This window comes from uncultured Bradyrhizobium sp. (assembly GCF_947648125.1).
Taxonomy (GTDB): Bacteria; Pseudomonadota; Alphaproteobacteria; order Rhizobiales; family Xanthobacteraceae; genus Bradyrhizobium.
The window spans coordinates 1-56,768 of sequence record NZ_CANSMR010000024.1 but is presented as its reverse complement, the minus strand read 5'-3'; the positions used below and the strand labels follow the sequence as shown (position 1 = coordinate 56,768).

Sequence of the window (56,768 nt, the reverse complement as noted above, 5' to 3'; positions counted from 1 at the left end):
CATGCCGTGCCAGGACTGCGCGAACGCGACGGTCTCGAAGCCGCCGGTGGCGAGCTTGGCCATCTTGATCGCCGCCTCGTTCGACTCAGCCCCCGTGCTCAGCAGCATGACGCGATCGAGCCCCGGCGGCAAAAGCTCCGCGAGCTGTTCGGCGAGCGCGACGACCGGGCGCGTCAGCATGCCGCTGAACAGGTGGTCGAGCCGCTCGGCATGCTCGCTGATGGTCTTGACGATCTCCGGGTGGCCGTGACCAAGCACCGCGCTCATCTGCCCGGACGTGAAATCCAGGATGGCGCGGCCGTCGGCGTCATAGACGAAAGATCCGGAAGCGCGCTCGATGATGACAGGAGCGAACGTCCCGCCATAGCGAATGAGGTGACGCCGCGCGCGTTCCCAAAAGGATTTGTCGTCATTTCCGGCCATGCCCGCTCCTTGCTGCTCAGTCGCCGCGATCCAGCGCATCTTATGCGTGCAGCGTCGCAATGACATTGCGATTTGAGATGCATTTGACCCCGTCTTCTGCAATCAATTGCGCAAAGAGCGAAAAATGCGAAAGAAATGGGAACCACAATCGTGATCGACGAGATCGACCGAAAGATCCTCGACGTGCTGCAGGTCGAGGGGCGCATCACCAATCTCGAGCTGGCCGAACGGATCGGCCTCTCGTCTGCCCCGTGCATGCGACGTGTCCGGACCCTGGAAGAGACCGGCGTCATCAATTCTTATGTGGCGCTCGTGGACCCTGCACGAATTGGACTTGGCTTCGACGTGATCGTCGAGGTCCGCCTCAAACAGCAGAACAGGGAATCCTTCGCGCGCTTCGAGAAGAAGGTGATCGGTCTTCCGGAGGTCGTCGAATGCTGCATGATTGCCGGTGATTGGGATTACGCGCTGCGGGTCGTGTCCTCAGATCTCGCCCGCTATCAATCATTCATCCTCGACCGCCTGATGCATCCGGACACCGATATCGCGAGCTACCGCACGACCATCATCCTGCGGAAGGTCAAATCGACGACAAAGATCGACAGCTCGCTGTTCTGATGATTACGACTCGATGACCGTGGCGATGCCGGGCTCGAGGATGCGCAGACGGCGGCCGAAGCCGAGCGTATCGAAGCTTGCGCGCAGGTCACTCGCGTTCTGCCGGAAATGCGCCCAGCCGTCGGTATGCACGGGCACGATAACGGCGTCCGCAAAGGCGCGCGCGGTCTCGATCGTGTCGTTGGTGTCCATGGTGAGATGGAACGGGCCGCGGGTTTGCGCCGCGCCCGCGAACGGCAGCACCACGCCGCAGGCAAAGCGCCGCGCGACCTCGGCGACACCGTCGAACCAGGTGGTGTCGCCGCTGACATAGACCGGACGGTTGGGCTTGGCCTGCTCCAGAACGAACCCGATGACGTCGCCGGACAATGGCTCGATGCCCGCGGGCCCGTGCCGTGCCGGCGTCGCGGTGACGGTGAGCGTCCGGCCGCGCTTCGTCAGTGTGGTCGAGGCCCAGGGCGCAAAACCCTCGGCGTTGCCGCCGAGCCGCTTGGCGCCGGCCTCCGTCGTCAGCACGCGCTTCGCGCCTTTGAGGAAATCCCGGCCGGAATGATCGAGATTGTCCGAATGCTGGTCATGGCTCAGCAGCACCGCGTCGATTTCGCCGACATCACGCGCGCTGAGCGCGGGTCCGGTCAGCTTCTCCAGTTTCACCTGCGGCAGTTGATAGTCGCCGGGCGCATCGAAGGTCGGATCGGTAAGCAGGCGGAACTCGTCGATCTCGATCAGGGCGGTCGGGCCTCCGATCAGGGTAATGGTGATGCTCACGTCACACTCCTCTTGGGCGAAACCGCGGCGGGGCGGGTCACCAGGTAAATGCCGAGCGCGACCGGAACGATCCCGAGCAGATCACGAAATTCGACATGCTCGCCGAGCACGAGATAGGCGAACAGCATGCCGAGCGGCGGCATCAGGAAGTGATAGGCGCTTGCGGCGGTCGCACCACACACTTTCAGGAGGTGAAACCAGAGCAGATAAGCGAGAATCGAACCGCCGAGCACGAGGAAGGCGAAGGCACCGGCGAGCCGCATGCTCGGCACGATGTCGCCGACGCTGGAGAGCGTGAAGGCGAACGGCATCACCGCGAGGCCGCCGGCGATGTTCTGGATGCCGTTGCCGATCCACAGGCTGCCCTTCGGCGCCAGCAGCTTGAACAGGACGGTGCCGGCGACGATCGAGGCCAGCGAAGCCAATGTGAAGAGTATGCCGTGCGGACTATCGGTACCGACCTTCATGCGATGCCAGACGATGAAGGCGACGCCGACGATGCCGAGCACGAGACCAACCACCTTGCGCAGGGTCATGCTCTCGCCGAGGAACAGCGCGGCCAGCATGGCGGTGAACACCGGATTGGCCGAGACGATCAGCGCGCCGAGGCCGGCCGAGACCGTCTTCAGGCCGGTGTAGCCGAGGCCAAGATAGAGCGCATTGTTGGCGACGCCGATCACGGCGAACACCGCCGCATCGCGCCAGGTGAGATCCCAGTGATCCCGGCGCAGCCAGGAAATGCCGAGGATCAGGACGCCGGCGATCGAAAATCGCGCGGCGAGCAGGATCAGCGGCGGGCAATCGGTGACACCGATCTTGCCGGCGACGAAGGCGTAGCTCCAGAGCAGGCAGAACAGGGCGATCAGCAGCGGCAGAGTATTGAAGCGGGTGCCGGGGACGGACATCGAGGTTGCGGCGGGCGAGCTTGCAGAGGACATGGCAGTTTCTCCTTCGCCCCATGACCTAGGCCCGCGCCTTGTCATTTGGAAATTAAATGATAGACTAGTATCCAGTGGATTTATGAATGGAGGCTGCGATGCTCGACCTGGAGCTGTTGCGCAGTTTCGTCTCGGTGGTCGATGCCGGCGGCTTCACCCGCGCCGGAGAGCGCGTCCACCGCACGCAATCGACGGTGAGCCAGCAGATCAAGCGTCTGGAGGAGGATGTCGGCCAGCCTCTCCTGATCCGCAGCGGCAAGGACGTCACCCCGACGGAGGCCGGCGAGCGGCTGCTGACCTATGCGCGGCGGCTATTGTCCCTCGCGGAAGAAGCCCACGACGTGCTCTCGCGCCCCGGCAGCGAAGGCGCGATCCGGATCGGCATCACCGAGGATTTTGCCGCCTACCGGCTGACGAGACTGCTTGCGACCTTCGCGCGCAGCCATCCGACTCTGCGGCTCGACGTGCGCTCGGGCCAGAGCCTGTTCCTGTACCGCGATCTGGAGCGCGGCGACCTCGACCTCGCGCTGATCAAGCGCGCCGCCAGCGAAAAGGGCGGCATCGCGGTGTGGCCGGAGCGGGTGCACTGGGTCACCAGCAAGAGCCATCCGCGCGACACGACGACCGGCTCGGTGCCGCTGATCGGCTTCGGCTCGGGCTGCCTCTATCGCGCCCATGCCATCCATGCGCTGGAGCGCGCCGGCCGCAACTGGCACATGGCCTACACCTCCTCCAGCCTCGCCGGCATCCAGGCCGCGGTCGCCGCGGGCCTGGGCTTGAGCATTCTTTCGGAAATGTCGATCCAGGCCGAGCATCGCGTGCTGACGGCGAAGGATGGCTTTGCGCCGATCGAGCGGACCGACGTCGCCCTTGTCGCCACCCCCGGAGCCAGCCCAGCAACGCTGCGGCTGGCGGATCGGCTGGCGGAGTATTGCGAGAGCGTGCAGGCAAAGGCGGCGTAGGCTCGTACTTCCATCCTCCCCTGGAGGGGGAGGATCGGAGCGCATGAAGCGCAGCGGAATGCGAACCGAGGTGGGATGATCTCTCCGCACAGGCAGTGTCGCATGAGGATAGACCTTCACCCCACCCCGACTCACATTTCGCTGCGCTCAATGTGAGTCGACCCTCCCCCTCCAGGGGAGGGTGAAGGCGACCGTCAATAACACCGCGACGCGACGAACGCGTGGACGCGGTTGTCGCCGAGCACGTGGGCCATGAAGCCGGGCGATCCGAAGATCCGCGCGAACGCCGCGTCACGGATGCTCAGGCCGCCGGTGTAGGCGCCGAAGGCCGGCATCACCGCACGCTCGCCGTCGGAGGCGAAACAACGCCGCTCGATCGAGCGGCCGCGGGTCGGCACCCGTGCCTTGGGGTGGAGGTGGCCGGCGATCTCGCCGGCAGCACCAGTCGGCTCATGGCGGAATACGATCGGGCCGATCGCGACCTCGGTCGCGACCACGCCGCCGAGATTGGTCGGCAGCGCCGGATCGTGATTGCCCGAGATCCAGATCCAGTTGCGCCGCACCTGCAAGGCCGCGAGCGCCTCGCGATCCGGCTCCGACAGGCGCGCATGCGCATCGCGATCGTGAAAGCTGTCGCCGAGCGCGATCACCTGCCGAGGATCGTGCCGCGCGATCACAGCGGCGAGCCGGCTCAACGTCGCCACCGTGTCGTAGGGTGGTAGCAGCACGCCGTGGGCAGCGAAACTCGAGCCCTTTTCCAGATGCAGGTCGGACACCACGAGCAGGCTCTGCTCTTCCCAGAACAGCGCGCCGGAAAAATCCGCCACGAAGCCGACATCCGCCACCGTGACCCTCGAAACGCGCATGTCGTCACCGTCTCGCAAAGCTAGCGCGCTTGCCGTCACGTGCTGTTCCCCAAAATATCAGCGCTACGTCGTCGCCTCCCGCACGAGTTCCTCGGCCGCCTCGGCCAGAAGCTCGTCGGATGCTTCGCCATAAACTGACTCGCGGCCGATTTCCAGCAGCGCGGGCACGGCAAGCGGAGAAACGTGGTCGAGGTCCTTGTGGGTGATTCGGCCGTGGATGCGCGAAAGCATGTCGCTGAGGCGGCGGAGATCGAGCAATCCCGTGGCGGCATCGCCGCGCGCGGCGCGCAGCAGCACATGGTCGGCCTGGTGCTTGCGCAGCACGTCGTAGATCAAATCGGTCGAGAACAGCACCTGGCGGCGCGACTTTTCCTCGTCGGTGAAGCGGCGCGCGATCAGCCCCGAGATGATGGCGCAGTTGCGGAAGGTGCGCTTCATCAGCGCGGATTCCGCGAGCCACGCCTCGAGATCGTCGCCGAGCATGTCAGGATCGAACAGCGCGTTGAGATCGAGCTTGCCGTGCCGGATCATGAAGGAGAGATCGCCGACGCCCCAGACCGCGAGCGCGTATTCATTGGCGACGAAGCCGAGCGGACGGGCGCGGGCACGCTCCAGCCGGCGCGTCAGCAGCATGCCGAGCGTCTGATGCGCGAGCCGCCCCTCGAAGGGATAGCAGACCAGATAATGGCTGCCGCCGCGCGGAAAGGTTTCGACCAGCAGCTCGCGCACCGCCGGGACCCGCGAGAATTTTCGTTGCAGCGACAGCCAGTCGTGCACCTGATCCGGCAATCCGTTCCAGGCCCGGCTGTTGTCGAGCAGCTTGCGGACGCGTTCGGCGAGATAGGTCGACAGCGGAAACTTGCCGCCCATATAGGACGGCACTTTTGCATCCTTATCATTAGCGCGGGAGACATAGACCTGATCTTCGACCAAGGCCTCGTAGCGCACCACCTCGCCGCCAAAGACAAAAGTGTCGGCGGGCACGAGGCCCTCGATGAAGACCTCCTCGATCTCGCCGAGCATCCGGCCGCCGCGGGCGATCGCGCCGGTCGACCCGCTTCCACCGGCGCGCGAGCGCACCAGCCGCACCTTCAGCATGGTCTCCTCAACGATGGTGCCGACGTTGAGGCGGTAGCTCTGCCGCACCTTGGGATTGGTGACGCGCCAGCGGCCCTGCTTGTCCTGCTTGATCCGCGCGAAACGCTCATAGGTTTTCAGCGCGTAACCGCCGGTCGCGACGAAGTCGACCACATCGTCGAAATCGGTTCGCGCCAGCGACGCATAGGGCGCCGCGGTCCTGACTTCACCGTAGAGTTCGTCGGACAGGAACGGCTTGCCGCAGGCGCAGCCGAGCACGTGCTGGGCCAGCACGTCGAGCGCGCCCGAGCGCAGCGGCGGGGTGTCCTGCGCATTCTCGGCGATGGCGTCGATCGCGACACGGCATTCCAGCACCTCGAAGCGGTTGGCCGGCACCAGCACGGCGCGTGAGGCCTCGTCGAAGCGGTGGTTGGCGCGGCCGATCCGCTGCATCAGCCGCGACGAGCCTTTCGGCGCGCCGATATTGATGACGAGGTCGACATCGCCCCAGTCGACGCCGAGATCGAGCGAGGAGGTGCAGACCACACCGCGCAGCCGGCCGGCGGCCATCGCATCCTCGACCTTGCGGCGTTGCGCGACGTCGAGCGAGCCGTGATGCAGCGCGATCGCGAGCCCGTCGTCATTCATGCGCCAGAGATCCTGGAACAGCATCTCGGCCTGGCTGCGGGTGTTGACGAACACCAGCGTGGTCTTGTTGCGCTTGATCAGCTCGTAGACCTCGGGCAGCGCATGACGCGCACTGTGGCCGGACCACGGCAGCCGTTCGCGCGTGTCGAGCATCTCGACCACCGGCGGCGCGGCGCCGCCGGCGATCACGACGTCGGCAGACACGCTCTCGCCGCCCGGCTGCGGCACCAGGAAACGCGCCAGCTGTTCAGGTTCGGCCACCGTCGCCGAGAGGCCGATGGCGCGCGCCTGCGGCGCAATGGTCCAGAGCCGCGCAAGCCCGAGCGACAGCAGATCGCCGCGCTTGGAGGTGACCAGCGCATGCAGCTCGTCGAGCACGATGCGCTTCAGCGAAGAGAACAGGAACGGCGCATCGTCGGACGCCAGCAGCAGCGCCAGCTGTTCCGGCGTGGTGAGCAGAATATCCGGCGGATAACGCCTCTGCCGCTGCCGCCGCGACACCGGCGTGTCGCCGGTGCGGGTCTCGATCTTGATCGGCAGCCCGATCTCGGCAACCGGCGTCTCCAGGTTGCGCGCGATGTCGACCGCGAGCGCTTTCAGCGGCGAGATGTAGAGCGTGTGCAGCCCACTGGAGCGGCGAACGCCGCGGCCGGTGGAGATAAGGGTGGGCCGGGCCTTCTCTAATCCGCTTGCTTCTCCACTTGCGAACTGGTCGGGCTCCCTCCCCCTAAAAGGGGGAGGGTTGGGGTGGGGGGCAGCCGCTTGCTCCGTGCCCGCGGCTGACCCCCACCCGTCCCGCTCGGTTGCGCTAGCGCGCCCCCGAGCGTGCCGACCTCCCCCTTTCAGGGGGAGGTGAGAGGAATCATCACGGGTGAATCCCTCCCCACTCAACTCCACCAGCGTCGGCAGGAACCCAGCCAGCGTTTTGCCCGCCCCCGTAGGCGCGATCAGCAGCGCCGAGCGTTCCTCGCGCGCTTTCGCCAGCAGCGCGAGCTGATGCTCGCGCGGCGACCAGCCGCGTGAGGCGAACCAGTCGCGAAACCGGCGCGGCAAGAGATCGGCCGTTTCCGACGGCGTCACGGAAAAGAGATCGAGCGTCGACACGCCCAAGAGGTAGGCGGTTCAAGCGGTTTCGTCGAGGGTGGGACAGCCTGGGAATGCGAGGCAGTGCTTGAATCACGTCCGGACCGGCAGTTCCGAGATTGCCCTTGACTGGGCGTGACGGGGAGATGCCAAAACTCCGCAATCGATCCCGAACCTGAGATTCACGCCCCTCAACCGCCTGCGCCGAAGCCCAGTCTCGACCGCACGCGCGCCCGCACTATGTGCAGGCTTGCCGGCGGTTGCAGGACATTCGCGCTCGTTCCTGAGTAGCGCTCGGACATTGCGTTTCCATCCAAGTCTTCGACCAGCTCGAGGCCGACGTCCGCCAAATCCTTCGCAATCTCCTTGGGATCAAATCCCGACACATAAGGTTCGCCCATCGTCGCGACCGCCCGGGCATTTTGATTATGAGGCGACCGCGATCCACCCGGGGCAAATTCTCTTTGGTCGACATAAGTGAAGACAAGCTCGCTTCCCTCGGAGCCGCAGGTCACCACAGCACGCAGGGTCGCCAAATTGGCTTCCCGCGTCAGATACACGGTGACACCAAGCAACGAGAAAAATGCTGCCTCGTTCCGCTGGAACGAGGAGCGGGTCAGGGCGGTTGCGAGATCCTCCTTCACGAGGTCGGCCGCGATGAAGTGCACCGACTCCGGAAGCGAGACGCCGCATTCCTTGATGCGCTCAATCTTCATCAGCTGCGTCGCCGGGTGGTCGATTTCGAAGATGTCGAGAGCATCGGAAAAGGCCGGGCGGCGAAGCGCGAAGCTGTCGAAGCCCGCACCGATCAGGACATATTGGCGCACGCCCCTGTCCGCGGCCTGCCTCAGCGCATCCTCGGCGTATCGGGAGCGGATCACTACTCCGGGGTAGGCGGCATTGGTTCGCAGGAATTCATCCAGGATCGAATCCGGCGTCAGCAAGGCGCGGGCACGGGCCTCTGAATTCATGCGAGTCAGAATCCGCTGACTCATTCTGTCGCGTTCGGAGTTGGGAATAAGGCGATCGCCCCAAGGGTCATCTAAAAGAGGAGACGCGTCGGATCGCGAATGCAGCGCCCTCATAAGCGACGTCGCCATGGCCGTGCGGCTGGCCGCTTCCCTCATCGATTTTCTCCTGGACCTTACGCCTGCCGCTTCGGACCTGAGTTATGGCGGCAGCCTATCAGGAATTGGGACGGACGGCGATGAGATTGGCCTGAAGCGCGGCAGCCTGAAGGCGGCCTCCATCTCTCGCCGCGACAGGCGGAGAGGGATGGAGGAAGATCGGTTCTTGATCGTGCTTCCTACTCCGTCATCGGCTCGCCGGAGAGGTCCCAGTCCTTGCCGTTGAAGATCGAGACATAGAGCGTCTTCATCGGCGTGTAGTCGTCGGGCGTATAGCTGTAATTGATGCCGTCGAGGAAATAGGGCGAGTGGAAGCCGGCCAGCGTGGTGGCGTGCTTCAGCACGTTGGCGCGGGTCAGATCGTCGCCGCAGCGGCGTAGGATTTCGCCCATCGTCGCCGCCTGGCCATAGCCGGCGAAGGCGATGGTGTTATCAGGATCGATGTTCGGCAGGTACTTCTTGCGCAGCTCCTCGAACGCGACCACATCCGCGTCCTTCTCGTAGCGGGGCACGCCCACTTCCTTGTTGTAGCGGATCGCGACGATATCCTTGGCGTTCTCGAGGCCCGCAGCGCTCAGGATCGAGCGGCCGGTCGAGCCCGCCGACAACAGCTGCAGCGGCTTCCAGCCGAGCTCGGCCACCTTGCGGATCGACTGCGACGTCGCCTTGCCTGTCGTGATGTTGTAGAACACGTCGGCGCCCGACTTCGAGAGATTGATGAGCTGGGAATCGACCGTCGGATCGGTGAGATCGTAGGTCTGCTCCAGGATCACCTGGGCCTTGCCGCCGGCATCGGCCAGCACCTTCTTGAACGGCCCGAGGAAGTCACGGCCGAAATCGTCGTTCTGGTACAGGATGCCGATCTTGGCGTTCGGCTTCACGCTGACGACGTGCTTGGCGAGGATGCGCGCCTCGGTCGGATAGAGCGGCAGGCCCGCCATGGTCCATTTGAAATTCTTCGGATCGTTCCACTTCGAAGCGCCGGTGTTCAACAGCAGTTGGGGAACGCCCTTGGAGTTGAGGTATTTGTGCACGGCGGTCTGCGGCGCGGTGCCGAGCGAGCCATAGAGCGCCAGCACCTCCTCCTGCTCGACCAGGCGGCGCGTCGCCTCGACGCATTTCGGCGCGCTGTAGGCGTCATCCATCGTGAGGAATTTCACCTTGCGGCCGTTGATGCCGCCCTTGTCGTTCAGCATCTGGAAATAGGCTTCGCCGACGCGGCCGAGCACGCCATAGAGCGAGCCGGGGCCGGAATGCGGCACGGTCTGGCCGAGCTTGATCTCGGTGTCACCAGCACCCGGATCGTACTTCTTGTCGGCGGCCCGGACGAACGGCGCAGGCAGCACGGACGCTGCGATCACGGACAATGCGGTGGCGCCGAACTCGCGCCGCGTATGTTTTTTCATTGGTTCTCTCCCTGAGGCGAAAAGCTCTCGCATTCCGCCTTGCGCCGGGCAAGCGCGAAGTCACCGCTTTGCGGCGCAATGCCGCGTCACGGCAAATGCGTAGCGTGTAGACTCAAGTTTGAGAGCGAGCTCGGCTCTCTCTTCCCTTCTCCCCTTGTGGGAGAAGGTGGCGCGGACGCAGTCCGCGACGGATGAGGGGTATGCATCCGCGGAGAGAAACCCCTCACCCGGCTTCGATGCAAAGCATCGAAGCCACCCTCTCCCACAAGGGGAGAGGGTGCGTTACGGCTTGACGGCGACGGCGACGAGGCCGGGCGCCGGGATGTTGTCCTCATTGCGCGCCGAGAGATCGTCGAGCAGCGCCAGCGTCAGCCCTGCGGCGGCGACGGAAGCGCGCACGTAAGGCGCGCTATGGGCGTAGCGCAGCCCCTCGCCGAGGATGACGCCCTCGCCGTCATGGGTCTCCGTGGTGAAAGCGAGCACGCCGCCTCCGACCAGCACGCGCGCGGCCTCGGCGAGCACCGGCGCGAGATCGGCGACATAGACCATCGCGTCCGCAGCGAGGATCAATTCGGCGCTGGCGTCCGGCTTGCCCGAAATGCCCTTCAGCATGTCGTCGACCTCGAGCTCGGCATAGAGCCCGGTGGCGCGCGACTTGTCGATCATGCGCGGCGACAGGTCGATACCGATGAATCGATCGACGTGCTGCGCGAATGCAGCGGCCGCAAGGCCTGTGCCGCAGCCGAGATCGATCGCGCGCTTGAAGAACGCCGGCTTCTTTGCGGACGCGCGCACCGACAGCACGGCCTTGAACAGCAGCGCCGGGCCGCGATAGCCGAGATCGCCGACCAGCGCCGCCTCGAAGCGCGGCGCATATTGATCGAACAATGTCTGCACATAGCCTGGCGGCATCGCGCTGACGGCCTCGACGCCGAGCTGCATCAGGTGCAAGCCGGCACCATGGCGGTCCTCCGGATCGGCGTCGCGCGCGGCGCGGAAGGCTGCGATAGCCGCCTCGCGCTGGCCGAGCTCGAGGCGGACCTTGCCCAGCGTGTACCAGGCCGACGGGAATTTCGGCACGAGCTCGATCGCCTGTTCGAGCAGCTCGGCAGCAGCCGGCAGATCGCCCTTCAATTGCAGGTCGCGCGCGAACTCGTAGCGGCGGTCGGCAACGAGGTCGCCGGAGGACAGAAACAGGCGGGGGGCCATTTTCTTCTAAGGAACCGATCTTGTCTTAAGGATCCTGGCCAAGTCCGGCCATCCATTAAAGCACGGACTTTTTCCGGAGATGGATGCGCGGGTCAAGCCCACGCATGACGGCTAAACATCGCGGATCGAGCGCCTATATAGGACCGATGCGCCCGCAAGACATCCTGATGCCCGTCCCGGCCGGGCTTTGCTGCAAGCCCGGCGGCTTCCACATCGATCCTGTCAGGCCGGTCGAGCGGGCACTGATCACGCATGGCCATTCCGATCATGCGCGGGCGGGCCATGGCGCGGTGCTTGCGACCCGGGAAACGCTCGACATGATGCGGCTGCGCTACGGCGAGAACTTCGCCGGATCGACGCAGGCGGTCGCCTACGGCGAAGAGATCAGGCTCGGCGACGTCACGGTGGCGTTTCATCCCGCCGGACATGTCCTGGGCTCCTCCCAAATATCGGTTACCTGCAAGGACACCCGCATCGTCGCCTCCGGCGACTACAAGGAGGCGCGCGATCCGACCTGCGCGCCATTCGAGCTCGTGCCATGCGACGTCTTCATATCAGAGGCGACCTTTGGCCTGCCGGTGTTCCGCCATGGCGATGCCGCCGGTGAGGTGAACAAGTTGCTGGCATCCGTGAAATTGTTTCCCGAGCGGGCGCATCTGGTCGGCGCTTATTCGCTAGGCAAGGCGCAGCGCGTGATCGCGCTGCTGCGCGAGGCCGGCTACGACGCGCCGATCTATCTGCACGGCGCGATGGAGAAGATCACCTACTATTATCAGGAGCGCGGCATTCCGCTCGGCGAGCTCCGGCCCGCGCGCGGCATGAAGAAGGCCGAGCTCGCCGGCACCATCACGCTGGCACCGCCGAGCGCGACCTCCGACGTCTGGACGCGGCGCTTTCCCGATCCGGTCACGGCTTTTGCATCGGGCTGGATGCGCGTCCGCGCCCGGGCGCGGCAGGGCGGCATCGAGCTGCCGCTGGTGATCTCGGATCATGCCGACTGGGATGGCCTGACGGCGACGATCGCCGCCACCGGTGCGGGCGAGATCTGGGTCACCCATGGGCAGGAAGATGCGCTGGTGCATTGGTGCAAGAGCAAGGGCCTTGCCGCACGGCCGCTTGATCTGGTCGGCTATGGCGACGAGGACGAGGGCGAGACGGCAGCGATCACGGGCGAGGCCGAGCCCGGCGGCGAGGCAAAAGCATGAACCGCTTTGCCGAGTTGCTCGACCGCCTCGCCTACGAGCCCGGTCGCAACAACAAGATCAAGCTGCTGGTCGCCTATTTCCGCGAGACCGAGGATCCCGACCGCGGCTACGCACTGGCGGCGCTCACCGGCGCGCTGTCCTTCAAGCACGCCAAGCCGGGCTTGATCCGCGACCTGATCACCGAACGCACCGACCCGGTGCTGTTCGGCTACTCCTATGATTACGTCGGCGATCTCTCCGAGACCGTCGCGCTGATGTGGCCGAAATCTTCTCCCTCTCCCGCTTGCGGGGGAGGGTCGGGGTGGGGGTCTCTCCACACGGTCGACAAGCGGAAAGAGCCCCCACCCGGATCGCCCGACAGCGCTGACGCGCAGCCGAACGATCCGACCTCCCGCGCAAGCGGGAGAGGTGATGAAGAAGGCCCGCCGCCCAGTACCCGCCACAACAACCCGCCGCCTCCCACGCTCACCGATGTCGTCACCACGCTGCGCACGCTCGGCAAGGCCGAGCTGCCGGCGCAGCTGGCGCGCTGGCTCGACGAGCTTGACGAGACCGGGCGCTGGGCGCTGCTGAAACTCGTCACCGGGGCGATGCGGATCGGGATCTCGGCGCGGCTGGCGAAGACCGCGGTGGCGGCGCTCGGCGACAAGGACCCGCACGAGGTCGAGCTGATGTGGCCCGGGCTGTCGCCGCCTTATCTCGAATTGTTCGCCTGGCTCGAAGGCCGCGGCGACAAGCCGATCAACAGCGATCCAACGCCGTTCCGCCCGGTGATGCTGGCGCATGCGATCGAGGATAGCGATTTCGCCAATCTCGACGCCGCCGATTTCAGCGCGGAATGGAAGTGGGATGGCATCCGCGTGCAGGCTGTTGCCGGCCGCGATACGCGCGGCCATATCCAGGCGCGGCTCTATTCACGCACCGGCGAGGATATCACCGGTAGCTTCCCCGACCTCGTGCCGTCGCTGCATCTGCCCGGCGCGATCGACGGCGAATTGCTGGTGCTGCGCGAGGGTCGCGTGCAGACCTTCAACGTGCTGCAGCAGCGGCTGAACCGCAAAGTCGTTTCGCCGAAGCTGATCAAGGAATTTCCGATCCACTTACGCGCCTACGACCTGCTCGGCGACGACGCGAACGATCTGCGCGAGCTGCCGTTCACCGAACGCCGCGCGCATCTCGAAGCCTTCGTCGCCAGGCTGAACGATCCGCGCATCGATCTGTCGCCGACGGTCCCGTTCGCGAACTGGGAAGAGCTGGCCGCGGCGCGCGCCGATCCGAAAAGCGCGGGCGCCGGCGACGATGCCGACGCGGTCGAAGGCGTGATGCTGAAGCGGCGCGACGCGCCCTATCTGCCCGGGCGACCGAAGGGCCCGTGGTGGAAGTGGAAGCGCGATCCGCACATCATCGACGCCGTGCTGATGTATGCGCAGCGCGGCCACGGCAAGCGCTCGTCCTATTACTCCGACTACACGTTCGGGGTCTGGACCCGTGGCGATGCCGGTGATGAGCTGGTGCCGGTCGGCAAGGCCTATTTCGGCTTCACCGACGAGGAACTGCTGCAGATCGATCGCTTCGTCCGCCGCAACACCACCGAGAAGTTCGGTCCCGTCCGACATGTCGTGCACGAGCCGGATCAGGGGCTGGTGCTGGAAGTCGCCTTCGAGGGCTTGCAGCGCTCGCCGCGTCACAAATCCGGCGTCGCGATGCGCTTTCCCCGGATCAGCCGCCTGCGCTGGGACAAGCCGCCGCGCGAGGCCGACCGGCTGGAGACACTTGAACGGATGTTAATCTCCATGACAGGAAGTTAAACCCGCAAGCCGCATGGCAGCCATTGATCGCTGCTCACGGGTTTCCCATGTGCTGCGCCGTGACCTATAATGCGCGGGCGATTCCGCCAGGAGACCAAGATGCCAGACAACATCCGGGACTTGCCGGCCGGCAGCCAGAGCGATGGCCTGTACCGCTTTCTCGGCGGATCGCCGCTCTCGGTGGCGTTCCGGCTGATCCTGCTCTCGATCCTGGTCGGCGTCGTGCTCGCCGCGATCGGCCTCGATCCGTGGAACATCCTCAACAGCGTCCGCAGGCTGTTCCAGACCATCTGGGATTTCGGCTTCGACGCGATCAACTGGGCGTGGCGCTACTTCCTGCTCGGCGCCGTGATCGTGATCCCGATCTGGCTGTTGTCGCGGCTGTTCGGCGCGCCGCGCGGCCGCTGATCCAAAGGAAAGCTCCGAGCCGATGCAATTGCGATTTGTCGGCTGCGGCGATGCATTCGGCTCCGGGGGCCGCTTCAACACCTGCTTCCATGTCAGCGGCGCGCGCGTCAACTTCCTGATCGATTGCGGCGCGTCCTCGCTGCCGGCGCTGAAGCGGCTCGAGATCGACCGCGACGCGATCGACCTGATCCTGATCACCCATTTCCACGGCGATCATTTCGCCGGCCTGCCGTTCTTCCTGCTCGATGCGCAATTCTCCCGCCGCATCCGGCCGCTCGTGATCGCAGGTCCCGAAGGCATCGAAACGAAGCTGCCTGAGGTGATGGAGGTGATGTTCGAGCATTCCTCCCAGACCAAGCAACGCTTCGATCTCGCCGTCGTCACGCTCGCACCGCAGGCGCGGCGCAGCTTCGGCGAGGTGACGGTGACGCCCTATCCTGTCGTGCATGGCGAATCCGGCGGGCCATTTCTCGCCTATCGCATCGAGGCAGAAGGCCGCGTCGTCAGCTACAGCGCCGACACCGAGTGGACCGATGCGCTGATCCCGGCCGCGCAGGGCGCCGACCTCTTCATCACTGAGGCCTATACCTACGACAAGATGGTCAGGAACCATCTCAGCCTGAAAACGCTGGAAGCGCATTTGCCCGCCATCAACGCCAGGCGCGTTTTGCTGACCCATATGAGCGACGACATGCTCGACCGCGTCGACAACCTGCCCTACACGGCAGCCAGCGACGGCATGATCGTGGCGTTTTGACCGTGCGATTGCCTTGCAGGTCAACCCGCCCCTCCGCCACCGCATTGCTCTGAGTACAATTCCGGCATGGTCGCGCGACGGATGTCGCGATAGAAGCGCATATTCCTTGCAACTGTAGCCATGCACGCACCCATTCACCCGAAGATCACGACCCGCCAGGTGTTCGCCATCGCCGGTCCCGCGATGGTCGCCAACCTGACCACGCCGCTGATCGGCATCGTCTCGACCACCGCGATCGGCCGCCTCGACGATGCCGCGCTGCTCGGCGGGGTGGCGATGGCCTCGGTGATCTTCGACTGCCTGTTCTGGCTGTTCGCCTTTCTGCGCATGAGCACGCTGGCATTCACCGCGCAGGCGCAGGGCGCGGGCGAGCCGCAGGAATATGCCGCGATCCTGGTGCGCGGCTTCATCGTCGCCGGCCTGATCGGCGCTGCGCTGATCGCGCTGCAGGTGCCGCTCGCCGCAATCACATTCCAGCTGATGGGCGGCAGCGAAGGCGTCACGCGCGCGGCCAAGAGCTATTTCATGATCCGGATCTGGTCGGCGCCGCTGGCGCTCGCCAATTATGTCATCCTGGGCTGGCTGGTCGGCCAGGCGCGCGCCAATCTAGCGCTGGTCCTGCAGATCGTGATCAATCTGATCAACATGGCGGCGACCGTGCTGCTGGTGCAGGTCTACGGCACCGGCATTGCAGGCGCCGCGATCGCCGCCGTGCTCGCCGAGACGGCCGGTTTCGTTGTCGGCATCGTCGTGGCATGGCGGATCTCGCGAGGCGGCTTTGCGGTTCCTGCGGCCACGCTGTTCGACCGCGCCAAGCTGATGCGCATGCTGGCCGTCAACCGCGACATCATGGTCCGCACCGCGGCGTTGATCGTCGTGTTCCTGTTCTTCACCGCCAAGGGCGCGCGCGAAGGCGACGTCACGCTGGCGGCGAATTCGGTACTGAACAATTTTCTGCTGGTGAGCGCCTTCTTCCTCGACGGCCTCGCCAACGCCGCCCAGCAGCTCTGCGGCCGCGCCTTCGGCGCGCGCGACGCACGCGGCTTTGCCGATGCGACCCGGCTGGTGCTGCTGTGGGGTGTCGGCTTCGCGCTGGTCGTCTCAGCGCTGTTTGCGCTGTTCGGACCGGTGCTGATCAACCTGATGACGACGAGCGAGGACGTGCGCCGCTATGCGCGCGCGTTCCTGGTGTTCGTGATCCTGGCACCTCTGCCCGGCGTGTTCGCCTTCGGCTTCGACGGCATCTATGTCGGGGCGACCTGGGCACGCGAGATGCGCAATTTGATGCTGGCCTCGCTCGCGATCTTCCTCGCCAGCTGGTGGGCGCTCAGCGGATTCGGCAACACCGGCCTGTGGATCGCGCTGCTCGGCTTCTACGTCGCGCGCGGCGGCCTGCAGGGCCTGCGCTATCCGGCGCTGCTGAGGAAGTCGTTCAAGACTGCGTAGCTCTGTAGCCCGGATGGAGCGAAGCGAAATCCGGGGACCCCATCCGCGGTAACACTGCCCCGGATTGCGCTTCGCTCCATCCGGGCTACGGGCAATTACCTCACCGGCCAATCCTCGGCCGTGATGGTCGCGGCATCGGCGCCGACGATTTCCGACAGCGAGTCGCGCCCCGTGCGCAGCAGGGTTGAGGACAGATCGCGCTTGATGTCGTCGACCAGGCCGATGCCCTTGTAGACCAGCGAGGAATAGAGCTGGATCAGGCTGGCCCCGGCGCGGATCTTGGTCAGCGCGGCGCCGCCGCTATCGATGCCGCCGACGCCGATCAACGGAAATGCACCTTCGACGCGGACATAGGTTTCGGCGACCATCCGCGTCGACAGCCGGTACAGCGGACGGCCCGACAGACCGCCCTGCTCCCTGGCCCGGTTCTCCTCGCGCAAGGTCGAGGGGCGCGCCAGCGTGGTGTTGGCGACGATCATGCCGTCGACGCGCCGCGAGCGCGCGATGTGCACGACGTCGTCGAGTTCGGCGAGGCTGAGATCCGGCGCGATCTTCAGCAGCACCGGCGAATCGCCGGCGTTCTTGCGCACGCGCTCGCGGGTATCGATCACCCGCGCCAGCAGATCGTCGAGCGCTGCCGATTGCTGCAGATTGCGCAGGCCCGGCGTATTCGGCGAGGAGACGTTGACGGTGAAATAGCTCGCGACCGGGGCGAACGTCTCGATCAGCTTCACATAGTCGGCAACGCGGTCGGTCGAATCCTTGTTGGCCCCGACATTGACCCCGATGATGCCGCCGCCGCTGGCGCGCGCGGCGAGCCGCCGCAGCACGGCTTCCGCGCCGTCATTGTTGAAGCCCATGCGGTTGATGACGGCCTCGTCACGCTCCAGGCGAAACAGCCGCGGGCGCGGGTTGCCGGCCTGCGGCTTCGGCGTCACCGAGCCGATCTCGACAAAGCCAAAACCAAGCCGCAGCAGCGCATCGGGCACCTCGGCGCTCTTGTCGAAACCCGCCGCCATGCCGATCGGGTTCGGAAAGTTCAGCCCGAAGGCACGCACCGCGAGCTTCGGATCATCCGGCCGCTGCCGGATCGGCGGCAGCAGCTTCAAGCCCTGGATCGCCATGCGATGGGCATCTTCGGGATCGAACCAACGCAGCAGCGGGAGCGAGACGGCGTCGAAGGCGCGGATCACGGCTTGAGCTCCGGAACATCGTGGCCGCCGTCGGAGCGCGCGCGCAGGCTGAGGATTTCGGTGACCGCACCGAGGTCGAGCTCGCCATAGAGATGCGGGAACAGCTCGTCATTGCGCGAGCGTTCCCAGCGCAAGGCGTCGCCGAGCGCATCGGCATCGACCACGACCAGGAACAGGCCGGTTTGCCCGTGGTAGTGCTTGCGCGCGGTCTCGGCCACCTGGGCGGCGGTCGAAAAATGGATGAAGCCGTCGCGATTGTCGTCCGCACTGCCCCGGTAGACGCCCTGCCGCTCGGCCTCGCGCCAGGCCGAAGCGGGAGTGATTTTGTAGATCATGGGCACGGCCCGGCCTTCCCTTTTGTCCTTGAGTCTCTTGGGGTTTTATCCGGATTTGAGGGGAGATGCCCCAGACGCCATTTGGCGCGCGAGGGACCGTATCGGCGGCAGCGACGCAACTCAAGCGGTGGGGGGACACATCCGACGGCAGATTTGCGGAAACGCCAGGTTTCAGGTAATAATTCCTACCATCCGGGGTATCCTCGATGGCCAAACAGCCCAAAGCCGCCCGACCGCTGACCCACGCGCAGGTCTGGGCCGCGCTCGACCGGCTCGCCGAACGCGCCGGCCTGTCGCCGTCCGGCCTTGCCAAGCAGTCCGGTCTCGACCCCACCACCTTCAACAAGTCCAAGCGCGTGACCGGCGACGGGCGCGAGCGTTGGCCGTCGACCGAATCGCTCTCCAAGGCGCTGGCGGCGAGCAATGCCAGCATGGAGACCTTCGTGCAGTTGCTCGGCGATGGTCCGCGCGGCGGCCAGTCGGTGCCGTTGATCGGCTTCGCGCAGGCCGGTGCCGGCGGCTATTTCGACGACTCTGGTTTTCCCGCCGGCAAGGGCTGGGATGAAGTGGCGCTGCCGGCGACCACCGACGAGCACGCCTATGCGCTGGAGATCGAGGGCGACTCGATGAAGCCGGCCTATCGCGAAGGTGACATCATCGTGGTGTCACCCGCGACCGCGATCCGTCGCGGCGACCGCGTCGTGGTGCGCACGACCGGCGGCGAGGTGATGGTGAAGGAACTGAAGCGGCGCACCGGCAAGGTGCTGGAACTCGCATCGCTCAATCCGGAACATCCCGACCGCATGCTCGATGCCGAGGAGGTCACGTGGATCGCGCGCGTGGTGTGGGCGAGCCAGTGATTGGGGTGATTAAGTCACCACAAAATCAGTGTCGTCCCGGCGAAGGCCGGGACCCATAACCACCGCCGTTTGAATTGTAGCGAGTGGGGGCCACAGCTCGCTTCGACAACACGACCCTGTGGTAATGGGTCCCTGCTTTCGCAGGGACGACAGCGGAGATTGCGGCCGCGCCTCGCTGCCTGCGCTTACGTCGCGTAATCCGGCTCCTTGCGGTCCAGCATCCGCTTCAGCGCATCGAAATGCCGCTGCGAAGGAGATGGGCCGTTGTAAAGGTGATCGTCGCGGAAATCGCGCTTGGTCTTCTCCACCACATGCTGCGGCAATTGCTTGAGCGGCTGCTGGGTCCACATCGCATAGATCTGCACCTGCGCGGCGCGCTCGATGTAATAGAGCCGGTCATAGGCATCGGCGACGGTCTCGCCGACGGTCGAGATGCCATGGTTGGCCATGAACAGGATGGTCTTGTTGCCGATCACCCTGGCGAGCCGCGCACCTTCCTCGGGATCCAGCGCAGGGCCGGTGTAGAGATCGTCATAGGCGACCGCTTCCGACAATCCGACCTCGGTCTGCCCGATCTCCTTGATGCGCGGATCCTCGAGCCGCGTCAGCGCGCTCGCATACGGCATATGGGTGTGGAAGACCGCCTTGGCCTGCGGCAGCGCTTTGTGGATCGGCGCATGGATGCAATAGCAGGAGCGCTCGACCTCACCTTCGCCGCGCTTCACCTCGGCATCGTCGATGCCGACTTCCATGAAGGACGACGCGGTGACTTCCGACCAGTGCATGCCGAACGGGATCTGGTAGTAGCGATCGGTGCGGCCGGGCACCACCAAGGTGAGATGGTTGAAGATGCCTTCCGAAAAGCCGTGGATGTAGGCGAGCCGATGCGCGGCCGCGAGATCGACCCGCGCCTGCCATTCCTCGGCGCTCGAACTGTCCTGCAGCGATGTCGGCGAAACCCTGAACTGCATGCGCATGCTCCCATCTGTGCCGGCCTCTCTATGGAGGCCGTGCTGATTTTATGGGACGAAGTGTAGCGCAATCCGGCGCCAGCCTCGGCTGATATTGCCGAGGATCAGCCATCCGCATTTTGCGGCGCTACGCCGCAGCCGTGGTGCCGTAGCCCGGATGGAGCGCAGCGCAATCCGGGGCACCTGGGGCCGCTGGGAACGCTTCCCGGATTTCGCTGCGCTCCATCCGGGCTACACGTCCCTCAAACTACGACGAGCGCGCCAGCGCGCCGTCGATCATGTTGACCGCGTTCTGCACGCCATAGACCGCGACGAAGGAGCCGAAGCGCGGGCCCTTTTCCTGGCCGAGCAGCACCTGGTAGAGCATGTTGAACCAGTCGAGCGAGACGCCGGGACGGCCGTCCTTGCCCTTCTTGACCATGTCGAGGAACGGCTCGCGGCGGCCGATCTCGTAGACCACGTTCTGGATGTCTTCCGCGGTCGCATCCGCCGGCATGTTGGCAAGCGCATCGCGCAGGTCCTGCAGCGCGGCGCGCTCAGCTTCAGTGGGCTCGCGGAACTGCTTGGTCGGCGCCACGAAGTCGCGATAATAGTTGATGGCATAGCCGACCATCGCATCGAGCTTCGGATGGGTCTGCGGCGTCACGCCCGGACGATAGCGGCCGATGAAGCCCCACAACGTCTCGGCATTCTCCGCGTTCGACGACGACACCAGCGTCAGCAAGAGCTGGAAGGTGACGGGCATGTCGGCCTGCGGCGGCTTGCCGGAATGAATGTGCCAGACCGGATTCTGCAGCTGCTGCCGCCCCTCCTGCCGCGTGAAGCCGTCGAGGAACTGTTGGTAGTCGTCGACATTGCGCGGGATGACGTCGAAATACAGCCGCTTCGCCGCCTTGGGCTCGCGATACATGAACAGCGACAGCGATTCCGGCGAGGCGTAGCGCAGCCATTCGTCGATCGTCAGGCCATTGCCCTTCGACTTCGAGATCTTCTGGCCCTTCTCGTCGAGGAACAGCTCGTAGTTGAAGCCCTCCGGCGGAGTGCCGCCGAGCGCCGCGCAGATCTTGGCGGACAGCTTCACCGAGTCGATCAGATCCTTGCCGGCCATTTCATAGTCGACGCCGAGCGCGTACCAGCGCATCGCCCAGTCCGGCTTCCATTGCAGCTTGCAGCGGCCGCCGGTGACGGGAACGGTGACGCTCTCCTTGGTCTCGGGATCTTCATAGGAGATCGTGCCGGCCTTGGCGTCGTGCGCCGTCACCGGGACGTAGAGCACGAGACCGGTACGCGGACAGATCGGCAGGAACGGCGAGTAGCTCGCCGCGCGCTCCTCGCGCAGCGACGGCAGCATGATCGCCATCACCTTCTCGATCCGCTCCAGCATGCGCAGCAGCGCGGCATCGAACCGGCCGGAGGTGTAATACTCGGTCGAGCTCGCGAATTCGTAGTCGAAGCCGAATTGATCGAGGAAGGCGCGCAGCCGAGCATTGTTGTGCTGGCCGAAGCTCGGATGGGTGCCGAACGGGTCGGGCACCTTGGTCAGCGGCTTGCCGAGATGCTGCGCCAGCAATTCCTTGTTGGGCACGTTGTCCGGCACCTTGCGCAGGCCGTCCATGTCGTCGGAGAAGGCGAGCAGGCGCGTCTTGATCTTGTCCTCGGTGAGCACACGGAAGGCGTGGCGCACCATCGTGGTGCGCGCGACTTCGCCGAACGTGCCGATATGCGGCAGGCCCGAGGGGCCGTAGCCGGTCTCGAACAGCACCTCGTCCTTCGGATTTTTCTTCAGCCGCGCCACAATCGCTTTCGCCTGCTCGAACGGCCAGGCGTTGGATTGTTCGGCGAGCGCCCGCAGGTCGCTCGGGCTGGCAGCAAGATCAATCACGGACATTTCTTCAGGCTTTCTCCAAAAAGGCCGCGAAAACTAACGCTTTCGCGGCAAAATGCAAAACGACGGGAAGTTTGCCGTCATTTCGAGGCGATACGCAGCATCGAACCCGGAATGACGAATTCAGAACGGGCTGATCGAGAAATAGCGCAGCCACAGGTCCGTGAAGCGGCCTTTTTCCCAGATACGGAACAGCGCCCAGTTCAGCGACTGCCGGAGCAGATCGTTGCCCTTGCGCACCGCGATGCCGACACCCTCGCCGAAATAGCGGCTCTCGACAAAGGGGCCGCCGGAGAAGGCGCAGCATTCGGCGGAATCGGTGCCGTTGATCCAGAACGCGAGCGAGATCGCGTCGCCAAAGATGAAGTCGACCTCGCCGCGGCGCAGCGCCGCGCGCAGCGCATCGTTATCCGGATAGGAATGGATCTCGGCGTCGGTGAACATCGCTTTGAGGTAGGCCTCGTGCGAGGTGCCGGCGATGACACCGACCTTCTTGCCCTCGAGATATTCCGGGCGGATTTCCGGCATCACATTGTCGCGGCGCGACACGAAGCGCGCCGGCGCGCGGTAATAGGGATCGGTGAAATCGACCTTGGCGCGCAGCTGCGGCGTCACCGCCATCGACGCGATGATGGCATCGCCCCGGTTGGTCGCCAGCGCATCGATCAGGGTCTCGAAGCGGCGCATCTGGATGGTGCAGGTGACCTTGATCTCGTCGCAGAGCGCGCGCGCCAGGTCGACATTGAAGCCCGCCGGATTGCCGTCGGGACCGGTGAAGTTGAACGGCGGATAGTCGGTCTCGGTCAGGAAACGGATCACGGTGAGGCGCGACAGGTCGGGCCGATCCGGCCGCCGCCGCGGGTCCCAGAAGCCCGGCACCGCCTGCGGTGCGGCCTCGGCGGCCTTGGGCGACTGGTTCGGAGCCGACGGGTTGGCAGCTGCCGGAGGCGTTGCTACCGGGGGCGTCGCTGGTGCCGCTTGTGCGGGGGCAGGCCTGGCGGGCTGGGCCGGCGCAGGCGCCGGCTTGGCCGCCGGTGCCGGAGGCGTCTGCGCCGCCGCAGGCCCCACCGTCGCCAGCACGACGGCCGCCATCATTCCCGCAGCCAGGCGAAGCTGGCGCGAGCGGACGGCAAAGGGCTGGGCGGACAAGTCTGGCATAACCGGCAATTTTAGGGAATTGAACGGCTTATAGACCATCCGGCGCCCGATGCGAGCGCCGATTGGGCTAATTCTGAACCGGAAAAAGCGATCAGAGATACCGTTTGAGATCGATCGCCGCCTCTTCCGGCGTCCGTTTCAGATTGAACGGCGCGACGAAATGGCCGTCGCGGTCCATCAAATAGATCAGCGCGGTGTGATCCATCGTGTAGTCGCCATCCTTCAGCGGCACCTTCTTGGCGTAGACCCGGTAGCTCGACAGCACCTTGGCGATCGCGGCGGGATCGCCGGTCAGGCCCTTGAGGTGCGGATCGAAGCTCGAAAGGTAATCCTTCATCGCCGTGGCGGTGTCGCGTTCCGGGTCGACCGAGACGAAATAGGCATTCACGCGATCAGCGTCCTTGCCCATCGCCTTCAGGACCTCCGAGATCTCGAACAGCGAGGTCGGGCAGATGTCCGGGCAATGGGTGAAGCCGAAGAAGATCAGCGTCGGCTTGCCCTGGAGGTTCTTGTCGGTGACGGTCTGGCCGGACTGGTCGGTGAGCTGGAACGGGCCGCCGATCGCCGCCGGCGCGGCGACGGTGCGCAAGCCGCCGACCGCCCACAACATGAGGAACAGGCCGACCGCCAGACTGCCGGCGAAGGCGGCGAAGATCACCAATGGGCGCGTGGTCCGGGGCATGATGCGAGGGCGTCCTTGTCAGAAGCAGGCGGCGATGCCGGCCGTGATCATTTCGAAAAACACCGCGGTCCCGTAGTGGAACCAGAGCGCGGCGGCGGCGAGCGAGGCCACTCCGCCGATGCCGGCCGCGCCCCACAGGATTGCAGATGCCACCCGGCCCTGCGGAGCCGTCACGAGCTCGGATCGGGTGGAGATCGGCTGAACCATGCGGTTGAGATAAGCCGGGTTCCGGCAGGCAGCAAGCGCAATGGCCATCGCAGACCGTCAAATGATAGCGAGGCGATGTCCGGCGCGCACCTCGTCATGCCAGGCTTGCCGGCCATGCCGAGAGAGGACGCTCGTCGAGATCAGCAGCTCAGCGCGCCGGCTCCGCGGGCTTGGGCGCCGAGGCCTGGGCGTTGAGGTAACACGGCTTGTACAGCGCCTGCAGCTGCTTGCCGCGCAGGAAGATCATGTGCCGGGTCAGGCCACCGCGGTCCATGATCCATTTGCGCACCGCCGGCGGGTACATCAGGTACAGCATATGGGTGGCTTCGGGATTGGGGACCGGGCGGCCGTTATCGCCGTAGTCCCAGGCGGCATGGAAGCCGAGACTGGCGTGTGAGGTCACACAAATCCGGTCATGCGGGACCTTGCCGAGCACGATGGTGCAGGCCGAGGCGCACAGCCCGTCGATGATCACGGTTTCGCCCGATGTGCGCAGGTCCTGATACCTGTCGACATAGACGCCGATCTTGCCGCCGCGATCGTCGGCGATCCTGACCACTGCTTGAGACGCCCCCATTCCCGCCAGCAGGAGAACCGCAGCGAGCAACCCCGTCATCAACTTCATTTTGGCCAGCCCCAGTCGAAACCGAATCTGTTTGGTCTGTGATGCAAGACAATCGTGAGCGTGTTGCGGCCGCGGATTTTTGTCCAGACGAGCGAAGCCGGTCAAAACAAATTCAAATTGGGTGTTGCGCGCACGCTGCAGTGGCGTGTGGAAAAGGTCCCAAACTGGAACAAGTTGCCGTAACCATTTGGTGCCTCGCCGCCACAGGCAAGGTCCATTTGGCGTTGACCGCGCACAACGACGCGGTCTTGAATCGCGGCGGGACGGGGGAAATCAAAATGGCTGACGATGCAGATGTGATCGTGATCGGCGCCGGACTTGCCGGGCTGGTCGCCGCGACCGAGATCGCCGACGCGGGCAAGCGCGTCATCGTGCTCGACCAGGAAGGGGAACAGAGCATCGGCGGCCAGGCCTTCTGGTCGTTTGGCGGATTGTTCCTGGTCGATTCGCCGGAACAGCGCCGGCTCGGCATCAAGGATTCCACCGAACTCGCGCTGCAGGACTGGATGGGCGCCGCAGGTTTCGATCGCGAAGAGGATCATTGGCCGCGCAAATGGGCCGAAGCCTATGTCGCGTTCGCCGCGGGCGAGAAGCGCGACTGGCTGCGCGCGATGGGCCACCGCATTTTCCCGGTGGTCGGCTGGGCCGAGCGCGGCGGCTACGACGCCATGGGCCACGGCAATTCGGTGCCGCGCTTCCATGTCACCTGGGGCACCGGCCCCGGCATCGTCGAGCCGTTCGAGCGCCGCGCGCGCGAGGCCGCCAAGAATGGACAGCTGATGTTCAAGTTCCGCCACCGCGTCGATGCGCTCAGCATCACCAACGGCACGGTCGATGGCGTGAGCGGCGCGATCCTGGAACCGTCTGGCGTCGAACGCGGCAAGAGCTCCTCGCGCAACGTCGTCGGCGATTTTTCGCTGCGCGCGCAGGCGGTGATCGTCGCCTCCGGTGGCATCGGCGGCAATCATGATCTGGTGCGGCAGAACTGGCCGAAGCGGCTCGGCGAACCGCCAAAGTTCATGATCTCGGGCGTGCCCGAACATGTCGACGGCCGCATGATCGGCATCACCGAGGCGGCAGGCGGGCGGCTGATCAACCGCGACCGCATGTGGCACTATGTCGAGGGCATCCAGAACTGGAACCCGATCTGGCCGCGTCACGGCATCCGGATCCTGCCGGGACCATCGTCACTCTGGTTCGATGCGACGGGCAAGCGGCTGCCGGCGCCGCTGTTCCCGGGCTCCGACACGCTCGGGCAACTGCACTACATCATGGGCACGGGCTACGACTATTCGTGGTTCATCCTGACCCAGAGCATCATCAAGAAGGAGTTCGCGCTGTCGGGCTCTGAGCAGAACCCCGACCTCACGGGAAAAAGCTGGCGCATGACCATCAAGCGCGCCACCAACAAGGGCGCGCCGGCGCCGGTGGAGGCCTTCAAGCAGCACGGCGCCGACTTCATCGTGCGCGACAATCTCGCCGACCTCGTCGGCGCCATGAACAAGCTCGTCGGCAATGACCGCTTGCAGCTCGATGCCATCAAGACGCAGATCGAGGCGCGCGACCGCGAGATCACCAACCCCTACGTCAAGGACGCGCAGGTGATGAACCTGCACAATGCGCGGCGCTACATCGGCGACAGGCTGATCCGAACCGCCAAGCCGCACCGCATCCTCGATCCCGAACACGGCCCGTTGATCGCGGTGAAACTCAACATCCTCACCCGCAAGACGCTCGGCGGCTTCGAGACCGACCTCGATTCGCGCGTATTCGGCAACGATCACCAGATCATCCGCGGGCTCTATGCGGCCGGCGAAGCCGCCGGCTTCGGCGGTGGCGGCGTGCACGGCTATCGCTCGCTGGAGGGCACGTTCCTTGGCGGCTGCCTGTTCTCGGGCCGCAACGCAGGGCGCGCGGCCGCGAAGGCGGTAGGCTAGGAGCGCAGCGATGTTGGGCAACTGGTTTCGACGCAAGGGCGGTGCCGTCGAGCCCGGCCCCTTCTATCGACCGTACCGGGACGATGCGGCAAACCAAATCTACAATCTGCTGTTCTGCGACAATATTTCTCTGCTGAACCAGCAGTCCAAGCAGGGTGATCTCGGCGCAGTCCTGTCAGACAACATCGATCGGGAGACGCTAGATCGGATCGGCAACGACCTTGATGTCGAAAGTCGTACCCGCGTCCTGGCGTTCAATCGTCTGCGCGCCATGAAGGCATCGGTCCCGCGCAAGCGGTTGCTCGGCACAATCGTCGAGATGCCGCTTCATGGAGGAATCGACACGTTAGCGATCTATCTCGACCACCGCCTGCGCTACATCAATCATACTGGAAAGATGGCGATCTTCGAGAGTACCCCTTCCCCGCTGTCAGCCGGCGTGGACGACGTTTTGAGCGCATCGCAATTCGTGGTGAACCGCTACGGTCCATGGGACAGGGTACGCAAGGCTCCGCCGACCGGCGATCTCACCCGCATGACTTTTCTCGTCTCGGACGGGCTGTATTTCGGTGAGGGACACGCTTCGGACCTGCTGCGCGACCGATTTGCCGCGCCTGTCCTGAGCGCAGTCGGTCGGCTGATGCCGCTGCTTGTCGACGAAGCTCTCAGGATAAACCGCAGCAAGTCATGAGATTGATTCTGCAAATCATAGGGTGCGCAACGCTTGTCGCTCGCGCGACCCCGGTCTTTTCCGATTGCGGTGAAACTCAACATCCTCACCCGCAAGACCCTCGGCGGTTTCGAGACCGACCTCGATTCGCGCGTGTTCGGCAGGGATCACCAGATCATCCGCGGGCTCTATGCGGCCGGCGAAGCCGCCGGCTTCGGCGGTGGCGGCGTGCACGGCTATCGCTCGCTGGAGGGCACGTTCCTTGGCGGCTGCCTGTTCTCGGGCCGCAACGCGGGACGGGCGGCGGCGAAGGCGGTGGGTTAGGACGTAGACACTCGTCAGGTCGGCTGAGAATGCCGTGTTCGAGACCAGCCGGGCGTGAACCGGCGGGTCTCTGTTGTTGAATTCGGAGTTTCTTCAGGCCGTCTTGGTGAAAAGCGTCAGGACGCCGTTGGTGAGATTGACGGCGACGACTTGCGCCGAGCTCATGCCCTTCGCCTTGAGCGCGGATACGGCTTCCTTGGACGCGTCGATGGAACCCCGCAGGTTCTTCAGGTCGTCCTCGCTTGCCTTTGCGACGACGGCCTCGACCTTTGACCGGGCCTCGGGCTGCAGTTCCTTGATGTCCACGACCTGTATGCTCCGGATGACGGTGGACTCGTCAGACTGAGCCTGCGGCGTCTTCGGTTGCGTTCCCTGCACTTGCGCCCAAGCCGGTGTTCCAAGCGAGAGCGCCGCAGCGATGACGGATGCCGTAGAGATGCGCATGAGCATTCCTTGTGTTGATTGCCCCCAACACCCGGCGTGAACGCATTTTCATCGCTGATGGTTCCGGCCGGAAATCCGCTTTCTAGTTATGGGACCGTCGCAAGAGACGTTGCCAAAATATCGAAAACAACCCCATGCAAAGTAGCCGGCGGTGGCCGGCGTTCGACCAGGTAACTTGACACATCGGGCAACTCAGGGGTATTCTTCTAATATTCCGAAATTGCACAGTGTCCCTCGCCCAAGGCTGGGACATATGGCATTTGCGGGCTTCCGCAACCGGCGCTTCCACGTCCCAGGCGGGAGAGGAACGCGCCTCAATTCGCGGCCAGTGTTCTCAACTCACCATTCAAAGCGCGTGCCGACCCCGACCGACGTTGCACCGGTTGCATCGATGTCGGATTCCACGCGGATATGACGCGTGACGTCCACATTGGCGGACACGCCGGACTGACTGGCGCTAGCGCCCGTCCGTACCCCGACGCTCAACCTGTCGCCGATCGCGCGCGACGCGCCAACCATCGGACTTCCGCCTGCTCCAACGCCGACATCAAGGCTGTCGACGCCGAGCGAGCGGCGCATACGGTCCATTGTGCCCTCACCACCGCTTGCGAACTGTGCCGCCACCTCCGCGAGCTGCAGGGCCTGCGACGTCGACAGGCTGCCCGACGCCTTCTGGAACAGGATGCGCGACAGAATCTCGTCCTGCGGCAATTGGGGCTGCGAGGTGAAGGCAAAGACCGGCGCGGATGCGGGCCCGGAGATGCCGACCTGCGCGGTGATGTCGGAGGCCGAGATCTCCGCCGCAAAGTCGAGCTCGGGGGCAAGATCGCCGTTGAAGGAGAGATTGCCCTTGGTGAAGGTCAACGTCTTTCCGAGCGCCACGAGCTTGCCTTGATAGAGCGAGAAGGCACCCTTCGGGACCGGAGCGTTGGTCGTGCCGCCCACTTGCACGGAGCCGCCGAGTTCCGCAGTCACCCCGCGGCCGTGAATGAAAACGTGGTTCGGTGCCGACACCGTAACGTCGAGCGCAGCATTGAACAGCGCCGCGCGCCCCTTGCTGCTCTTAAGGGCTTCGGCCGTGCGTTCCGCCGCGAGGCGTGCAGCGGCCTGGCCCGACGCATTCACGTGGTTGATGCCGTCGATCGGCTTCAGCGTCGACGGCAGACGATCGGGAATATCGATGGCGACGTGGGTCAGGTCGATCCGGCCGTTGATCCGGGGATCGCGCGCCAGTGCACCGCTGACGTCGATCGCAAGATTGGCCTGCGCGGTCGCGAGCGCACTGGCCGCCAGCGTCGCCTGTTGTCCGCGAATCGAGACCGTGCCGGGGAAACCTGCATCCGGGGCGACCCGCACCTGGCCGGTACCAGACAATGTGCCACCGTTGGGCGTCGCGGCGGTCAGGCGCTCCACGACGATACGATCTCCGTCGGCGGTGACTTTCGCCTCGATATTGTCGAAGCGTGTGCCGAGCAGGCTGTCGCGGAATGTACCGCCACTCAAGCTGGCGGCACCGCCGATCTGGGGCTTGGCGCGTGTACCGCTTAACCGCGCATCGAGCACGACGCTGCCGGACACGGTGCGGCCGGACGCCGATAGCGCGGCGTTCGCGACGGCGGCATCGAGACGGCCCTTCGCGGTCAGCGCGATCGGTCCGGCCGCATCGAGCGGTACCGTGCCCGAGGCGGAGATCGTGCCGGCTTTTCCGGCGGCGATCGTGGTGGCGATGCTCGCGCGGCTTCCGTCGAGGCGCCCATCTGCTGAGACGTCGATCGGAGGCAGGCCCGCGCTGCGGCTCTGCGGCGCGGTCAGCTGCTTGACGGTGACCTTGTACTGACCCGTCGGAGCGCTCGTCGAGCCGGCAATCGTCGCCGAGGCGTCGAGCGTCCCGGCAAGGCCCAGGCCCGGCATCACGACATCGGCCTCGCCGAGCGGGATCGCGCTTGCGAGCGCCTTGACGTTGAGCGTCTTGCCGGCACTGCCGTCAACCGTGAAGCGACCTTTGCCGATGCCGAGAGCCAGATGCTCGATCAGCACGCTCCCGTCGTCGAGCGTGAAACTCGCTGGCCCCTGCAACGCGATCGCCCTGGCGCCGCGTCGCGCGGTGAAGCGGTTGAGATCGAACCGCGTGCGATCTTTGGCGGTGAGCACGCCTGCGGCATCGAGATCGAAGCCGGCCGCCTTGGCCGACAGGCCAAGGGTGCTGGTGCCGGCGTTCCCACGCGCGGTCAGCGCAATGCTCGAGACAGTCTGGCCGGCGATCTCGGCGCCGGTGACCTTGGCGTCAGCGTTGAGGAGCGGATGGCGGTAGAGATCGGTCGCATCGGCGCGCAGATCGAAGCTGCGGATCGCGGCACCGGCTGCGCGGATCCCCGCGCCCTTGCCGGCGAGACGGACGGATTGCTGGCCGTCATCGACCGATGCGGCAAGATCGAGCGACGCCGAACCGACGAGGTCCATCAGGGCGACCGGTGCGAGGTCGGCGAGCGAGCCGGCGGCGAAATGGATCTGCCCGCGTGCGAGACTTTGCGCGTCGATCGTGCCCGCCCCCTTCAAGGATACCGAACCGATCGCGATGTCGACCGTGTTGGCGTCCCATCCGGCGAAAGCGGGAGCAGGTGTGTCGCCCGATTGACGGCTCGCTTGCACGATCCCGCGCGCCTGCTTGCCGTCGATCGAGCCATCGAGCCTGGCGTCGATGACACACGGTCCCTTGACGTCATTGACGGTCGCGGCGAGCTCCAGATGCGGAATCGGGCGCCGCATTGCGGTGGCGCGATCGACCGAGGCCGAGAACGACACGCCGGGATGCGCGAGCCCTCCGGTGAGGCCGACGTCGACGGCTGCCACACCGGTGAGGCGAGCATCGGCCGCGGCAAGATCGGGCAGACTGACACGCGCCGACAGATCGCTCGTTTCGTGGGTCACCGTTCCCTTGGCGCGAACCGCGACATGGGCGCCGTCGAGCGAAACGTCGCGGACCGTATAGGTGTCGCTGCCGCTATCTGCGCCGACATCGGCGGCAAGCGTGACGCGCGGTCCTGTGAGCCCATCCAGCGCCGCAAGCCCGGTCGCGATCCCCTCGCCGGTGCCGGACAATTTGGCGTCGACGCGGCCGTGCTCGCGATCGGCGTCGAGATCGAGGCCGAGAGCCACGGCGCCCTTGAGCTTCAACCCGGCGAGATCGCTGAAGCGGCCGAGGTCAGGCATGGCTCCGGTCGCACGGCCATGCAGCCGATCGGGACTGACGTCGCCGGCATAGGTGGCCTGAACGGTCGGCGTGCCGATCTCCAGCCGCTCGATGGTGGCGTGGCCACCGAGATCGGTGCTGCCGTGGAGCACGAGCGAAGCACTGTTGCCGATTGCTGCCGCGAGACCGGGATCGCGCGGCGCGATGCCCGAGGCCCGCAAATTTGCATCCAGCACGATATGCGTTGCGAGGTCGCTGGGCTCGGCGCGCGGGACTGCCGTCAGCGAGGCGTCGAGCGCGTCGAGATTTCCATCCGGCAGGCGGGCGCCTGACATTGCGAGCTTGGCCGTGAGCGTCGGCGCCTTGATCGGTCCGTTGACCCTGCTGTCGAACACCAGGCTGCGGATCGCCCCCTGATCCGTTTCCGTGACGTCGCCATTGCTGGGCAGGGCGCGGATGGAGGCCCTGAAATCCATCACTCTGTCGGCGCCAAGCAGGCCCTTCACGTCGAGCCGCGCGAGGCGGCTCGTGAGCGTCAGCCCGTCCAGCGCGACGCTGCCGTCGTCGCCGAAATGCGTCGTGCTGTCGAGATTGGTCTCGCCGGCGAAGACGGGCGCGGCAACTGACGGCAGCAGCGGTCCGAGATGACTCGTGAGACGGGTTGCAAGGACGCGGCCCGCCCCGTTGCGGTCAAGCGTGATCACACCGGTCGCATCAATGGTAGGGCCGGCCTGAAACTTCAGCGCGCCGCGGAAGCTGTCGAGCGTGCCCTTGCCGCCCAGCGCGAACGTCACGGGCGGCTCGCCCGGCAAATGACCGATCTTGGACATCAGTCCGCGGGCGGGTTCGTCGAGCGTGACATCGAGGGTCAACGCGTTGCCCTGCGGTACGAAGGCGAGCGCGGCCTTGAAATGGCCCGGGAAATCAGTGCGGATCGCATCGAGATTGAAAACGAGGCCCTCCGAGGGTGAGCCCAGCTCGGCATTGCCGGTCGCCTTGACGCTCAGGGCCTCGCCGAGAATGGGCTGGCCCAGCACCAGGGCACGCAGGTCGAAAGCCTTCACCTGTACTTTCACGGGAAGGTCCGGCAGGATCGGCTGGCCGGACTCCGCGGTGGGCTGGTCGGACGGCAGCGGCTTTCGCTTGATATCGAGCGTGCCGATCTCGAGCCGATCGATCTCCAGCCGCCCCATTAGCAGCGCAGTGCGCCGCCAGACGAGACGGGCCTTGTCGAGGGTCAGCCAAACTCCGTCCCTGTCGGTGATGCTGACATCGTGCACCGTCGCATCCGACGAGAGGACGCCGTCGACGGCGCCGATGTGAACCTGGGTCGCGGGCGTCGAGAGCGTTCGCGAGACGAGGCCGGCGAGCATGTCCTGCTGATTTTCGCCGCTTCCGCCTACCATTCCGTGGAAGACGACGCCGAGCACAGCAACAGAGACGAGTCCAAGCGCCGCTATGGCAGAACCGACAATGAAGGCCCGTCGCACGCGCATCAGAAGGCCTGCCCGATGCTGACATAGATGGCGTAGCGACTGTCGCCGGGTCGCGGGTTCAGCGGTGTCGCGACGTCGAGCCGGATCGGGCCCACCGGCGTGAGATAACGCAGGCCAAGCCCGGCCCCGTAGCCGACATAATCGCTGAAGCCCGGCAGCGACGAACGGGACACCGAACCGAAGTCCACGAACGGCACGAGGCCGATGGTAGGTGTGATCCTGACGCGCACCTCAGCGGAGCCTTCGATCAGGCTGCTGCCACCGGTGATCTGACCGAACATCATCGGCGAGATGGTGTTGAAGCCGTAGCCACGCACGGATCCGCCGCCGCCCGCGAAGAAACGGTGCGAATCCGGAATGTCAGCCAGCGGCGCTCCCGCGAGCGAGCCCGCAGCCAGCCGGCCCGCCAGCACGTAGTCGGCCTGCTCGTCGAGCGCATAATAGGCCGAACCTGAGACGCGGCCCTCGAAGAGGTCGATCGTGGAGCCCATCAGCTTCGAATAGGCATTGACGGTCGCAGCAAGGCGCACACCGCGCGTGGGATCGAGCGGATTGTCCGTAGTGTCGTAGCGGCCGGTCGCGGTGAAGCCGACGAGTGTCGCATCGACCCGCCCCAGCACGTCCTGCGATCTCGACTGCTCGACCTGAATGCCGCCCTGCAGCGAAGCGGTCTCCGAAAAACGATGGACCACGCCGAGCGTGCCGCGCACCGTGTCGTCGGTATAGCCGCCTAGCACATTGTTGCCGACGCGCTCGCGGAAGGCGGTGGCTTCGATCAAGAGGTCGTTCGGGGTGCCGAACAAGCCCGGCTTGATGAAGGTTCCGGTGAATCGCGCACCAAAATCTGACGCGTGGAGATTATTGAACCCGCTGGAGGACGTTCCATCGATCCGTTGCAACAGGGAGGCGGACGCTTCAAGCCGCAGACGCTCGCCGCCGCCGAATATGTTCCGGTCCTCGTAGTAGCCCGAAATGCCGGGACCATCGACGGTAGAATATTTTGCCGACAGGCCCACCGCGTGCCTGGGTCGATCCGTCACATCGATGAAGACCGGCAGGTTGCCGTTGGCGTCCAGCTTGTCGGCCTCACGAATGCGAATGCCGCCGATCGCCGGAATTTTTGCGATCGAGGTCTTGGTCAGCGCCAGCCGCTCGGGAGAATAGGGCTCGCCTTCCTTCAGATAAACATGGGTCGCCACCACCCGCGGGTCGACGGCCCCGTCGCCCGAGATCGTGACGGCGCCGATACCGGCCTTCGGGCCTGGTTCGACCCGCAGGCGGAAATCCATCGCGCCCGCCGCGTGATCCACTGTTGCCTTGACGTCCGCGATTTTCGCCAACGGATGTCCATGACTGCGGAACCAGTCGACGAGTTTCAGCTGCGCGGCGCGCAGGTTGGCGGACGCAGCCGGATCGCCTGGCTTCAGAGCAAAGGCGCGAATTGGCAGTCCCTGTGGCGCTTGGTCGCGAGGATAATCGACATCGACAGTCCGCAATTTGAACGTCGGGCCGAGCCGAGCGATGATCGCAATCGGAATGATCGAGCGGTTGCGAAACTTGTCTGCACGCTGCGCGGCGAGGGCCAATCCGGCCTCGTCGAATGAGACGGGAACTCCGTCTATCGTGATATCGATCTCTGCGTTGTAATGGCCCAGTCCCCAAAGTGCATCCAGGAGCGGATTGACGTCGGCCTGAAGTCGGCGCGCAAGACCTTCTCCATCCGGCGGCGGTTCTTGCCGGAGACGATATGTCCCGGAAGCGTCGCGCAATGCTTGCTCGGCGTCGCTATCATTTTTGCCTTCGGTTGTCTTGGTTTCGATCGTGAGGCGGTATGACAACGTCGTGGCGCCAACCGGTGGCGGATCGTCGGAACCGAGCAGGCCGAAGAAGTCGAAGGCGTGAGCCGACTCGCACAGCAACCAACTGACTGCCGCAACGACTGCGCAACCCGTGCGCAGAATCTTCCGTCCCATGGAAGAATAATTCACCTGGCTTGCCCGCCCCGGTGCAGGGGGGCGGCAAGGTGGCACCACTGTCTCTCGGATGGTTCCGCTCCCGAACGCGTCGACTGACTTAGACCCGAGGCCTGTGGTGCTCAGGTTTGACGATTCTCCTGCCTCTTTATTTCAACAGGCGCCACACGCACAAGTGATAGAGATCATGATGGATAATGTGGGGCAGCAGTCGGGACGCCATTGAAAGTGGCGTTAATCGAACAGATGTCGCGACGCTTGAGAAAGCTGCGCGATTACAGACGGCTCTCCATAATAATTCGTCGTGCTCGAACCACAGCGCTCTTAACCACTGTGGTGATAGGGTGACGGTTCAGGACGAAATTCTTTTGGAACTGCGATTGCTCATAGATGGGCGCCGTGATGAAGCGCGAGGATATGGGAATGACTTGCGGTTGAGTCCTACGCAAGAGGTGCGGGTTCGCAGAAGCTCGCCTGCCGAGAACGTATCGGTCAGGTCAATTTTTCCTCGCGAGGCTCTACCTAGTCCGCCTCCGCACTGAGAAACCGGACGCCGAAGGCGTCGGCGTTGGCCTCGCCCCAGTCATAGAGTGCCTGCAGCATCGGCTTCAGCATCTCGCCGCGTTTGGTCAGGCAATAGCGCGAGGAGCCGCCGCCGCGCTCCTGCTTGACGAAGCCTGAATTGCAGAGATCACGCAGACGCTCGGTCAAGACCTTGTCGCTGAGCTGCGGGATATCGTGGCGCAGCTCGCCATAGCGCATCGGCCGCACCTTCAGCCGGCTCAGGATCACGGTCTTCCATTTGCCGCTGAGCTGATCGATCGAGAACTCGACCGGGCAACCATATTTGCGCTTGGTCTTGCGGATCATCGCAACCCTCCCGCGGCACTTTCCATCTGGTTCGTTGAGCGCCGCCGTCGATCCATCTAAGCACGCTTTGCGCGGGTTGGGCGAGTTCAGGGATCATTGCAAGGCATGACAGAGGACAGTTCCGCCCAAGGACCGAGCGACCAGCAACATCCGCGCAAGCGCATCATCGTCAGGCGCAACGGGCCCTACGAACCCGAGCCCGGCATTCCGATCGTCGATCATCTCGGCGTGCCTGTTGCCGCCGAGGCGCCGGTGCAGCTCTGCCGCTGCGGACAATCGCAGACCAAGCCGTTCTGCGACGACAGCCACATCGCGCGCGGCTTCACCGACGCCGGGGATCCGCGGCGCGTGCCCGACAAGCTCGACGTCTATGCCGGACAGCAGGCGCATGTGTTCGACAATCGCGGCACCTGCGCGCATTCCGGCTTCTGCACCGACCGGCTCAACTCCGTGTTCCGTCTCGGCGAGGAGCCTTTCGTCGCGCCGAGCGGCGCGCGCCTCGACGACCTCATCAATGCGGTGCGCCGATGCCCATCGGGGGCGCTCGGCATCGGCATCGGCCCCGCGCGGGACGCCAGCCTGTCCGACGTCGACCGGCCGCCGCAGATCGAAGTGTCGAAGGACGGCCCCTATCGCATCACCGGCCACGTCGAACTGGTCGACGAGGACGGCGCGCCGATCGCGCAAAATGCAGGTGCGTCAAAGGAGCATGTCAGCTTGTGCCGCTGCGGCTCGTCGCTGAACAAGCCGTTCTGCAGCGGCATGCACTGGAATGTCGCGTTTCACGATCCCGTTCCGGATCCGCTGCGCGAGCCGACGCTGTTCGAATGGGCCGGCGGCTATCCGGCGCTCCTCGACATGACACGCATCTTCTACAGCCGCTACGTGCCGGAAGATCCGCTGCTCTCCCCGCTGTTCGCCGAGATGTCGCCGGACCATCCCGAACGGGTGGCGGCCTGGCTCAGCGAGGTGTTCGGCGGACCGCGCTTCTACACCGAGCGCTATGGCGGCTATCGGCGGATGGTGTCGCAGCACATCGGCAAGGAGATCAGGCCGGAGCAGCGCGCGCTGTGGGCCACCTACATGGTGCAGAGCGCCGACGATGCCGGGCTGCCGTCCGATCCGGAATTCCGCGCCGCGTTCGTCGCCTATATCGAATGGGGCTCGCGGATCGCGGTGGAGAATTCCGGCACCGGCGCAAAGCCGCCGCCGAACATGCCGGTGCCGCGCTGGTGGTGGGTCTGCAACGCAACGCCCGCCGCGCGGCCGCCCGCAATCGCAGGCGCGACGCAGACCGTGAACGAAGCGAGCGTCGCGCTGCCCGGTCTCGACGATGCCGTGCTATTCGAGCAGCACATCCGGCCGCTGTTCCGGCCGATGGACCGCAACTCGATGCTGTTCGCCTTCGATCTCTGGAAGGAGGCGGATGTCGCCAAACACTGCCGGCAGATCCTGGCCCGTCTCGAGGCCGGCACCATGCCGTGCGACGGCGCCTGGCCGGCCGAACAGGTGGCGCTGTTCGCACGCTGGGCCGATGCGCGGAATTTGACAGCCTGATCGGGAAGCCGCAGCTCCAGCGATTGGAGCCGTGGCACAATTCGCGTCATTCGGACAGGGTTTTTGACAATGCGATTGCGCCGAGGCGACCTCGGTGCAATTTCGATCGATTTCCGTGAGACGTGCGCTGCAAAATGCGCAGTGGCGGCGCTCGCTTTGACGCGCTAGACAGTGCCCGCCATTCAAGTGGAGACCCAAATGAGCATTCAGCGTTTCGAAACCGGCCCGCGCATGAGCCAGGCCGTCGTGCACGGCAACACCGTCTATCTCGCCGGCGTCGTCGCCGGCAAGGCCGCGGGCGGCAGCGTCACCGACCAGACCAAGGACATCCTGTCGATCATCGACGGCCACCTCGCCAAGGCCGGCACCGACAAGTCGAAGCTGCTCAGCGCGACCATCTACATCACCGACATGAAGACGTTCCCGGAGATGAACGCGGTGTGGGACGGCTGGGTCTCGGAGGGTAACACCCCGGCCCGCGCCACCGTCGAGGCCAAGCTCGCGGCGCCGCAGTACAATGTCGAGATCATGGTCGTCGCGGCGAAGTAAACGCGACGCGGATCATCGCAATGGAGTCCGATGCCCCGGATTGCAAAACTGCAGTTCGGGGCATTTCATTTGGCACCTCACGCGCTGATCCGCGATCGCTCGCCCGCAGCCTCACCGAGATCGGACTGAAGCCAGCGGGCAATCCGGCGCCATGAACCGGCCAGAGCCCTGCAGCCCATGAACAGTCCGAGGTGACCACAGGGCTCGGTGTCGCATTGCAGCCACGCGGGCGGCGTGCCCAACAGTTGCAACGTCGCAAATGCCTGGTCGGGCGGAACAACAATGTCGTTCTCGGCTGCGAGCAGGAAAACGGGCAGCTTCACCGCAGCAAGATCGATCTTGCAGCCAAGCGCGACGAAGTTTCCGGCCGCGATCCGGTTCTGGCGAAAGATCCAGTCGGTCACCTCGAGATAGTAGGTGCCCGGTAAATCAAGCGTCTCTCGGTTCCAGCGTGTGAAGCAATCGAACAGCGCCCGTGCATCCTCCGACTTGTCGTCGAGCCGCTGCTGCAGCGCCGCTTCCACGTCAAGCGTACTGAGCGGGACACTCCAGACCTGCAGCATCTGCCTGCCACTGACGATTCCGTTCCCCTGGCGCACCAGTGCCTCAAAACCTTGCTGCGGAAGCGAGGCGACCATCCTGGAAAGCTCTGACGGCACAGAGACATCGACCGGGCTGCCGGCTAGCACGAGCCGCCGCACCTTGCCGGGAAAGCGCGCGGCATAGAGCAGCGACAGCCAGCCGCCCTGACAGAGACCTGCAAGGTCGACGGGCGGCCCAATCGTGTCGACGGCCACGTTGAGATCGGACAGATAGGTGTCGATCGAGAAATATCGCATCTCCGGTGCCGCCGAGAGCCAATCCGTGAGATAGAGACGTGCAATACCCGCGCCGTGTAACGCCTCCATCAGGCTGTGGCCGGGCGCAAGATCCGCTATCTTCGCGCGGTGCAGCGCATAGGGTGCGCAGACCAGCAGCGGCTGGCCTTCGCCAGCTCTCGAGAAGTCCAGCAGACGCATCGACGGCAGTTGCAGCGCCACCGAATTGGCCGTCGTCCAGGGCAGCGCCGCCACTTCGTCCGCCGCATCTGTCGGTTCGGGCGCGCGACCGGGGTACCACTGCGAGTAGATATCGAGCGCCAATCGCGTGGCTTCAAACGGCCATAGCCAAGCGTACTGCACCCAGCTGGCGCTCGCACTTCGTTCCGATGGGTCCGTCTTTTCGTGCAAGCTCATTCACCGATTGATCGCCACCGAAATAGTCCGACCGGCACGGATCGAAACCTTGACCCTGATCAAGAACCGACGAATTCACATTGGTCACTCTACGACAACCCGCCGGGACGGCAGCCACGCCGGGACGTCACGATTTCGCGATCCCGGCACGGCTTGCAGCCAGGCGAGGACACCATCGCTTCAGCGGCTATGCGGCGCGCGCAGCGCCTTTCTCCGCATCGAGCCGGCGTGCAAACAGCCAGCGGAAATAGGTCAGCGGCGCATCGGCGCCGATCGCAAGCAGCTGATAGTCCGGATCGACGTCGAGCACCTTCTGCTGCGCTTCAATGAAATCCTTGTCCTCGTTGAAGGCCTCCTCGAGGGAATGCCGCAGCGACAGCGAAATGTTCGGATTGTCGGTGTCGAAATCGTGCAGGTAGTTCCAGAAGAAGTGCGTCGAGGAACGCGTCTCCGGCGTCATGAACTGCGCGTTGCGGTATTGCCGCGTGCCCGGAACCTGGACGCCTTTCTCCACGCCCTGCCCCGCGGGCGCGAACGTGGTGTCGAGCGTGAAGATGCCCGGCACGATCATGCGGCCGATATTGCGACGATCGACCTTGTCGTCGCGGTTGGAAATCACCTTCTTGTGGTAGGGCGGCGCATCGGCGCCCATGTGCCAACGCTCGACGCGGAAGCCGTCGTCCAGCTTCTCGATCGCCACCGGCTTGGTCTTGTAGGCATATTCCTCCGAGCCGCCGAGCGTGTTGGTGTGCACGAAGGCGAGATGCGCGAAATCGCTGAGATTGTCGACGATCAGCAGCCAGTTGGCCTTGTAATGCATGTAGCCGGGCAGGCCGCGCCACTTGGGATCCTCGAGCGGCGGATAGTCGAGGATCAGCTTCGGATCGGCCTTCTCGGCATCGCCGGTCCAGATGAAGATCATGTTGTAGCGCTCGACCACGGGATAGCTGCGCACGCCGAGCTTGGCGGGGATCGCGTCCTGGCCGGGGATCTGGATGCACTTGCCGTCGGCCGCGAACTTCATGCCGTGATACATGCACCTGATGTCGTCACCCTCGACGCGCCCCATCGAGAGCGGCGCGGCGCGATGGCAGCAACGGTCGTCGAGCGCGACCACCTTCCCGCTGGCGCCGCGATAGATCACGATCGGCCGCTCCAGGATGGTGCGCGCCAGCTTCTTGCCGTCGATCAGCTCGTGATTCAGCGCCGCCACGTACCAGGCGTTGCGCAGGAAAATTCCGTCATCAGCCATGTCACCCTCCCGATGCAATGTTGCTTGCCATCAGGTTAGGTGATCCCGGTCATCGGGATAATCCGATTCGGCTGGACACACTGTACCGGTGGATGGACAATCGGCCATGGAGTGGCGCGACTGGGAGCTGTTTTGCGAGGTTGTCGAGCATGGCGGCTTCACCGCGGCCGCGCGCGTGCTCGGACATCCCAAATCGAGCCTCAGTGCTGCGGTGCAGCGTCTCGAGGCCAATCTCGGGCTGCGGCTGATCGAGCGGACCACGCGGCACCTGCGGCTGACCGATCCCGGCGAGACCATCTATCGCAAGGTGCGCCCGCTGTTCGCCGCGCTGCACGACACCCACAGCGAAGCGCTGGCGATGTCGAGCGCGGTCGCCGGCACCCTGCGCATCAAGGCGCCATACGAATTCGGCGCGCACCACGCGGGGCCGGTCGCCTGCGCCGTGATGAGCCGCTTTCCGGAGCTCGCGATCCGGATCGACGTCGAGCACGACATCGTCAACCCAATCGCCGAGAACTACGACATCGTGTTCGCAATGCTGGAGGCGCCGCTGCCGTCGGCCGGCATCGTGATCCGCCGCGTCTTCACCCTCGAGCGCGGCCTGTTCGCGGCACCGGCGCTGCTGGAGAAGCTCGGCGAGCCGCGCACGCTGGACGAATTGAGAAAGCTGCCGCTGTTGACCGGCCCCAGCGATCCGCCATGGGCGATCACCGCACCCGGCGGTGTAGTCGAGCATCTCGCGGTGGACCGCGCGCGGCTCACCAGCTCGAATGCCCATGTCCGCCTGCAAGCGGCACTCGCCGGCCATGGCGTGCTGCGGGTGACGGCGAGCTACACCCGCGCCGCGGTCGCGGCCGGCGAGTTGCGGCGGCTGCTACCGGACCATGCCTGCGAGCCGCTCAACGTGCACGCGCTGCTGCCGGCGCGGCAATTTGTCCCGGCCAAGGTGCGCTGCTTCCTCGATGCGATGGAGGCGCACGCGCGCGGTGATCCGGAGGCCTATATCAGGCCGTAGCCGCTGACCGGGTCTCTTTGGCCGATCACCCTTTTCTCGGGAACCTGTCCGGCCGGTTGGCATCCAATGGTGATATACCGCCAACAGTGAGGGCGAGCCCACCATGCGCCAGGCCCATGTAACGTCTCCACCGCCGATCCGCTCAGGCGATGCCGAGCTCGTGCAACGCGCGCTTGCCCGCGACGAGGCCGCGATCCGGGCCATCATGCAGGCAAACAATCGCCGACTGTTCCGGCTGGCGCGCGGCATCCTCCGCAACGACAACGAGGCCGAGGATGTGGTTCAGGACGCCTATGTGCGCGCCTTCACCCATCTGGACCAGTTCCGCGGCGACTCCAGCCTCTCGACCTGGCTGTCGCGGATCGCGATGAACGAGGCGCTCGGCCGCCTGCGCAGCAAACGCGCAAGCGTGGAGTGGTCCGAGCTGCCGAAAGGCGCCGTCGAAGCCCAAATCATCCCGTTCCCGCTGTCGTCAGCGGACGATCCGGAAAAATCCATGGCCCAGCGCGAAATCCAGCATGTCGTCGAGCATGCGATCGACGAGCTGCCCGAGGCATTCCGCCTCGTCTTCATCACCCGTGTGATCGAGGGCATGAATGTCGAGGAGACCGCTGATATCCTCGGCCTCAAGCCGGAGACCGTGAAGACCCGTCTGCACCGCGCCCGGACCATGCTGCGCGACAATGTCGAGCGGAAGATCGGCCCGATCGTGATGGAGGCCTTTCCCTTTGCGGGCAAACGCTGCGAGCGATTGACCGAGGCGGTCCTGAAACGGCTCGGCGTCACAGCATAGATTTTTGGGAACCTCTGGCTATCAGCACCATCCAACTCCTGTGCAAGCAACGACGTGCCGTGCGCAACGCCCGGCTCAACAGGAGTGTCAAACCATGTTCGTTCGATTGAGCATCGCGGTCGCCGCGCTCAGCGTTCTCACCGGCGCTGCGCTGGCCCAGGGCGCAAAGCTGACCGATCCGCAGATCGCGCACATCGCCTACACGGCAGGTGTGATCGACATCAACGCCGCCAAGCAGGCGGAGACCAAAGCATCCAACAAGGACGTCAAGGCGTTCGCCAAGGACATGGCACGCGACCATGAAGCTGTGAACAAGCAGGCGCTCGACCTCGTCAAGAAGCTGAAGGTGACGCCGGAGGACAACGACACCAGCAAGGCGCTGTCGAAACAGGCGGCCGACAAGCTCGCCGAGCTCGGCAAGCTGAAGGGCTCAGCCTACGACAAGGCCTATATCGACAACGAGGTCGCCTACCACAAGACCGTCAACACCGCGCTGGAGACGCAGCTGATCCCCTCGGCCAGCAATCCCGAGCTGAAGAGCCTGCTGCAGACCGGCCTGAAGATCTTCCAGGGCCACGAGCAGCATGCCGAACATGTTGCGGCGGGCATGAAGTAAGGAGACGCGCGATGTCGCCCGGACGCTATCTCGCAACGCTGGCATTGTTCGCGCTCGGCGCGATGGCTGTTCCGGCGCATGCAGCCACCATCCAGATCGTGATGGAGAATTTGGTGATCTCGCCGGCCGCGGTATCGGCCAAGGTCGGCGACACCATCGAATGGGTCAACAAGGATGTATTGGCGCACACCGCCACGGCGAACAACGGCGACTTCGACGTGACGATTGCACCGAAGAAGACGGCCAGGTCGGTTCTGACCAAGGCCGGGACTGTCGACTATTACTGCCGCTTCCACCCCAACATGAAGGCGGTGCTGACCGTCGCGCCATAGCTTGCGTGATGAGTTACACGATGACCTGCGAGGTAATCGATCCGCCGACGCGAACCTTCGATAGTCCGGACAGCCGCACAGTCCGGCCCATCAGAAGGAGAGCACCATGACCGACCACACCACCGTCGCCCGCCGCTATATCGAGCTCTGGAACGAGCGGACGCCAAGCCGGCGGCGTGAGATGCTGAGCGAGAACTGGACCGCCGACGCGCGTTATGTCGACCCGATGATGAGCGGCGACGGCCATGAGGGCGTCGACGCGCTGATCGCGGGCGTGCAGCAGAAGTTTCCGGATTTCACCTTCAAGCTGATCGGCGAGCCGAACGGCTTCGGCGACCATGTCCGCTTCTCCTGGGGCCTCGGGCCCGACGGCGTCGACAGCCCGATCAAGGGCACCGACTTCGCCATGCTGAAGGACGGCCGGATCAGGAGCATCACCGGCTTCCTCGACCAGGTGCCGGGCGCCTGAGGCAGCGCTTCCACACCGGTAATGTCGCTGCTAATCTTCCCGAAACACAGGGAGGACGCCATGAAGGCAGATTACGCCTTCAAGACTTCTGTCGTCAGCGACATCACGCCGGCGCTGCTGGCGATCGGCCGCGACAGCTTTCCGCAGGCCCTGATCGGCGCGCTGCGCCGCGTCGCCGGTGTCGGTCACTGCATGGTGTTCTCGTTCACAGGCCCGCGGTCCGCCGCGTGCCTGCTCGACGTCGGCAATATCCCGACCGGGCGCGACCTCGGGATCGCCTATTCCGAACATTTCCATCAGGCTGACCCGAACCGCGATGCGGTGTTCGAGGGGCAGGCGCAGGCCGTGCCGATCGTGCTGCCGACCTTTGCCCGCCGGATGTACAGCGACGGCTACCGCAAGATTTTCTTCGATGATTCCGACATCGTCGACAAGTTCGCCTCTGCGATCTGGACGGGCGACACCTGCTTCTACGTCAATTTCTACCAGATCACCGAGCAAGGCCGCTTCAGCCGCGAGCAGATCGCGCGCCTGGCCGCGGTCGCGCCAGCGTTGACCGCAGCGGTGGCGCGGCACTTCCAGCGCGACCCGGCAGCGGACGCCGATCCGATCGCCCGGCTGAAAACCCTGTTTGCGACCGCCGAACCGCTCGCCAGGCTGACCGGCCGTGAAAAAGAGGTCTGCCTGGGCATCCTTTCGGGCCTCAGCTCGGAAGCGATCGCCGCCGAGCTCGGCATCGGCCTGCACTCTGCCCTTACCTATCGCAAGCGCGCCTACGACAAGCTCGGCATCTCCTCGCAGAACGAGCTGTTCGCGATCGCACTCCGCCTGATGGCATCGGCACGCCAGCTGAACTGAAGGGCCCAAGCGGCAACCTCCCTCTGTCCCCAACGGTAGGGACAGACCGGTCGCGTCTGGCGGCCTATGCTTGCTTCCTGAGGCCAACCCGAGATCACGTCGTGAGCACTGCTCCCCATTTCGACATCGACGTCCCCGCCTTCTGGCAGGATCCCTATCCGACGCTGGCGCGCATGCGCAGGGGAGCGCCGATCGCCTTCGTGCCGCAGCTCGGCAGCACGCTGCTGTGCAACCGCGACGACATCTTCGTCTCCGAGAAGCAGATCGACGTGTTCTCGTCGCACCAGCCCGAAGGGCTGATGAACAAGCTCATGGGCCACAACATGATGCGCAAGGACGGCGATGCGCACATGAACGAGCGCAAGGCGATCTTCCCGGCGGTCTCGCCGAAGACCGTCAGATCGCACTGGACCGCACAATTCGCAGCACACGCGACGCACATCCTCGACGAATTGACGCCGGATGGCACGGTGGATTTCGTGCAGGCCTTCGCGCTGCCATTCTCGGCCGAATGCCTGAAATCGATCACCGGCCTCACCAACATGCGCTTCCAGGACATGAATGCGTGGTCGCAGGGCATGATCGACGGCATCGCCAACTACACCGGCGATCCCGCGATCGAGGCGCGCTGCCATGCGGCGACCTCGGGCATCGACGCCGCGATCGACGACATGGTGCCAGTGTTGCGCAAGACGCCCGACCTCAGCCTGCTCGGCGTGCTGCTGCAAACCGACATGCCGATGGAGAGCGTGCGTGCCAACATCAAGCTCGCGATCTCGGGGGGCCAGAACGAGCCGCGCGACGCGATCGCCGGCACGGTGTGGGCGCTGCTGACCCACCCGGATCAGCTGGCGCTGGCGATAGGCGGCGCGATCCCGTGGCTACAGGTGTTCGAGGAATATGCGCGCTGGATCTCGCCGATCGGGATGTCGCCGCGGCGGATCGCAAAGCCCTGGACGATCCGCGATGTGGCGTTCGAGACCAACGAGCGCGTGTTCCTGATGTTCGGCTCGGCGAACCGCGACGAAAAGCATTTCGCCAAGCCTGATGCATTCGATGTGCGCCGCGACGCCAGCAAGAGCATCGCGTTCGGCGCCGGTCCGCATTTCTGCGCCGGCGCCTGGGCCTCGCGCGCCATGGTCGCCGATGTCGCGCTGCCCGCGATCTTCAGCAGGCTGACGAATCTGCGCCTGATCGCGGACAAACCGCCCCGGATCGGCGGCTGGGCGTTCCGCGGCCTACTCGATTTGCCGGTAACTTGGGACCGGTAAGACGCTACGCCGTCCGCCCTTGCGCCAGATCCATTTGAGTACAGACACATCGAGACATGAAAGACGTCCGCCGGGGCTTGCCGCCCCACGCGGACGCGGCCTTGATGGCCGAATACACGTCCCGTTGCGTTGCGACACCGTGCCGCCGCAACCGGTCGGACGGCTGTAATCAAACTGTCACGAATCCATTTCAATCCGCCGTTATTGATGAAACTGCAGTCAGTTGAGCGGTCACAAGGGATTTCAGATGAACCCGAATACCAACGGTAGCAGTCACGATACTGCCTTCCACCATGAAGCCCCCGAACAGGATTCCGAGGAAGGCGGCGGCATCAACAAGACGGTCGCGGTCGTCGCGGTGGTGGCTGTTGGTGCTGCCGTGTTCGAGGCTGCCCTGCTCCCGGGACTTGCGCTTGGCGTTGCCGCCGTCGCGGCGCCGAAGTACCTGCCGAAGCTCGCCGGCGCTCTCAATCCGCTGTTCAAATCCACCGTTCGCGGCACCTACAAGTTCGCACAGAAGTCGCGCGAGATGTTTGCCGAAGCCCACGAGCAGGTGAACGACATCGTTGCGGAAGTGAAGGCCGAGAATCAGGCGCAGGAAGGCAAGGCGGCGGCTGAGGGCCGGACTTCGTCTGCGGCCTGAACGGGCCCAGACCGGCCAATGTAAAGCGGCGAAGCGCGCCGATGATCGACCTTGCGACGCCGGCACGGCGCGCAAGCGTGTTCGAACGACGGCATCATTCGCGTCCCCGCGCCGGCGTTGGAACGCTGTGAGAGGAATGCGATGACCAAGATGAAGCTGCAGATTGCGCATCAGGTTCCGGGCCGGATCCGCATGAAGGTGCCGTCGGCCAAGGAGAACCCCGAGCTTCTCGAACAGATCAAGCAGACCTTCAGCGTCATTCCCGGCATCGAGGAAGTCATCGTCAACCCGGCGACCGGCAGCATCGTGCTGCACTACGACACCGACCGGCATGACGAATTTCATGGCAAGTTGGAGCACCACACCGGCGGTCACTACAAGCCGCCGGCCAATGAGATCGAGGCGCTGGCAACCAAGATCGAGCAGGAAGCCGAGTACCTCGCCGAGCACTCGCATACGGCCAGGGTCGTTGTCGATTTCTTCAAGGATTTCGACAACGGGATCAAGATCGCCACCGGAAACGTGGTCGATCTGAAGATTCTGCTCGCCGCGGGCATCGCCGGCTTCACCATCTTCGAGGTCGGCGCCAATGCGGCGACGCCGGTCTGGGTCACGCTGGCGATCTTTGCCCTCAACCACATGATTCAGGCCAACATGGCTGCCGCGGAGCAGGCGGAGCCGGCAGGCGCGCCGGCCTGACCCGCCAGGGGCGAGAGCGCAAATTCATGGACTTCCGCTTCTGCCACTCCATGCCAGGGCGCATTCGTCTGAGCATTCCCGCGCTCGGGCAAAACCGCAAGCTGGGCGAGATCTGCCTTGGATGGCTGCGGGCACAGGACGGCATCAGGACTGCACGCATCAACTACGACTGCGCGAGCCTCGTGCTGGAATACGATCCGGCTCACGAGCAACGGCTGCTCGCGCTGCTGAACGGCTTCAAGAGCATGAGCCTTGCCGACGTCAAGGCGCTGTGCGCCAGCGCCGCGCAGGACGTCGCTTCGCCACGCGCGAGCGTACCGGAAGTCTCCAAGCGTTCGCCGCTGGCGCTGCCGACGCTGTCCCTGTTCATGGCCTTCAGCGCCAATCCGGTAGTCACGGCGATCAACATGCCGCTGATGCTCTGGAATGCGATCCCGATTGCCAAGCGCGCCTGGAAGGTTTGGGCGAACGAGAGCCGGCTCAACATTGACGTGCTCGATACGCTCGCGATCACATCCTCGGTGCTCCAGGGCAACCCGCTGGCCGGCTGCATCGTCACCTGGCTGATCAAGCTCGGTGACTGGATCCGCGACCTGACCGCTGCGGGCTCGCGGCGGGCGATCAACGAGCTGCTCGAATTCCAGTCGAAGACGGCCTGGCTGCTGCGCGACGGCGAGGTGGTGTCGATCCCCGCGGCCGAGCTGCAGAACGGCGACATCGTCGTGGTATATCCTGGCGAGATGATCCCGGTCGACGGCGAGATCATCGACGGCTCCGCCACCATCGACCAGAAGACGATCACCGGTGAGGGCCTGCCGGTGCATCGCGGCAAGGGCGAAGCCGCCTTCGCCGCCACCGTGATCCGCGAGGGCCAGATCACGTTGCGCGCGTTGCGCGTCGGAACCGCGACCACGGCCGGCCAGATCGTGCGGCTGATCGAAGCCGCGCCGATCGGCGACACCCGGATGCAGAATCACGCCGAACGCTTCGCGGATCGGCTCGTGACCCCGACCTTGGCGCTCGCCACCGGCACCGCCATGGTCTCGGGCGACTTCAATCGCTTCCTCTCGCTGGTGATCATCGATTACGGCACCGGCATCCGCGTCGCGGCCCCCACGTCGGTGCTGTCGTCGATGACACTGGCCGCCCGCACCGGCATGATCATCAAGAGCGGCGGCCACATGGAGAAGCTCGCCGGGATCGACACCATGGTGTTCGACAAGACCGGCACGCTCACCCACGGCACGCCCGCCGTCATCGACGTGATCTCCTACCAGAACTCCATCACGCCCAACCATCTGCTCGGGCTCGCCGCCGCCGCCGAGACCAAGCTGCAACATCCGGTCGCGGAAGCGCTGCGCACACGGGCCCGGCAGCTCGCCGTGAACATCCCGCCCTGCAACGAGACCACCTACCGCCTCGGCCTCGGCGTCGAGGGCCAGGTCAACGGCTACTACGTCCATGTCGGCAACCAGCGCTTCATGCGCCAGAGCGAGATCGCCGTCGACGCCTCGGCGCTCGATCGCGCGGCGCTCGACGAGCGCGGCTATTCGAGCCTCTATATCGCCGTGGACGGCAAGCTCGCGGGCCTCGTGCCCTACTCCGACGAGATCCGCGAGGAGAGCCGTTCGGTGATCCAGCGGCTGCATGCGCTGGGTGTCAAGAACAGCATCATGCTGACCGGCGACAACGCGGTGGTGGCACGCGCCGTCTGCGAAAATCTCGGGCTCACCGAGCACTTCGCGGACATGCTGCCGGCCGACAAGGCCAGCGTCATCCAGGAGCTGCAACGCCAGGGACGCAGGGTCGCCATGGTCGGCGACGGCATCAACGATTCTCCCGCGCTCAGCTTCGCCGACGTCGGCATCGCGATGAAGCATGGTGCCGAGGTCACGCACGAATCCGCCGATGTCATCCTGATGGAAGATTCGCTCTGGAAGCTCGTCAAGGCGGTCGAGATCTCGCAAGGCGCCGTCAGCCTCATCAAGCAGAACTACGCCATCGTCGCCGCGCTCAACACGCTGGCGCTTGGCCTTGCCTTGCCAGGCGGCCTGATCACGCCCGAGGTGACCGCGCTCATCAGCAATGGCTCGGCGATCCTCGCGAGCTTCAACGGCATACGGCCAATACTGCGCTATCAATGAGCCAGGATCTCACCCAGCTCCTTGCACTTCCTCCCGGCGATCACGCCGCGCTACAAGCCGCAGTCAAGACGCTGGAGAGCTCCAACTTCGCGGCAAGGATCGCCGACTATGCCGGCGTTCCGGTCAATCGCGTCCTCAATCTGCTGCCGAAAGCCGCCAACCGCCAGCTCAGCGGGCTGGTGCGCACGGCGGTCATGAAGGGGCTGGAAGTTGCCGTCGACACGCTCGACGAGAAGCCGCCGCCCTCACCGGCGGTGACCTTCTCGTCGTTCCTCGCCGGGGTGACCGGAGGCGTAAGCGGCCTGTTCGGCTTCGGTGCGCTCGCGGTCGAGCTTCCTTTGACAACGACCTTGATGCTGCGCGCGATTGCCGAGATCGCACGGCACCAGGGTGAGGATCTCTCCCAGATCGAGGCAAGACTCGCCTGTCTCGAAGTCTTCGCCTACGGCACCAAGCGAACCGACGAGAGTGTCGACATCGGCTACTACGCCGCCCGCGCGCTGATCAGCAAATACACCAGCGACGCGGCCGCCTATATCCTGGAGCGCGGCGCGGTGGATGCCTCCGCCCCGGTGATCTCCAATCTGGTCAGCGAGATCGTCTCCCGGTTCGGGCTGGTGGTCTCGGACAAGGCCGCGGCCGGCGCAGTACCGATCATCGGCGCAGCGTTCGGCGCGACCGTCAACGTCATCTTCATGGACCATTTCCAGAAGATCGCGAAAGGGCACTTCACCGTGCGCCGGCTGGAACGGGACCATGGCAGCGCCGGCGTTCGGCAACATTACGCGGCGATCGCGGCGAGGCTCGCGCCGCGCCGCGGCGTTGCGACGGCATGAGGCGTTTGGCAGCAATTGGACATCGGCGCCGTGCTTCCGCCTGAGGACACCAGGCTGCGTGACCTTCGCCGCATGCGCGCGCTCGCCACGGCCCTGCTCGTGTTCATGCTGCTGGTTTTTCTGGCGACCTCGATGGCGCAACCGCACTGGCCGTGGCTGGCCTATCCGCGCGCCTTCGCCGAAGCCGGCATGATCGGCGCCTGCGCCGACTGGTTCGCGGTCGTCGCCCTGTTTCGTCATCCGCTCGGCATCCCGATTCCGCACACCGCGATCGTTCCACACAGCAAGCAGCGCATTGCGGCCGCGCTGGGCCGCTTCATCGCCAACAACTTCCTGTCGCCTCGCGTGATCGGCGATCGCATCCGCGACGTCGATATCGCCGGCTGGGCTGCGCAATGGATCGAGCGGCCGTCGCACGCCCGCAGCGCCGCGCAACGCACGGTCTCGGCGGCCCATCAGGCCCTGCAAGCCACGCCGAGCGCCGACCTCAACGCCTTTCTGACGCGCCGCACCCGGCAGGGGATCGCGGCGGTTCCGGTGGCTCCGCTCGCCTCGCGGGTGCTGGCGCTGTTGTGGGCGCATGGTGACGCGCAGGCCCTCGTCGAGCGCTTGATCACATCAGCGAGCACGGCGCTCGCCAACAACAAGGAAACCATCCGCAAGAAGGTCTCGCAGCGCTCCTACCGGTTCGTTCCGAAATGGGTCGACGGCATGGTGGCCGACCGCGTCATCTCCGGCATCGGCCAGACGCTCGACGAGATGCGCGAGCCGAACCACCCCTGGCGTATCGAGCTCAAGGCCGAAATCGAGCGCCTGATCGACCGGCTCGCCACCGATCCCGACTACCTCGCCAAGGGCGAGGAGCTGAAGCAGCAGATGCTCGACAACCCCGCCGTGATCCGTCAGATCGACGCGATGTGGCAGGCCATCGAGGCGCGGCTGAACTCCGCGGCGACCTCGGCCGCGATCGCGGACGCCATCGAAACCGCCCTGATCTCGGTTGCCGCGCGGATTCGCGACGATGCCGACATGCGCGACCGCATCAACCGCTGGCTTCGCGTCGCCGCGTTGCGGGCCGTTGCATCGCGACGCCAGGAGATCGCGGCCTTCATCCGCAAGGTGGTCGAGAACTGGGACACCGAAACGCTGATCATGCGGATCGAATTGCAGGTCGGACGCGACCTGCAATTCATCCGGATCAACGGAACTGTCGTCGGAGGGCTGGTCGGCCTGCTGATCTTCTCCGTCTCGCGCTGGCTGTAGCGCGTTCGTTCGCGCTCAGGGAAAGCGAATTCGCAGCAGCGGCAACTGCTGCAGCCTGTCGAGCAGGCGCACCATTTGGCTTGCGGCCAGGCTGAGGCAGCCGAGGATGAAGTGGCGGCGGGTCAAGCCGCGCTCGCGATCCGCGAATTCCAGGCGCTGGAGACGCGGTTCGGGAGGCGCGTGCGTGCGCAGGGCGGGAAGCGTCGTCATAGGTATCAACCGATCGGAAGCCGGATTTCCGGCGCGGTGGTCATCTGCTCGATTGTCCTGTCGAAGGACAGGCAATCCGGATTTTCGCCCGGCATCCGGCGCAGCGTCTCGGCGAACTCCTCCTGCTCCAGCAGGAACGAGCGACCGTCGCGCAGGCGGGCATAGGCGGCCCAGGGAACGAATTTGGTGAACGGAAACGGGAATCCCTCGCGCGGCGACACGTCGATGTTCAGGCCGGAGACGAACAGCACGTTCTTGGTCTGGAACGCCGGTTCACGCAAAATGCTCCGATAGGTGCGGTCGAACTCGGCCTGGGTGACGAAGCGGGCGGCATCCAATGCAGGATGCGGCGACGTCACCAGCGCCGGCATGACAGGAGCGAGCGCTGCCTCGAGAATGTCATGGCCCTCGGGACCTTCGGCCAGCGCACGGCGGAAGTGAAACAGATCGGGCGACAGCGCCGTGCCGATCGGTGCCGGTGTCTCGCCAAAGCAGGCTTCGCCGAGCCGTTCGCGGATCGCCCGGCCTGCGCGAAAGACCTTCGACGTGCTCAGCACGCTCAGCGGCTGGCGCGGCGTCTCGACCATGCGGTCGAGCCATAGAAAGAGACCTTCGCTGCGGCTGTCGTCGAGATATTGATTGTCGATCCGGAACACCGGCTCGCCATCGAGCCGGCCGCATTGCACCTGCCGGCAGGCAAGCGCGTATTCGTCCTCATACCAGCGCAGGACGCCGCAGAGCTTGCCGCAGCCATCCCCAAACCTGCAACCTTCGGTGCGGTGGCGCTGATAGACCCCGAAGCGGCCATCATCGGGATTGTAGCCGACATGGCTGGCCTGGATCAGCACCAGGTCCTCGCCATGATGGGCAAACGGCCCGTGGCGGTTGATCGCGACCTTGCCGCCGACCCGCCCATGGTCGAACGGAAAGGTTCCGAAATGCTGGGCCAGCAGCATAACCGGATAGCCCTGGCTCTCGTCGGAGCAGAAGGCGCGCGACGGCAGCATATGCTGCCGCTCAAAGCCGAGCGACCGGCAATAATTGTAGAGCCGCGGAACGAAATGGCCGTAGCGCATTGCAAAACGACCAACCCGGAAGGTTTCGATCATCCCGCTGCCGCCCGACCGCTCCGACCAATCCAGAGTGCATGCGGAGAACGTTCCCCGCTTCCGATACCGGGCGCGAACGGTAGATGGCCTTGTTGACGGTTATGTGAATGCAGATGGGCGCGATGATCCGGGGGGGCGCGCTCAGCGCCCCCAGCGCAGCACGACCGGATCGAGCGTGCGCGCGATCTCGATCAGCCCGGCGCGCGTCGCCGGATGCAGCGGTTGCAACGGGTGCCGCACCGCATCCGACTTGATGACGCCGCCCTCGCGCATCAGCACCTTGCAGGCCTGCAGCCCGCATTGGCGGTTCTCGTAATTGATCAGCGGCAGCCAGCGCGCATAGGCCTGCACGGCCTCGTCGCGGCGGCCGGCGAAGAACGGATCCATGATCTGGCGGATGCCGTCGGGATAGCCGCCGCCGGTCATCGCACCGGTGGCGCCGGCATCGAGATCGGCCATCAGCGTGATCGCCTCCTCACCGTCCCACGGTCCCTCGATCACGCTGCCGCCCTTCTCGATCAGACCGCGCAGCTTGCCCGCGGCCATCGGCACCTCGATCTTGAAATACCTGACATTGGCGAGCTCCTTCGCCATCCGCGCCAGGAAGTCCACCGAGAGCGGCGTGCCCGCGACCGGCGCATCCTGGATCATGATCGGGATGTTGATGGCGTCCGACACCACCCGATAGAACTCGTAGATGCCCGGCTCGGGAACGCGGAAGGTCGCGCCGTGATAGGGCGGCATGATCATCACCATCGCAGCGCCCGCGGCCTCCGCCTCGCGGCTGCGCGCGGCACACACCGCCGAGGAGAAATGCGTCGTGGTGACGATCACGGGAATGCGGCCCGCGACGTGCTCGAGCACGGCATGCATCACGGTCTCGCGCTCGGCATCGGTCAGCACGAACTGCTCGGAGAAGTTGGCGAGGATGCAGATGCCGTGCGAGCCGGCATCGATCATGAAATCGATGCAGCGCCGCTGTCCGTCGAGGTCGAGGTTGCCGCCGGCGTCGAAGATGGTCGGCGCCACCGGGAAGACGCCGCGATAGGGACGCTGTGCCGAAATCGTCATGTCAAATCCTCCCTGATGATCTGTCGCAGCTTTGTCTGTCACACCTTGCGGAACGGCAGCGGCGGGCCTTCGAGTCTGCGCAGGCCCGGCTCGCGCCGCTCCAGCCACCAACCATACTGCTTCGGCCAGGACGCGAACACCTCGCCGCTTTCGCCGCCAAGTGCAAGCTCGGCATGCAGCGGCCAGTTCGGATCGAACAGCGCCTCGCGGCCGATCGCGATCAGATCGGCCTGGCCGTTGGCCAGAACATTTTCCGCCTGCTGCGGATGCAGGATGAGGCCGACCGCGATGGTGGCGACCTCGGCGGCGCGACGGATTTCCTGCGCATACGGGACCTGGAAGCCATAGCCGCGCGGAATCCACGCCGCGGTTGCCGAGCCAAGCAGGCCGCCCGACGAGCAGTCGATCAGATCGGCGCCGCGCGCCTTGGCTTCGCGCGCGAATGCGACCTGATCCTCGAGCGTCAGGCCGCCTTCGACACCGTCGACCGAGGAGATGCGCACCGCCAGTGGCCGCTCGGCGGGCCAGGCGGCGCGCACGGTCTCGATGATCTCGAGCGGATAGCGCATCCGCCCGGAGCGGTCGCCGCTATAGGCGTCGCTGCGGCGGTTCGACAATGGCGAGAGGAATTCGTGCAGCAGATAGCCATGCGCGCAATGCACCTCGACGAATTCGAAGCCGGCCTCTACCGCGCGCAAGGTGGCGCGGCGCCAATGCTCGCGCAGCACGGCGAGCTCGGCCACGTCGAGCGCGTGCGGCATCAGCCAGCCTTCCTCCATCGGGATCGCACTCGGAGCAACAGTCCGCCACGGCAGATCGCCGCGGGCGCGGTCGGCCTCGTCGAGTGCGGCATTGCCGTACCAAGGGCGCTGCATGCTGGCCTTGCGGCCGGCATGCGCGAGCTGGATCGAGGGCACCGCGCCGTTGTCCTTCAGGAAGGCGGCGATGCGCTCGAGCGGCGCGATCTGCTCGTCGCTCCAGATGCCGACATCGCCATGGGTGATCCGGCCCTCGGCAGTGACCGCCGCGGCCTCGACCATCACGAGCCCGGCGCCGCCCTGGGCGAACTTGCCGAGATGCACGAGGTGCCAGTCATTGGCGAGGCCGTCGGTCGCCGAATACTGGCACATCGGCGAAATCAGGATGCGGTTTCGGGAGGTCACGCCGCGGAGCGTGATCGGCTGAAACAGAAACGGCTGCGACATCGGGTCCTGCGGGAACGTGGTGGCGGGAAAATGGCGGCGGAAAACTAGGCGGCGCGCGAGCTGATCGCAAGCCGCGCCGCAGCGCAGGCGGCAAGACCAGCGCGCATGCAGCGCGTCCGCAGCGGCGCGATCCGCGAAACCCGCAACACGTGCCGCAGAAATTTTTCCCGGTTGGTAAACATTTTCCGTCATCGCCGGGTCACGCCAGCGATCGCAATTCGTGCCGGACATGCCTACATTGCCGACATGAAAAAAATCGGATTCCTCTCGTTCGGGCACTGGACGCCCTCCCCGCAATCCCAGGCCCGCTCGGCCGCGGATGTGCTGCTGCAATCGATCGACCTTGCGGTCGCCGCCGAAGAGCTCGGCGCGGACGGCGCGTATTTTCGCGTCCATCACTTCGCCCGCCAGCTGGCCTCGCCCTTCCCGCTGCTGGCGGCGGTCGGCGCCAAGACCAGCCGGATCGAAATCGGCACCGCCGTGATCGACATGCGCTACGAAAATCCGCTCTACATGATCGAGGACGCCGGCGCGGCCGACCTGATCGCAAGGGGACGCCTGCAACTCGGCATCAGCCGCGGCTCGCCCGAACAGGTGATCGATGGCTGGCGCTATTTCGGCTATCAGCCGGGCGAAGGCGAGACCGACGCCGACATGGGCCGCCGTCATGCCGAGATCTTCCTCGACATGCTGCGCGGACAAGGTTTTGCGCAACCGAATCCGCGGCCGATGTTTCCCAACCCTCCCGGCCTGCTGCGGCTCGAACCGCTCTCGGAAGGCTTGCGCGAGCGCATCTGGTGGGGCGCCGGTTCGAACGCCACCGCGGTCTGGGCAGCGAAGCTCGGGATGAACCTGCAGAGCTCGACACTGAAGAGCGACGAGACCGGAGAGGCCTTCCATATCCAACAGGCCGCGCAGATCCGGGCCTACCGCGCCGCCTGGAAGGAGGCCGGTCACTCCCGCGAGCCGCGCGTCTCGGTCAGCCGCAGCATCTTCGCGCTGGTCGACGACCGCGACCGCGCCTATTTCGGCAACGGGCAGGAGGAAGACCAGATCGGCTTCATCGACGAGCGGACGCGCGCGATCTTCGGCCGCGGCTACGCCGCCGAGCCGGACAAGCTGATCGAGCAGCTCAAGACGGACGAGGCGATCGCGGAGGCCGACACCCTGCTGCTGACCGTGCCCAATCAGCTTGGCGTCGCCTACAACGCGCATGTGATCGAGAGCATTTTGACTCACGTCGCGCCCGCCATGGGATGGCGCTGATCACCACCGAAGGATGATGCAACCTCGGCCACTTGGCGGCCGCTCTCGCGTTCCAGCGGAACTCCGTTCTCAAACGCGGAGAACTACGGAAACATAACTACGTGTTGTGAGAAGAACAGGTCGAGTACAGTGCGTTAGGCGCGCACGTTGCGTGAACAGACCGCCGTAGTATTCCGGGATCATCCCGCGGGGCCGGTTTGTGGATTGCCCAGGTCAGGAATCCCGATCGCGATTGCGACGCGTGAGATCGAGGCGCTCGACACGCTCGTCGATCCGCCGGTTCAATTCCTCATCCTCGCTCGAATTCCCGCCGCGACGGGCGCGAATGACAAATACGCATCCGATCACAACAATCGCAAACAGCACGTAGTACCACCATTCCATACATCGATCTCAAATGAACGCTCGCGGATACGAGCGGAAAGGTCATCGTTCAGGCCCGCCGCGATGCACCGGTCTTGGTGCATAAAAAGGATTCACCAGGCAGGTTGCCGGATTCCCCGCAGCGCTGGCCTGGCACTCCTTCATCGACATGAAGATACAATCCATTCGATCGCCGACCAGTTCCCCGTAAACACGCATGCAGACCGGATAGCGAGGATCATACATTTGTGCCGATGTCGGCTTCGTCGTGCAAAGCGCGCCCAGCGCGAGCAGCAGCGCTCCAAGCAACCTCACGTCTAGTCTCCTGCTATTGCCGCGAAATACATTGTCTCGCCGACAAGACCGTCCCGTGAATTTAGCTTTGGGGCTGGAGCGGGCGAAGGGAATCGAACCCTCGTATGCAGCTTGGGAAGCTGCCGTTC

At 65.0% G+C, this 56,768-nt stretch carries 53 protein-coding genes and 1 pseudogene (1 of these 54 running past the window's edge); 26 read left to right on the top strand and 28 right to left on the bottom strand.

Annotation, left to right across the window (positions count from 1 at the left end):
• Positions 1-423 carry the 5' end (the start) of an aspartate aminotransferase family protein gene (locus Q0030_RS31020; protein WP_298375955.1) on the bottom strand. 888 nt of this gene lie to the left of the window's left edge, so the window shows 423 of its 1,311 coding nt (coding positions 1-423); its start codon is at positions 421-423; its stop codon lies beyond the left edge, outside the window.
• A 135-nt stretch (positions 424-558) separates the two neighbouring features.
• Between Q0030_RS31020 and Q0030_RS31015 the strand changes: the two genes are divergently transcribed.
• Entirely contained in the window at positions 559-1,041 is a 483-nt protein-coding gene (locus Q0030_RS31015; protein ID WP_298375952.1) for an Lrp/AsnC family transcriptional regulator, read from the top strand.
• 3 nt (positions 1,042-1,044) lie between these two features.
• Here the strand turns inward: Q0030_RS31015 and Q0030_RS31010 are convergent, their stop codons facing one another.
• Positions 1,045-1,809, bottom strand: coding sequence for an MBL fold metallo-hydrolase (locus tag Q0030_RS31010; protein ID WP_298375950.1), 765 nt, complete (start codon positions 1,807-1,809; stop codon positions 1,045-1,047).
• Entirely contained in the window at positions 1,806-2,747 is a 942-nt protein-coding gene (locus tag Q0030_RS31005) for a DMT family transporter (protein ID WP_298375948.1), read from the bottom strand. Before Q0030_RS31005 ends, Q0030_RS31010 begins: the two co-directional genes overlap by 4 nt.
• Positions 2,748-2,845: 98 nt before the next feature.
• Between Q0030_RS31005 and Q0030_RS31000 the strand changes: the two genes are divergently transcribed.
• A complete protein-coding gene (locus Q0030_RS31000) occupies positions 2,846-3,709 on the top strand; it encodes a LysR substrate-binding domain-containing protein (protein ID WP_298375945.1) in 864 nt (287 codons plus the stop codon).
• A 194-nt stretch (positions 3,710-3,903) separates the two neighbouring features.
• Here Q0030_RS31000 and pdeM read toward each other — a convergent pair whose 3' ends face one another.
• The 5 genes from pdeM to Q0030_RS30975 form a co-directional block, all read right to left on the bottom strand.
• The gene (pdeM, locus tag Q0030_RS30995; protein ID WP_298375944.1) at positions 3,904-4,575 is read right to left on the bottom strand and encodes a ligase-associated DNA damage response endonuclease PdeM; all 672 of its coding nucleotides are present in this window, start codon (positions 4,573-4,575) and stop codon (positions 3,904-3,906) included.
• Positions 4,576-4,638: 63 nt separating this feature from the next.
• Complete coding sequence (locus tag Q0030_RS30990; protein WP_298376059.1) at positions 4,639-7,404, bottom strand: ligase-associated DNA damage response DEXH box helicase; 2,766 nt, start codon at positions 7,402-7,404, stop codon at positions 4,639-4,641.
• 170 nt (positions 7,405-7,574) lie between these two features.
• On the bottom strand, positions 7,575-8,510 hold the full coding sequence (locus tag Q0030_RS30985; RefSeq protein ID WP_298375942.1) for a class I SAM-dependent methyltransferase: 936 nt from the start codon (positions 8,508-8,510) through the stop codon (positions 7,575-7,577).
• 179 nt (positions 8,511-8,689) lie between these two features.
• On the bottom strand, positions 8,690-9,916 hold the full coding sequence (locus Q0030_RS30980; protein WP_298375940.1) for an ABC transporter substrate-binding protein: 1,227 nt from the start codon (positions 9,914-9,916) through the stop codon (positions 8,690-8,692).
• A 282-nt stretch (positions 9,917-10,198) separates the two neighbouring features.
• A complete protein-coding gene (locus Q0030_RS30975; RefSeq protein WP_298375938.1) occupies positions 10,199-11,125 on the bottom strand; it encodes a methyltransferase domain-containing protein in 927 nt (308 codons plus the stop codon).
• 146 nt (positions 11,126-11,271) lie between these two features.
• Between Q0030_RS30975 and Q0030_RS30970 the strand changes: the two genes are divergently transcribed.
• The 5 genes from Q0030_RS30970 (at position 11,272) to Q0030_RS30950 (ending at position 16,749) form a co-directional block, all read left to right on the top strand.
• Entirely contained in the window at positions 11,272-12,330 is a 1,059-nt protein-coding gene (locus tag Q0030_RS30970; protein ID WP_298375936.1) for a ligase-associated DNA damage response exonuclease, read from the top strand.
• Positions 12,327-14,138, top strand: coding sequence for a cisplatin damage response ATP-dependent DNA ligase (locus tag Q0030_RS30965; RefSeq protein ID WP_298375933.1), 1,812 nt, complete (start codon positions 12,327-12,329; stop codon positions 14,136-14,138). Before Q0030_RS30970 ends, Q0030_RS30965 begins: the two co-directional genes overlap by 4 nt.
• A 99-nt stretch (positions 14,139-14,237) precedes the next feature.
• Positions 14,238-14,546, top strand: a complete 309-nt coding sequence (locus tag Q0030_RS30960) for a DUF6460 domain-containing protein (protein ID WP_298375932.1) — start codon at positions 14,238-14,240, stop codon at positions 14,544-14,546.
• Between the two features lie 22 nt (positions 14,547-14,568).
• Positions 14,569-15,303, top strand: coding sequence for an MBL fold metallo-hydrolase (locus Q0030_RS30955; RefSeq protein WP_298375929.1), 735 nt, complete (start codon positions 14,569-14,571; stop codon positions 15,301-15,303).
• 120 nt (positions 15,304-15,423) lie between these two features.
• The gene (locus Q0030_RS30950) at positions 15,424-16,749 is read left to right on the top strand and encodes an MATE family efflux transporter (RefSeq protein WP_298375927.1); all 1,326 of its coding nucleotides are present in this window, start codon (positions 15,424-15,426) and stop codon (positions 16,747-16,749) included.
• Between the two features lie 95 nt (positions 16,750-16,844).
• Here Q0030_RS30950 and Q0030_RS30945 read toward each other — a convergent pair whose 3' ends face one another.
• Together Q0030_RS30945 and Q0030_RS30940 are read right to left on the bottom strand one after the other, a co-directional pair.
• Positions 16,845-17,942: a quinone-dependent dihydroorotate dehydrogenase gene (locus tag Q0030_RS30945; RefSeq protein ID WP_298375925.1), complete on the bottom strand. Its 1,098-nt coding sequence runs from the start codon at positions 17,940-17,942 to the stop codon at positions 16,845-16,847.
• Positions 17,939-18,283, bottom strand: a complete 345-nt coding sequence (locus Q0030_RS30940) for a DUF952 domain-containing protein (RefSeq protein WP_298375923.1) — start codon at positions 18,281-18,283, stop codon at positions 17,939-17,941. Before Q0030_RS30940 ends, Q0030_RS30945 begins: the two co-directional genes overlap by 4 nt.
• Positions 18,284-18,483: 200 nt before the next feature.
• On the opposite strand from Q0030_RS30940, the gene Q0030_RS30935 reads away from it, so the two are divergent.
• Positions 18,484-19,137 (top strand): helix-turn-helix transcriptional regulator, encoded by a 654-nt coding sequence (locus Q0030_RS30935; RefSeq protein WP_298375920.1) that lies wholly within the window; start codon positions 18,484-18,486, stop codon positions 19,135-19,137.
• Between the two features lie 185 nt (positions 19,138-19,322).
• On the opposite strand, the gene Q0030_RS30930 is transcribed toward Q0030_RS30935, so the two are convergent.
• The 6 genes from Q0030_RS30930 to Q0030_RS30905 all read right to left on the bottom strand — a co-directional run bounded on the left by Q0030_RS30930 (position 19,323) and on the right by Q0030_RS30905 (position 24,665).
• Positions 19,323-20,108 carry a class II aldolase/adducin family protein gene (locus Q0030_RS30930; RefSeq protein ID WP_298375917.1) on the bottom strand — a complete coding sequence of 262 codons (786 nt, stop codon included), beginning with the start codon at positions 20,106-20,108 and terminating at the stop codon, positions 19,323-19,325.
• Between the two features lie 247 nt (positions 20,109-20,355).
• Positions 20,356-21,996: a lysine--tRNA ligase gene (locus tag Q0030_RS30925; protein WP_298375914.1), complete on the bottom strand. Its 1,641-nt coding sequence runs from the start codon at positions 21,994-21,996 to the stop codon at positions 20,356-20,358.
• Between the two features lie 120 nt (positions 21,997-22,116).
• Positions 22,117-23,151 (bottom strand): transporter substrate-binding domain-containing protein, encoded by a 1,035-nt coding sequence (locus Q0030_RS30920; protein WP_298375911.1) that lies wholly within the window; start codon positions 23,149-23,151, stop codon positions 22,117-22,119.
• Between the two features lie 91 nt (positions 23,152-23,242).
• Positions 23,243-23,833: an SCO family protein gene (locus Q0030_RS30915; RefSeq protein WP_298375908.1), complete on the bottom strand. Its 591-nt coding sequence runs from the start codon at positions 23,831-23,833 to the stop codon at positions 23,243-23,245.
• Positions 23,834-23,851: 18 nt separating this feature from the next.
• Positions 23,852-24,088, bottom strand: coding sequence for a hypothetical protein (locus Q0030_RS30910; protein WP_298375906.1), 237 nt, complete (start codon positions 24,086-24,088; stop codon positions 23,852-23,854).
• Positions 24,089-24,188: 100 nt separating this feature from the next.
• Entirely contained in the window at positions 24,189-24,665 is a 477-nt protein-coding gene (locus Q0030_RS30905) for a hypothetical protein (protein ID WP_298375903.1), read from the bottom strand.
• Between the two features lie 278 nt (positions 24,666-24,943).
• Here Q0030_RS30905 and Q0030_RS30900 point away from each other — a divergent pair, with 278 nt between their 5' ends.
• From Q0030_RS30900 to Q0030_RS30890, 3 genes and pseudogenes are all read left to right on the top strand, one after another.
• Entirely contained in the window at positions 24,944-26,602 is a 1,659-nt protein-coding gene (locus tag Q0030_RS30900; RefSeq protein ID WP_298375901.1) for an FAD-binding dehydrogenase, read from the top strand.
• Between the two features lie 10 nt (positions 26,603-26,612).
• Positions 26,613-27,293: a hypothetical protein gene (locus Q0030_RS30895; protein WP_298375899.1), complete on the top strand. Its 681-nt coding sequence runs from the start codon at positions 26,613-26,615 to the stop codon at positions 27,291-27,293.
• A 63-nt stretch (positions 27,294-27,356) separates the two neighbouring features.
• Positions 27,357-27,596, top strand: a pseudogene (locus tag Q0030_RS30890) (FAD-binding protein); the annotation flags it as partial.
• A gap of 93 nt (positions 27,597-27,689) precedes the next feature.
• On the opposite strand, the gene Q0030_RS30885 reads toward Q0030_RS30890, so the two are convergent.
• From Q0030_RS30885 to Q0030_RS30870, 4 genes are all read right to left on the bottom strand, one after another.
• Positions 27,690-28,046 carry a hypothetical protein gene (locus tag Q0030_RS30885; RefSeq protein ID WP_298375897.1) on the bottom strand — a complete coding sequence of 119 codons (357 nt, stop codon included), beginning with the start codon at positions 28,044-28,046 and terminating at the stop codon, positions 27,690-27,692.
• A 333-nt stretch (positions 28,047-28,379) separates the two neighbouring features.
• The gene (locus Q0030_RS30880; protein WP_298375896.1) at positions 28,380-32,726 is read right to left on the bottom strand and encodes a translocation/assembly module TamB domain-containing protein; all 4,347 of its coding nucleotides are present in this window, start codon (positions 32,724-32,726) and stop codon (positions 28,380-28,382) included.
• Positions 32,726-34,759 carry a BamA/TamA family outer membrane protein gene (locus Q0030_RS30875; protein ID WP_298375894.1) on the bottom strand — a complete coding sequence of 678 codons (2,034 nt, stop codon included), beginning with the start codon at positions 34,757-34,759 and terminating at the stop codon, positions 32,726-32,728. The genes Q0030_RS30880 and Q0030_RS30875 overlap by 1 nt, the downstream gene beginning before the upstream one ends.
• Positions 34,760-35,221: 462 nt before the next feature.
• A complete protein-coding gene (locus Q0030_RS30870) occupies positions 35,222-35,569 on the bottom strand; it encodes a helix-turn-helix domain-containing protein (RefSeq protein WP_298375892.1) in 348 nt (115 codons plus the stop codon).
• Between the two features lie 105 nt (positions 35,570-35,674).
• On the opposite strand from Q0030_RS30870, the gene Q0030_RS30865 reads away from it, so the two are divergent.
• Entirely contained in the window at positions 35,675-37,126 is a 1,452-nt protein-coding gene (locus tag Q0030_RS30865; RefSeq protein WP_298375889.1) for a CDGSH iron-sulfur domain-containing protein, read from the top strand.
• Between the two features lie 198 nt (positions 37,127-37,324).
• Positions 37,325-37,675, top strand: coding sequence for a RidA family protein (locus Q0030_RS30860; RefSeq protein WP_028339041.1), 351 nt, complete (start codon positions 37,325-37,327; stop codon positions 37,673-37,675).
• Between the two features lie 77 nt (positions 37,676-37,752).
• On the opposite strand, the gene Q0030_RS30855 is transcribed toward Q0030_RS30860, so the two are convergent.
• Positions 37,753-38,748, bottom strand: a complete 996-nt coding sequence (locus Q0030_RS30855; protein ID WP_363323519.1) for an alpha/beta fold hydrolase — start codon at positions 38,746-38,748, stop codon at positions 37,753-37,755.
• 349 nt (positions 38,749-39,097) lie between these two features.
• Positions 39,098-40,162 carry an aromatic ring-hydroxylating dioxygenase subunit alpha gene (locus Q0030_RS30850; protein WP_298375877.1) on the bottom strand — a complete coding sequence of 355 codons (1,065 nt, stop codon included), beginning with the start codon at positions 40,160-40,162 and terminating at the stop codon, positions 39,098-39,100.
• Positions 40,163-40,268: 106 nt separating this feature from the next.
• Here Q0030_RS30850 and Q0030_RS30845 point away from each other — a divergent pair, with 106 nt between their 5' ends.
• From Q0030_RS30845 to Q0030_RS30790, 12 genes are all read left to right on the top strand, one after another.
• Entirely contained in the window at positions 40,269-41,177 is a 909-nt protein-coding gene (locus tag Q0030_RS30845; protein WP_298375874.1) for a LysR family transcriptional regulator, read from the top strand.
• Between the two features lie 103 nt (positions 41,178-41,280).
• On the top strand, positions 41,281-41,970 hold the full coding sequence (locus Q0030_RS30840; protein WP_298375871.1) for an RNA polymerase sigma factor: 690 nt from the start codon (positions 41,281-41,283) through the stop codon (positions 41,968-41,970).
• Between the two features lie 94 nt (positions 41,971-42,064).
• Positions 42,065-42,586, top strand: coding sequence for a DUF4142 domain-containing protein (locus tag Q0030_RS30835; RefSeq protein WP_298375868.1), 522 nt, complete (start codon positions 42,065-42,067; stop codon positions 42,584-42,586).
• Between the two features lie 11 nt (positions 42,587-42,597).
• Positions 42,598-42,918, top strand: coding sequence for a cupredoxin domain-containing protein (locus Q0030_RS30830; RefSeq protein ID WP_298375867.1), 321 nt, complete (start codon positions 42,598-42,600; stop codon positions 42,916-42,918).
• A gap of 106 nt (positions 42,919-43,024) precedes the next feature.
• Entirely contained in the window at positions 43,025-43,387 is a 363-nt protein-coding gene (locus Q0030_RS30825) for a nuclear transport factor 2 family protein (RefSeq protein WP_298375864.1), read from the top strand.
• 60 nt (positions 43,388-43,447) lie between these two features.
• Positions 43,448-44,245: a helix-turn-helix transcriptional regulator gene (locus Q0030_RS30820; RefSeq protein ID WP_298375861.1), complete on the top strand. Its 798-nt coding sequence runs from the start codon at positions 43,448-43,450 to the stop codon at positions 44,243-44,245.
• 101 nt (positions 44,246-44,346) lie between these two features.
• Entirely contained in the window at positions 44,347-45,516 is a 1,170-nt protein-coding gene (locus tag Q0030_RS30815; protein WP_298375858.1) for a cytochrome P450, read from the top strand.
• Positions 45,517-45,763: 247 nt separating this feature from the next.
• Positions 45,764-46,159 carry a DUF5132 domain-containing protein gene (locus Q0030_RS30810; protein WP_298375855.1) on the top strand — a complete coding sequence of 132 codons (396 nt, stop codon included), beginning with the start codon at positions 45,764-45,766 and terminating at the stop codon, positions 46,157-46,159.
• Between the two features lie 141 nt (positions 46,160-46,300).
• Positions 46,301-46,858: an HMA2 domain-containing protein gene (locus Q0030_RS30805; protein ID WP_298375853.1), complete on the top strand. Its 558-nt coding sequence runs from the start codon at positions 46,301-46,303 to the stop codon at positions 46,856-46,858.
• Positions 46,859-46,884: 26 nt separating this feature from the next.
• Positions 46,885-49,002 (top strand): heavy metal translocating P-type ATPase, encoded by a 2,118-nt coding sequence (locus Q0030_RS30800; RefSeq protein WP_298375850.1) that lies wholly within the window; start codon positions 46,885-46,887, stop codon positions 49,000-49,002.
• Positions 48,999-49,838 carry an EcsC family protein gene (locus Q0030_RS30795; RefSeq protein WP_298375848.1) on the top strand — a complete coding sequence of 280 codons (840 nt, stop codon included), beginning with the start codon at positions 48,999-49,001 and terminating at the stop codon, positions 49,836-49,838. The genes Q0030_RS30800 and Q0030_RS30795 overlap by 4 nt, the downstream gene beginning before the upstream one ends.
• A 30-nt stretch (positions 49,839-49,868) precedes the next feature.
• Entirely contained in the window at positions 49,869-51,101 is a 1,233-nt protein-coding gene (locus Q0030_RS30790; protein WP_298375846.1) for a DUF445 domain-containing protein, read from the top strand.
• Positions 51,102-51,116: 15 nt separating this feature from the next.
• On the opposite strand, the gene Q0030_RS30785 is transcribed toward Q0030_RS30790, so the two are convergent.
• The 4 genes from Q0030_RS30785 to Q0030_RS30770 form a co-directional block, all read right to left on the bottom strand.
• Positions 51,117-51,311 carry a hypothetical protein gene (locus Q0030_RS30785; RefSeq protein WP_298375844.1) on the bottom strand — a complete coding sequence of 65 codons (195 nt, stop codon included), beginning with the start codon at positions 51,309-51,311 and terminating at the stop codon, positions 51,117-51,119.
• 5 nt (positions 51,312-51,316) lie between these two features.
• Positions 51,317-52,420, bottom strand: coding sequence for a hypothetical protein (locus Q0030_RS30780; protein WP_298375842.1), 1,104 nt, complete (start codon positions 52,418-52,420; stop codon positions 51,317-51,319).
• A gap of 141 nt (positions 52,421-52,561) precedes the next feature.
• Positions 52,562-53,491, bottom strand: coding sequence for a dihydrodipicolinate synthase family protein (locus tag Q0030_RS30775; RefSeq protein WP_298375840.1), 930 nt, complete (start codon positions 53,489-53,491; stop codon positions 52,562-52,564).
• 38 nt (positions 53,492-53,529) lie between these two features.
• The gene (locus tag Q0030_RS30770) at positions 53,530-54,696 is read right to left on the bottom strand and encodes an NADH:flavin oxidoreductase/NADH oxidase (RefSeq protein WP_298375838.1); all 1,167 of its coding nucleotides are present in this window, start codon (positions 54,694-54,696) and stop codon (positions 53,530-53,532) included.
• Between the two features lie 246 nt (positions 54,697-54,942).
• Here Q0030_RS30770 and Q0030_RS30765 point away from each other — a divergent pair, with 246 nt between their 5' ends.
• On the top strand, positions 54,943-55,962 hold the full coding sequence (locus Q0030_RS30765; protein WP_298375836.1) for an LLM class flavin-dependent oxidoreductase: 1,020 nt from the start codon (positions 54,943-54,945) through the stop codon (positions 55,960-55,962).
• A gap of 213 nt (positions 55,963-56,175) precedes the next feature.
• On the opposite strand, the gene Q0030_RS30760 is transcribed toward Q0030_RS30765, so the two are convergent.
• Positions 56,176-56,328 (bottom strand): hypothetical protein, encoded by a 153-nt coding sequence (locus Q0030_RS30760; protein WP_298375832.1) that lies wholly within the window; start codon positions 56,326-56,328, stop codon positions 56,176-56,178.
• Positions 56,329-56,388: 60 nt separating this feature from the next.
• Positions 56,389-56,768, bottom strand: a 380-nt coding sequence (locus tag Q0030_RS30755) for a DUF3551 domain-containing protein (RefSeq protein WP_298375829.1), incomplete at its 5' end; no start/stop codon positions are given.

Coding starts and splice junctions, on each gene's coding strand:
- Q0030_RS31015 (WP_298375952.1), top strand. CDS start 559: ATGGGAACCACAATCGTGATCGACGAGATCGACCGAAAGATCCTCGAC.
- Q0030_RS31005 (WP_298375948.1), bottom strand. CDS start 2,747: ATGTCCTCTGCAAGCTCGCCCGCCGCAACCTCGATGTCCGTCCCCGGC.
- Q0030_RS31000 (WP_298375945.1), top strand. CDS start 2,846: ATGCTCGACCTGGAGCTGTTGCGCAGTTTCGTCTCGGTGGTCGATGCC.
- pdeM (WP_298375944.1), bottom strand. CDS start 4,575: ATGCGCGTTTCGAGGGTCACGGTGGCGGATGTCGGCTTCGTGGCGGAT.
- Q0030_RS30985 (WP_298375942.1), bottom strand. CDS start 8,510: ATGAGGGAAGCGGCCAGCCGCACGGCCATGGCGACGTCGCTTATGAGG.
- Q0030_RS30980 (WP_298375940.1), bottom strand. CDS start 9,916: ATGAAAAAACATACGCGGCGCGAGTTCGGCGCCACCGCATTGTCCGTG.
- Q0030_RS30975 (WP_298375938.1), bottom strand. CDS start 11,125: ATGGCCCCCCGCCTGTTTCTGTCCTCCGGCGACCTCGTTGCCGACCGC.
- Q0030_RS30970 (WP_298375936.1), top strand. CDS start 11,272: ATGCGCCCGCAAGACATCCTGATGCCCGTCCCGGCCGGGCTTTGCTGC.
- Q0030_RS30965 (WP_298375933.1), top strand. CDS start 12,327: ATGAACCGCTTTGCCGAGTTGCTCGACCGCCTCGCCTACGAGCCCGGT.
- Q0030_RS30960 (WP_298375932.1), top strand. CDS start 14,238: ATGCCAGACAACATCCGGGACTTGCCGGCCGGCAGCCAGAGCGATGGC.
- Q0030_RS30955 (WP_298375929.1), top strand. CDS start 14,569: ATGCAATTGCGATTTGTCGGCTGCGGCGATGCATTCGGCTCCGGGGGC.
- Q0030_RS30950 (WP_298375927.1), top strand. CDS start 15,424: ATGCACGCACCCATTCACCCGAAGATCACGACCCGCCAGGTGTTCGCC.
- Q0030_RS30935 (WP_298375920.1), top strand. CDS start 18,484: ATGGCCAAACAGCCCAAAGCCGCCCGACCGCTGACCCACGCGCAGGTC.
- Q0030_RS30930 (WP_298375917.1), bottom strand. CDS start 20,108: ATGCAGTTCAGGGTTTCGCCGACATCGCTGCAGGACAGTTCGAGCGCC.
- Q0030_RS30925 (WP_298375914.1), bottom strand. CDS start 21,996: ATGTCCGTGATTGATCTTGCTGCCAGCCCGAGCGACCTGCGGGCGCTC.
- Q0030_RS30920 (WP_298375911.1), bottom strand. CDS start 23,151: ATGCCAGACTTGTCCGCCCAGCCCTTTGCCGTCCGCTCGCGCCAGCTT.
- Q0030_RS30915 (WP_298375908.1), bottom strand. CDS start 23,833: ATGCCCCGGACCACGCGCCCATTGGTGATCTTCGCCGCCTTCGCCGGC.
- Q0030_RS30910 (WP_298375906.1), bottom strand. CDS start 24,088: ATGGCCATTGCGCTTGCTGCCTGCCGGAACCCGGCTTATCTCAACCGC.
- Q0030_RS30905 (WP_298375903.1), bottom strand. CDS start 24,665: ATGAAGTTGATGACGGGGTTGCTCGCTGCGGTTCTCCTGCTGGCGGGA.
- Q0030_RS30900 (WP_298375901.1), top strand. CDS start 24,944: ATGGCTGACGATGCAGATGTGATCGTGATCGGCGCCGGACTTGCCGGG.
- Q0030_RS30895 (WP_298375899.1), top strand. CDS start 26,613: ATGTTGGGCAACTGGTTTCGACGCAAGGGCGGTGCCGTCGAGCCCGGC.
- Q0030_RS30885 (WP_298375897.1), bottom strand. CDS start 28,046: ATGCTCATGCGCATCTCTACGGCATCCGTCATCGCTGCGGCGCTCTCG.
- Q0030_RS30880 (WP_298375896.1), bottom strand. CDS start 32,726: ATGCGCGTGCGACGGGCCTTCATTGTCGGTTCTGCCATAGCGGCGCTT.
- Q0030_RS30870 (WP_298375892.1), bottom strand. CDS start 35,569: ATGATCCGCAAGACCAAGCGCAAATATGGTTGCCCGGTCGAGTTCTCG.
- Q0030_RS30865 (WP_298375889.1), top strand. CDS start 35,675: ATGACAGAGGACAGTTCCGCCCAAGGACCGAGCGACCAGCAACATCCG.
- Q0030_RS30860 (WP_028339041.1), top strand. CDS start 37,325: ATGAGCATTCAGCGTTTCGAAACCGGCCCGCGCATGAGCCAGGCCGTC.
- Q0030_RS30850 (WP_298375877.1), bottom strand. CDS start 40,162: ATGGCTGATGACGGAATTTTCCTGCGCAACGCCTGGTACGTGGCGGCG.
- Q0030_RS30845 (WP_298375874.1), top strand. CDS start 40,269: ATGGAGTGGCGCGACTGGGAGCTGTTTTGCGAGGTTGTCGAGCATGGC.
- Q0030_RS30840 (WP_298375871.1), top strand. CDS start 41,281: ATGCGCCAGGCCCATGTAACGTCTCCACCGCCGATCCGCTCAGGCGAT.
- Q0030_RS30835 (WP_298375868.1), top strand. CDS start 42,065: ATGTTCGTTCGATTGAGCATCGCGGTCGCCGCGCTCAGCGTTCTCACC.
- Q0030_RS30830 (WP_298375867.1), top strand. CDS start 42,598: ATGTCGCCCGGACGCTATCTCGCAACGCTGGCATTGTTCGCGCTCGGC.
- Q0030_RS30825 (WP_298375864.1), top strand. CDS start 43,025: ATGACCGACCACACCACCGTCGCCCGCCGCTATATCGAGCTCTGGAAC.
- Q0030_RS30820 (WP_298375861.1), top strand. CDS start 43,448: ATGAAGGCAGATTACGCCTTCAAGACTTCTGTCGTCAGCGACATCACG.
- Q0030_RS30810 (WP_298375855.1), top strand. CDS start 45,764: ATGAACCCGAATACCAACGGTAGCAGTCACGATACTGCCTTCCACCAT.
- Q0030_RS30805 (WP_298375853.1), top strand. CDS start 46,301: ATGACCAAGATGAAGCTGCAGATTGCGCATCAGGTTCCGGGCCGGATC.
- Q0030_RS30800 (WP_298375850.1), top strand. CDS start 46,885: ATGGACTTCCGCTTCTGCCACTCCATGCCAGGGCGCATTCGTCTGAGC.
- Q0030_RS30795 (WP_298375848.1), top strand. CDS start 48,999: ATGAGCCAGGATCTCACCCAGCTCCTTGCACTTCCTCCCGGCGATCAC.
- Q0030_RS30785 (WP_298375844.1), bottom strand. CDS start 51,311: ATGACGACGCTTCCCGCCCTGCGCACGCACGCGCCTCCCGAACCGCGT.
- Q0030_RS30780 (WP_298375842.1), bottom strand. CDS start 52,420: ATGATCGAAACCTTCCGGGTTGGTCGTTTTGCAATGCGCTACGGCCAT.
- Q0030_RS30775 (WP_298375840.1), bottom strand. CDS start 53,491: ATGACGATTTCGGCACAGCGTCCCTATCGCGGCGTCTTCCCGGTGGCG.
- Q0030_RS30770 (WP_298375838.1), bottom strand. CDS start 54,696: ATGTCGCAGCCGTTTCTGTTTCAGCCGATCACGCTCCGCGGCGTGACC.
- Q0030_RS30765 (WP_298375836.1), top strand. CDS start 54,943: ATGAAAAAAATCGGATTCCTCTCGTTCGGGCACTGGACGCCCTCCCCG.